Origin of the sequence: Caulobacter sp. FWC26 (genome assembly GCF_002742645.2) — a bacterium.
Classification (GTDB): domain Bacteria; phylum Pseudomonadota; class Alphaproteobacteria; order Caulobacterales; family Caulobacteraceae; genus Caulobacter.
In genome coordinates this window covers 1-45,171 of sequence record NZ_CP033874.1, presented here as the reverse complement: position 1 = coordinate 45,171, position 45,171 = coordinate 1, and the positions used below count along the sequence as shown (strand labels likewise).

Sequence of the window (45,171 nt, the reverse complement as noted above, 5' to 3'; positions counted from 1 at the left end):
TGCGCCTGGGATTCCAGCCAGTCCGCCAGGCGAGCGCGGACCTCCGCGAGACCTTCTCCACCGGGCGCGCCACGCGCCGGGTCGGCCAGCCAGGCCGAGAGGCCTGCGGGATCGGCGGCCTGCACCTGCTCGAAGGTCAGTCCCGCCCAGGATCCATGATCGATATCGCGTAAGGACTCATCCACCATGGCCGATACGCCTAGGGCCTCGGCGGTCTGCTGCGCCGCCAGGGCCGGGCTGGTCAGCCAGACGGAGGCCTCCAGGCGCCGCGCGCCAGCCTTCTTGAGGCCACCCGCGTCCAGGCCCTCCTCGCGCGTCGGAAAGGCGCCAACCCGCATGGCGCGGGTCGCGGCATGGCACAGCAGGGTCAAGGACGCGGCCAGACGAGCCTCCGTTGTTGTTGACGGTCAAGCCGGTCCAGGCTTAGTGCAGAACCAGCGAGCCTGGAAGAAGCCGGTGTAAGTCCGGCGCGGTCGCGCCACTGTTATCGAGAGTGCTCCGGTGCTGTCGAGAGTCAGACCTTTCCGGGATTTCTGTTTTGATCGACGGGACGCGCATATCCCGGAAGGAGCCTGCATGACGGCCACAACCCTCTACGCTGACGACGTCTTCATCCCGGTGGGTGACACCCAGACGATCCCCCTGGGCGCCATCGCGCCCTGGGCGATCTTCGGCACGCTGCTGGCGATGATCTTCCTCTACTTCGTCAGCACGGAGCAGGGCGCCTTGTCGCTGTTCGGCGGCATGTACATCCACGAGTTCGTCCACGACGGACGTCATCTGCTCGGCTTTCCCTGCCACTAGAGGCCAGCACCATGACCCGTGATCTGCTCGTCCGCGGCATGCTGGCCGGCCTGCTGGCGGCTGTCCTGGCCACGCTCTTCGCCCAGCTGGCAGGTGAGCCCCAGGTCGATCTCGCCATCGGATTCGAGGCCGCCCGCGACCACACCATGGGAATGGCCGTCGAGCCGGAGCTGGTGAGCCGCGCGGTGCAGCGCGGCATCGGCCTCTTCACGGCTGTGGCGCTCTATGGCGCGGCGGTGGGCGGAATCTTCTCGCTGGTGTTCGCCGCCGCCTACGGCCGGCTGGGCCAGATCGGACCCCGCACCCTGGCGCTGCTACTGGCCTTGGGCGCCATGGTCGCCATCAGTCTGGTCCCAACGATCAAATATCCGCCCAATCCGCCCAGCGTCGGCCTGCATGAGACCATCCAGCTGCGGACGGCGACCTACTTCATCCTGATCGGCCTTTCGCTGGCCGGCCTCGCCCTGGGGGTTATGGTCGGACGCTGGGCCGCAGCCAAGGTCGGTGCGTTCAACGGCGTCCTCGTGGCGGCCGCTGTCTACGTCGTGTTCGTGGCCGGGTGGCGTTGGTGCTGCCGATGATCAACGAGGTGCCGGAGGGGTTTCCGGCGGTGATCCTGTGGCGGTTCCGCGTCGCCGCCATCGGCGTTCAACTCGTGCTGTGGCTGGCCCTCGGCGTGGGCTTTGGCTGGTTGGCGGATCGGCGACTGCGCCGCACCTGATCGCGCACGTGCATAGACAAGCCGGCCGAAATCGGACATTTGATCTCTGTCAGGATGCCCGTTAGCACGGGTTGATAGACGTCAACGCGCTGGAGCCTTCGGGCTTAAACGGGAATGCGGTGCGGGGTTCGCCCCAATGCCGTAGCTGTCCCTGCAACTGTAAGCGGTGAGCGCGTACGCCTTGGCGAGACAGCCTGTCTGTCCCGCCAGCCACTGGGGCCAGAGGCCCTGGGAAGGTCGGCGTACGTCGTGATGACCCGTGAGCCAGGAAACCGGCCGGCGCGTGTCGCTCGATGCTTCGGGTCAGTGTGAACCCGCAGCGCGGTCTCCGTCTGAGCGACGAACTGGAAACGGTGGAGAGCCGTTTCGACCGGCTGGTCCGGGCGCTCGCGTGCGCCTGAGCCTCGGCATATCGACCTGGGGCCCCGGTCCCCGGGAGGCTCTTCGCATGGTCGTTCAACACGCGGAGTAACGGGGGGCTTTCATGCCCAAGCAATTCCTATTCGGCGCGAGCACGCTCGCGATCATCCTGTCCGTTCCGGCGCTGGCCGTGGCGGACGCCATCGACGGTTCCGTCAGCGACGGTCGTGGTCACAGGGGGGCGCGAGGTTGCCCTCGACGGCAAGACCGCCACCGGTTCCCGGCTTGGCCTGGCGATCAGCGAGACACCCGCCACCGTCGACGTCCTGACCCAGGAGCGCTTCCTGGAGCGCGGCCTGCGGACCAGCAACGAGGCCCTGAATAGCGCGCCGGGCGTGCTGGCGGTCGATACCGGCGGCGGCCCTGGCACCTATTCGATGCGCGGCTTTTCCGGCGGCTCGGTCTCGGTGAACTATGACGGGGTACACCAGCCCTCGACCATGGTGACCCGCAACTTCGATACCTTCGCCTTCGACCGGATCGAGGTGATCAAGGGCCCGGCCTCGGTGCTGTTCGGGGAGGGCGCATTGGGCGGCGCCGTCAACTTCGTGCCGAAGAAGCCGATCCTGGGCGAGCGACAGGTCCAGGCGCTCGGCCAATACGGGTCGCGCGAGACCTTCCGGGCTGCGGCGGACGTGAACATGCCGTTGGGCGAGAAGGCCGCCGCCCGCGGCGTCTTCAGCTACGCCGGATCCGACGGCTACATCGACGACGCCCAGAGCCGCACCACGACCGCCAATCTGGGCCTGACCCTGAAGCCGACCGACGACCTGAAACTCTTCTTCGCCGCCGAGCTGTTCAACAACGACAACGGCCGCACCTACTGGGGCACGCCGCTGGTGGCCGCCGCCGTGGCCAGGGCCCCGACGGGCGTCGCCTCGACCCCCGCCGGCTTGGTCATCGACCGGGCCCTCAGCCGCACCAATTTCCAGTACCTAGATGGCGAGGTCCGTTCCGACAGCCACTGGCTGCGCTCCGTCGTCGAGTGGCAGATCAACGCCGACTGGAAGTTCACGAACGACCTCTCCTACAACAAGTCCGACCGGCTCTGGGACGATGCGGAGAGCTACACCTATGTGGCTGCGACCCGGCGGGTGAACCGGTCGGCCACCTATATCCGCAACATGCTCAAGTTCTGGAATGACCGGGCGTCGTTGTTCTCGGACCTGGACATCGGCGGCCATCGCAACCGTCTGACGATCGGCGCCGAGCACACCGAGAACGACCACCTGAGCCTCCGCCGGTTCGGCCCCGCGACGCCGGTCGATCCTTACGCCCTGGTGCGGGGGACCTTCCCGGCGATCACCCCGGCCAACTTCCCGGGGCCGGCAACTTTGCCGACGTCGGGGCGAACATCCGGATCAACGCTGTGTTCGCCGAGGACGCCTTCAACCTGACCGACAAGCTGCTGCTGGTCGGCGGGCTTCGCTATGAGGACGTCAAGCTCGACCGCACCACCCACGACTTCAACCTGGCCACCACCGTGGGCTTCACCCGCAAGTACAAGCCGGTGTCCTATCGGGCGGGCGCCATCTACGACCTGGTCCCCAAGACCCAGCTCTACGCCCAGTACACCAAGGGTGCGGCACCGGTGGGCACCCTGGTGCTGCTCAGCCAGTCCAATTCGGGCTTCAACCTGACCAAGGGCGACTCCACCGAAATCGGCGTGAAAAGCGTGCTGTGGGGCGGTCGTGTGGAAATGACCCTGGCCGGGTACAAGATCCGGCAGACCGACATCATCACCCGCGATCCGGTGAACCCGAACATCCAGATCCAGGGCGGAACCTTGTCGTCTAAGGGCGTGGAGTTCTCCGCGACCTTGCAGGCTACCGACCATCTGCGGCTCGACGGCAACGCCGCCTTTGTTGACGCCCAGTACGACGAGCTGATCGAGGCCGGCGGCGCCAACCGGGCGGGCAATTCGCCGCCCAACGTGCCGGCCCAGGTGTTCAACCTGTTCGCCAGCTACCAGGTCCCTGGGTTCCCGGTGCGGGTGACCGGCGGCGTTCACCGCTCGAGCCACATCTTCGGCGACAACGCCAACACGGTGCGGGCCAGCGGTTACACCCTTTTCGACGCATCGATCACCTATCAGCTGAAGTTCGGTGACATCACGCTGCGCGGCCGGAACCTGACCAACAAGCTCTACGCGGAATGGGCGACCGCCTCGCAGGTCTACCTGGGCGCTCCGCGCGGCGTCGACCTGACCTTCCGGGCAAGGTTCTGAGCCGGGGGGAAGCGCGATGAAGTTCATCAGCCCGCCCGCCGCGGGGGCCGGGAGGTTGCGGAGCCTCAAGACTACGGGCCTGAGGTGGCTTTACCTGACGCACCGGTGGGTGGGGATCTTCACCTGCCTGCTGTGCGCCGTCTGGTTCATCTCGGGCCTGGTGATGGTCTACGTGCCCTATCCGGGTCTCAGCGACCGGGATCGGATGACCTACTCCGAACCGCTGTCGCTGGAGAGGGTGGCGATCACTCCTGGCGAGGCGCTGGCGGCGGCTGGCCTGAAAGCTTTTCCCTCGCAGATCAAGCTGGCCACGCTTCGGGGCCAGCCGGTCTACCGCATCGTGGATGGCAAGAGCCGCATCACGGTGTCGGCCGTCGACGGCCGCCCCGTGCCCGCCACCACGCCGGCGCAGGCGGAAGAGACGGTGCGCCGCCTGATGCCAGACCATCAGGTGGGGCCGGCGCGGACCCTGTTTCATGATCAGTGGACCGTCGCCCAGGGGTTCGATCCGCACCGGCCGCTCCTGCGGGTGCCGGTGCGGGACGCGGCCGGCCTAACCCTCTACGTCTCTTCGAGGACCGGCGAGGTGGTCAATGACACCACTCGCTGGGAGCGGGGCTGGAACTGGCTGGGGTCGATCCCCCACTGGATCTACCTGACCGTGATCCGCCAGGACAACGAGGTCTGGCGCCAGGTGATCATGTGGACGTCGGGGCCCGCCCTGGTGGGGGCTGTGGCCGGGGCCTGGATTGGGATCCTGCGGATGCGGCTGAAATCCGGCCAGCCGGTCAGCCCGTACCTCGGGTGGATGCAGTGGCACCACCTGGCGGGCCTGATTGGCGGGCTATTCGCCATCCTGTGGGTGTTCAGCGGCTGGCTCTCGGTCAATCCCTTCCACCTGTTCCCCCGCCGTGAGGTCCCGCCCGCCGCCATGAGGGTCTATGCGGGCCACAAGGCGCGACCTATCCGGCTCGCTCGCCGTCCGCGGCGCCGCCGGGCGATGCGCGGGAAGCCAGGTTCATCTGGGTCGGCGGACGTCCCCTCATCGTGCTCATGGGGCCAGACCTCTCCGAGCCGGTGATCGACGGCCAGACCGGCGCGTCGGCGGCCCAGACCGACGCGGCCCTGTTCGAGGCCGCCCGCGCCCTGGTTCCCGGCGCCCAGGCCGCCTTCGCTGAACGGCTCACTCAGGAGGATGCCTATTGGTACTCCACGCGCCGTGATCAGCGCCGCCTGCCGGTGTTGAGGGTCGGCTTCGCCGACCCGGCCGGAACCTGGGTCCATATTGATCCCACCACCGGCGAGGTGCTGGGCCGTTCGGACCGTAGCCGGCGCCTCTATCGCTGGCTGTTCAGCGCCATCCACGCCTGGGACCTGCCGATCTTTCGCGGATCGGACCTGGCCCGCCAGATCGTCATCTGGGTCCTGTCCACGGCGGGCCTGGTGCTGTCGGTCAGCGGCGTGGTCGTCGGCTGGCGCCACCTCAAGCTCAAGGCCGGCATCCGCCCCAGCCGGCCGATCCGGAAATTCCGGGCCAACCGAAAAGCAAGGACATCCTGAGATGAAATTCCCACACGCCCATGCCCTGGCCGGGCTCGCCGCCGGCGCCGCCTTTGGCGCCCCACCGGCGCCTTGGCTCACGACATCTGGGTCGTTCTGGTCCCGCAGGACGGCAAGACCGTGGCCCATGTCCGCTACGCCGATCCCAGCAGGCTGGAACTGGCCGAGCGGGGCAAGGTCGTCAGCCTTGAAGTGATTTCGGCGGGCGGAAAGATCAACCTCAAGCGCCCGCTCAAGCCAAGCCCGCCGGCGCCGTAGCTCTTGAGACCGCCCCTTCGCGGCCCCGCCCGCCTCGATCCTGGCCGTCGCCTATGACAACGGCTTCTGGACCACCGACGCCGCCGACGGCGTCGAGTCGAACACCAGCAAGAGTCTGGTGGCGAAGCCCGGCGAAAGCTGGTGGGTCCCCAAGTACGGCAAGACGCTGCTAGGCCCTGGCAGCTACACGGTGTCGTCCCACGCCCTCGTCGAAATCACCCCACTCAGCGAGCCCTACGCCGTCCCGGTGGGCGGCGATCTGGCGGTGAAGGTGGAGCGCCGGGGCCAACCGCTGGCCGGCGTGAAGCTGACCTATGGCGACGGTCTGGAGCCCAATCCGGAAGACAAAATGCCCTCAGTCACTACGGGCAAGGATGGCGTGGCGAGGATTCCCGTCTCGCGCAAAGGGCCCTGATCACCACCCACCAGGAAGGTCCGCCCAGCTTCCCGGCCATGGCGGACAAGGACGACGTCTATGCCTCGCTGGCGTTCGATACAGCGAACTAAGCAGTGGCCCCTGGGTGCCGCAGCCTACCGGCCTGCGACGCCCAGGGCCAGCTTCACCCGCCACGAACCATAAAATTTCCGATAATGTTCATTATACGCCGAATGTTCAATCTTTTCAATGACTTATACCCTCCCCGCTCGGCGGACCGTACGACATCCGTAGGCGAGGTCGCGTCCGCTTAAGGCAATGGGGCGCCATAAGCGGAAGTTGGCTTAGCTCTGAAATGCAGACATTCGGGGGCTAGCGCTGCGTCTGAACCACTGTCCCCATGTCGTCCGTCCGGCCTTCGGCAATCACGAGGTAACGGCGCGGCGCCGGCGTGTCGGCGCTGACCACATTGCGCAACGGACCCACCGCGTTGACGACGGCCGACCCCGATGGGCTGGTCATGAAGCCAGCGAGCGGCTGCAGCTTACCCTCGCCCTTGGGATTGTCGGCGATCGCCAGCACATAGGCCGTCTTCGGCGTGAGGCCGACAGCCGCCGCCTGCAGGATCTGCACTTGGCCCTGGTCGAACAGGGTCACTTGGGTAGGCGGTCCGCCCGCGGCGCCCGCGAGTCTCAGGCTGTCCGACTTGGCGGCCATGCCGAGCGGCTGCAGGTTCGCCGTGCCCGGACCGGTCGGGACAGCGTTCGGGACATAGGCCACGCCCTGAGGCGCCTGGCCGATCGGGATGGTGGCGATCACAGTATGGGTGGCCGTATCGATGGCCGCGACCGCGTCGGCATTCTCCAGGCCGACATAAACGCGTGATCCGTCGCCGGATGGCCAGAGGCCATGCGGCAGCGCGCCGACCTTGATCTCGGCCACCTGGGCGAAGCTGTCCGTCCGGAACACTTTCACCGCGTTCTGCGTGCCAACGGTGACATAGGCAAACTGGCCGGCGCCATTGCGTACGATGTTGACGTGGTTGGTGATCGGGCCGGTGTCGAGCGTCTTCAGAACCGCGAACGGCGGCTTGGCGTCGAACACCATCACCTTGCCGATGTCCTTTAGCGTCAACCAGACCTGCTTGCCGTCCGGCGTGGCGGCGATGTCCGGGCAGAACGGGCTTTCCTGCTTCACGCGGCCGACGATCGCCTTGGTCTTGGTGTCGATCACCACGGTTTCGGGGCTGAAGCTGGAGCAGACATAGGCGTACCGGCCATCGGGGGCGAAGATGGTCATGCCCGGGCCGTTGGGCACCTTGATCCGTCCGGTCTCCCTGTAGGTCGCGCCGTCGAGCACCTGCAGATAGTCCTCGCCGCGCACCGCGACCCAGACTTCCTTGCCGTCGGCGGTGAAGAAGGCCTCGTGCGGCGAGCGGCCGACATAGGCTGTGTGCTTCACCGCGTTGGTCGCCGTGTCGATGAAGGTGACGGAGTTGGAGCCGATGGAGATCACCGCCAGCGTCTTGTGGTCCGGCGAGAAGCCCATCCCGTGGACTAGCAACTGGCCCTTGTAGAGCGGGCTCAAATTCATGGGCGTCTGGTCGCCCAGCTTGATGACGCCGAGCAGCTTGTTGGTCGCCGGGTCGATCACCGAGACGGTGTTGGAGAACTGGTCCGACGTATAGAAACGGTCGCGACTGCTCACCGCGATGTCGGGCGCACTCGCGGGCCCAGGCGCTTGCCCGGCCAGGGCCGGCGCGGCGCTGGCGAGCAAAAGGATGAGGGCGAGACTGCGGGTCATTGCGGGTGTCCTTGCGGATGAGTGGCGGGGGTCTCGTCCAGAATCTGCTGCATCACGGCGATCTCCTGGGCCTGTTCGACGATGATGCCTTGGGCCAGGCGACGCAGGCGCGGGTCCTTGCCGTGCTGGAGCTCGACCTTGGCCATGTCGATGGCCCCTTGGTGGTGCGGGATCATCATGCGGGCGAAATCGCGGTCCGGATCGCCGGTCGGCGGCAGCATCATCGCGTGATGCATCCGCGTCATCGCCTCGGTCATCTGCGCGTCGAACCCGTCGACAGCGGCCGTGGCGCTGGAGGTCACGGCAACGGCGGTCAAGGCGGCCAACGCGATCCAGGCAGGGCGTCTGCGACGGACCGGCAATTGAGTCGATGGCATGGTTTGATCCTCAGAGGGCGATCGCACCTTCTACGCGGCAACTCACGCCGTCTAACGGGATCACGGACTAGGAACGTTCGACCAGACCGAACGATCCTAGCGTTACGATCAATAGTGGCTAGGTTCAGCTCGTGACCCTCGAACAGCTCCGCATCTTCCTCGCCGTCGCCGAGCGCCAGCATGTCACCCGGGCGGCTGAAGCCTTGAACCTGACCCAGTCGGCGGTCAGTAGCGCCATCACCACCCTCGAGGGCCGCCACGGCGTCGCGCTGTTCGACCGGGTCGGCCGCAGCATCGTGCTCAATCGCGCCGGTGAGGTGTTTCTGGCCGAGGCCCGCAAGGTCCTGGCCCAAGCGCAGGCCGCCGAGGCGGCCCTGGCCGACCTCAGTGGGCTGGAACGCGGACGCCTGTCTATCCACGCCAGCCAGACCATCGCCAGCTACTGGCTACCGCCGCGGCTAACGCTCTTTCACACTGCACATCCCGGCATCGAGATCGACGTGGCTATCGGCAACACCGCCCAGGTCGCCCGAGCGGTCGCGGAGGGAGACGCTGAGATTGGCTTGGTCGAAGGCGAGGTGGACGATCCGGTTTTGAGCCGTTCGGTGATCGATGAAGAGCAACTGAGCCTTGTCGTCGCCCCATCTCATCCCTGGGCCGCTGCCCACACGGGCGCCGACCTTGATCTGACCAAGACGGCTTGGGTCTTACGGGAACCCGGCTCCGGCACCCGTGCAGCGTTCGAGCACATGCTGGCCGCTCGCCACCTGTCTCTATCCGACCTGAAGATCGCCATGGTCCTGCCGGGCAATGAGGCTGTCCGCTCGGCCGTCGAAGCGGGCGCGGGCGCGGGCGTGATGTCTCAGACCGTCGCGCGACTGGGCGTCGCGCGCAAAGCCCTGGTTGAGATCGCGTTCGATCTGCCGCCTCGGCAGTTCTACCTGCTGCGGCACAAGCAGCGCTATCGCAGCCGCGCGGGGGACGCCTTCCTGGAGATGGCGAAGCCGTAGGGCCCGTTCGTTCGATAATATCGAACGAAGATACAGAAACTTCTCGTTGGATAAGAATGGTCTGACGGCCGAGGGTGATGGTCAAGGAGCGCGCCGCCAAGCGGCCTCCACTCCAACGGAGTGACCCTGATGACCACCTTTACCGCCTTGGCCCCCTACGCCGTGTTCCGCGACACCACGCGCGCCAGCATCCGACCCACCGCAACGGTCGCACGCGCTGACCGTGAGTTCGAAGACCTCCGCCGCGATGCGCCGGACCTTGGGGTCAATGGCGTCCATCCAACGGCCGTCAAAGCCCTGATCGGCGTCTATGCCGCGCTTCTGTTGACCTTCTGGGCCTTCTTCGGCGGGCCGGAGACTGCACTTACCCTGGGCATCATCACCGTTCTGGGCGTCATGTTCTTCGGTCTGCTTGGAGGTGGCATTCTGCTCTCCGACAGCATTCCCAAAGGCGAGCGCGGCCGCGATTTGGGAATTCCTGAACGGCCAAGTCTCCATCGCCACGGGTTGGATCTCGGGGCGTGAGGCGTTCACCCAGATCATCGTCCTGCCCGTGGCGCTGCTGGCCGGCGCCGTTGTCTTCGGCTCGATCTGGCGCCTCACCGCCGGCTGACGCAACGCCCGGCCTTCCCACGCCTTTCTCTACTGCTCCGCTTCGAAAGCTCGCCCCATGACCGACATCGCCCATATCCGAGCCGTCGCCTTCGGCCTCAAGCCCCTGGCGACCCTGGCCAGTCCCCGTGAGGTTGTCCGCCAGTTCACCCCCAACTGGTTCGCCGCGACCATGGGCACCGGCATCCTGGCGCTGGCCCTCGCCCAGTTTCCGGCCCGCATCCCCGGCCTGCACGCCGTTGCGGAGGGGCTGTGGTGGTTCAATATCGGGCTCTTCAGCCTGTTCACCCTGCTCTACGCCGCGCGCTGGATCTTCTATTTCGATGGCGCGCGCCAGATCTTCGGCCATTCGGTCGTGTCGATGTTCTTCGGCTGCATCCCGATGGGCCTGGCCACCATCATTAATGGCTTCCTGGCGTTTGGCGTCCCCCACTGGGGCGAGACCGCGGTGCAGATCGCCCAGGTCCTGTGGTGGGCCGATGCGGCCATGGCGCTGGCCTGCGGCATCGCCATTCCCTTCATGATGTTCACCCGGCAGACCCACACCATCGATCAGATGACGGCGGTCTGGCTGCTGCCCGTGGTGGCCGCCGAGGTGGCCGCGGTCAGTGGCGGCCTTCTGGCGCCGCACCTGGCCGATACACACCATCAGCTGACCGTGCTGATCACCAGCTACGCGCTCTGGGCCTGCTCTGTCCCCCTGGCGATGAGCATCCTGGTGATCCTGGTCTTGCGCATGGCGGTCCACAAGCTGCCGCATGCGAGCATGGCCGCGTCCAGCTGGTTGGCGCTTGGCCCCATCGGCACCGGCGCGCTTGGCCTGCTGGTCATGGGCGGCGCGGCGCCAGCGATCTTCGCCGCCAACGGACTGGGCGACTATGGCGCGGCGGCCCGCGGCATCGGCCTGATCGGCGGCGTGCTGCTCTGGGGCTATGGCTTCTGGTGGGCGGCGATGGCGGCCCTGATCACCGTGCGCTACCTGCGGGAAGGCCTGCCCTTCAATCTCGGCTGGTGGGGCTACACCTTCCCCATCGGCGTCTATGCGGTTGCTACTCTCAAGCTCTCCACCCTCCTGCCGCTGGCCGCCTTTGCCATCATCGGCGGTGGGCTTGTAATCCTGCTGGCGATCATGTGGCTGGTGGTCGGCGCCCGCACGGTGCGCGGCGCCTGGCGCGGCGACCTCTTCGTCGCCCCTTGCCTCAAGAGCGGCCAATGACCTCGCCTGTCACCCCTCTCAACGCGGAGGCCTTGATGGCCCAGACCCTCAGCGACTCAGTAACCCATCGCCGCCGGTTCCTGGCCGGCGCTGGCCTACTGGCGGCCACGGCCTTCGCGCCCCGGAGTTGGGCCCAGGCGGGCGCTGATCTGCGCTTACCCGGCGGCCCATCGGACCGGCCGCTCACCGACGCCTTCCCCGGCAAGCGCGGCATGATTCTGCAGCGTACCCGGCCTCCGCTGCTGGAGACCCCGATGAGCGTCTTCGACCAGGGCGTGTTCACCCCTAACGACCAGTTCTTCGTACGCTGGCACTGGGCGAACGTGCCAACCGAGGTCGACGCCACAGCGTTCAAGCTGAACGTTCATGGTCGGGTCGGGCGCCCCCTGTCGCTTTCCCTCGCCGACATCCTGGCCATGCCGCGCGTGCAGATGGCCGCGGTCAACCAGTGCTCAGGCAATTCCCGCGGCCTGTTCCAGCCCCGGGTTCCCGGTGCCCAGTGGGCGCACGGCGCCATGGGCAACGCCAAGTGGCTGGGCGTAAGCCTGCGGCATGTCCTCGACATGGTCGGCGTTCAGCCCGGCGCGGTCGCGGTGCGCTTCAACGGCCTTGACCAGCCGGTCGTCGATGGCGCCCCGGACTTCTCGAAATCGCTCGCGGTGGACCATGCCCGCGATGGCGAGGTGATGATCGCCTTCGCCATGAACGGCGAGCAGTTGCCGCTGCTTAACGGCTTCCCGATCCGGCTGATCGTCCCGGGGTGGTTCTCGACCTATTGGGTCAAGATGCTCAGCGACATCGAGGTGCTCGGGGCCCCGGACGACAGTTACTGGATGGCCAAGGCCTACAAGATTCCGGACACGCCACTGGCCAATGTGGCGCCGGGCGCCAAGGACTTCCCGACCGTGCCGATCAACCGGATGGTCCCGCGGTCCTGGATCACCAGCCTGGCTGACGGCTCCAAGGTCGCCTTCCAATCCCAGCTCCCGGTCGGCGGCATCGCCATGGGCGGCGACGCTGGGGTCGCCAAGGTCGACCTTTCAAGTGACGGCGGCAGCTCCTGGACGCCGGCGCGCCTGGGCCCCGACGAGGGCAAGTACAGCTTCCGCCGCTTCGACGGGATGGTCGCCGTCGCCGGAAAGGGTCCCGTCGCCCTGATGGCCCGGTGCACGAATACAGCCGGCGTCAGCCAAGCCATGACGCCGAATTGGAACCCAGGAGGCTTCATGCGCGCCTGTGTCGAGACGACCCACGTGGTGCTGTCATGAGCGACCGGCAGAAGACGCCGTCCTACGGCCGTGCGCTCCTGCAACTTGGCGCCATGGCGGGAGGCTTCGTCATCGCGATCTCTCTTGGCCGCCATGCCTTTGTGGAAAGCCTGAAGCCGCCGCCCGCACCGCCGGCCCCAGCCGCGGCGCCGCCATCCGCAGTGTCAGGGGGCGGTTTCACGCTGACCTCGACAAGCATCGCCTTGCCCGACGACGATCCGCCCTACCCCGCCGGGCCGGGCGCCGACCTGATGAACGGCAACTGCACCGCATGTCATTCGGCCAGCATGGCCCTGACCCAGCCCGCGCTATCGAAAGCGCAATGGACCTCGACCGTCGAGAAGATGCGCGACACGTACAAGGCGACGATCGCTGAAAAGGATATTCCCGCCATCGTCGACTACCTGACCGGCGTCAGCGCCAAGCTAGGAAGCGAGACGAAGCCAGGTCGGCCGGTGAGCGCTGACGCAGGCGGCGCCACGGGCTGACGTAGTGCGCGCTTAGCGTTGGAATATCTGCCGAACGGCTGCGGCCTCTGGCTGATTGATTTTCAGGGTCCGTTCGGCGGCGTCATAGCCCAACGGCAGCATGCACCCATCCACATCCCCTTGGCCTGGGAAGCGGCGATCTTGTCCCGGATCCGCTCGCGTGCCCTCACGCTCGAACTGAGCGAAGAACAGCAGCACATTGAGGGTTAGCCTGCCCATGCTGGTGGTGCCGTTGAAGGCCTGGGTCACCGAGACGAACGAGACGCTTCCGCGCCGCAAACGTGCCATTGGCCAGCGTCGAAGTTCCAGCCCGAAACCGGACATTCCCAACGGCGACTAAGAGTCATGTTTTACCGGCCCTGGGGTCGAAGGATCGACACAGGACCGTTTTGACCGTTTGATTGGGAAAACAGCCTGATAGGCAAGCCATGTGCAATCTGTATGCGATGATGAAGGCCCGCGCCGAGGTTGCCGCCCTTGTTCGCGCCATGACCGACCGCAACAACAACCAACCCCCGATGCCCGGCATTTTCCCAGACTACGCCGCGCCGATCATCACCCACGGCGAAGACGGCCAGCGGATGATGCGCGACGCGCGCTGGGGGATGCCATCGTCGAAGCAGGCGCTTTTCAAGGCCGCCACTGAGCGCGCCGACAAGCTGCGGGCCAAGGGCACCGAGTTCGACTTTGCCGAGCTGCTGAAGATGGAGCCAGACAAAGGCACGACGAACGTCCGCAACACCACCAGCGAGAAGACCGGCAGGACGAACGCCCATTGGGCCCCATGGCTGGGCGCCGGCAACCGCTGCCTGGTGCCGTTCACATCATTCGCCGAGCCCGACCAAGATCACCAGAAGACCAGGCAGAACATCTGGTTCGCGCTAGACGACAGTCGGCCTCTGGCATTCTTCGCTGGAATTTGGACGCCGCACGCCTGCGTCCGGATGAAGAGCAAAGGGTGGGAAGAAATTGAGGCCTACGGCTTCCTGACCACTGACTCCGCCGAGCCGGTGAAAACCTACCACTCCAAGGCCATGCCCGTGATCCTGACCGAGCCGGCCGAATGGGATCTCTGGATGAGCGATGCGCCCTGGACGGAGGTCGCCCAGCTGCAACGCCCGCTTCCGGACGGCAGGCTCAAGATCGTCGCCCGCGGCGGCAAGGGCGACGACGTCATTCCAGCCTAGCTAGGCGCCCTTCGGCGGCGGCGCCCAGGACCAAGGCCCATCGTAGAGGTGCGGGAACACGGCGATATCGTGGGAACCGCACCCCCCCTCCCCTGTGCAAGTAAACCGTGCGCCCAGATCGGCGATCCTGAGTTTGGTGCGGCTGCCAAACTTCTCCATCAGGTCGGGAGGCGTCCACTCGATCAGTCGGGGACAATCCCGGCAGCAAATGGCCAGAGAATACCCCTTTGTCAGGAACGTCTCGATCGTGTCGTTGCCGACCTGGCCCAGGTGAAACCGCTTCAGCAGGTGCGGCGCAGGACGTGTGAGCGTTGATGGCGGACGATCGGCGGGCAAGGGTCACCAGATGACGGCGGTCGCTGAGCGACCGCGTTCTTGAGTTTTTCTACCGCCCGGGCGGCTCCGATTATAGAGCCGATCAATACGCCCGCGCCGGCCGGGAAGAAAGTTGCCCCGTTCGACCTATCCGCCAGGCACAGTGGTTCCTGGCTTTCGCTGTCAGATCCGCTTGGCTCTCGCCGGAGAGCCATTTGCTGCGGTTCAGCCGCTGTAGGCGTTTGGAGTCTTGGGAATTGTAGGAACTCATTGGGTGGTTTGAGTGTCGGGCTTTGCCCGACGCCGTTTGGGGGATGCCGGGTGGGAGGGCGCGTAGCGACCGGGGCGAAGCTGCGTAGCAGCGTAGCGAGCCGGCGGGGGCGAAGCCCCCAAGAGGCGGTGTCTTCCGGCGCGTTTTTGCGCCGGGTTTCCGTTAGAAGAGATTCTGTTAGATAAGGAAAGTTAGGCAGTTAAGGTTGAAAAAGTCGCGCCAACTGCCTGAGCAACAAGGGTATTTTGTCCCGGCCGGTTCCTAATACCACGTGCTTCAGTTCCTGTTACCACGTAGGCCGGTTCCTTAAACCACGTGCCAATAAGTTCCTGAAACCACGAGGAAAACGGTTCCTGATACCACGATGTGGACAGGTTCCTGATCCCACGTGCCCTGGGCGACCTCTACGGGCCGGCAGGGTTCCTAAAACCACGATACCAGACGACCTTCGATCGGTTCCTGAAACCACGACAGGGTCAAGGCCGGTTCCTGAAACCACGTGCGCCTCCGATCGGGTTCCTAATACCACGACACCCGCTGGGGGTCGGGTTCCTAATACCACGACAGGTTCAGCAGCCCCCTTTCCCGCCAGATTTGCGCCAGGACTCGCCGAATCGCAGAGAATCGGCGCTTCAATACGGACTCGGCGTCTATGCTGGGTTCCTAAAACCACGACCGAGGGATCGCCGCGCCGACGCCGGTTCCTAATACCACGTGCCTAGCTGGGCATGACGCAACGCGGGTCGCTACAGGCCTTGGCGAACGCTTCAGGCTTGTGGCCGTCCTCCATCCAGCGTGCCCAAGCCCCGTCGAACGCCCTTGGATCCCGCTCTGCGTCGATCCAGGCCGTGCGCGCATCCTCCCAGCCCCGCTGAGCCGTATCGGCCCCACGTCGCTCCCTGGCAGCCTCGACAACGAACGCACGATCCACGAAATGCACGGCCGGACTGCCGTCCGCCGTCGTCGTTTCTCGCATCGCGTAGCGGGGAAGTTCATCGGACCGGCACATCTCGCGGATCCGGAACGTGAACTTCTTGAGCGGCGATTCCGAGCCCGTCTTTTCGTAGAGGGTCGTCATCTTGCAGATCCAGCCGGCCTTCTGATTGCCGGCATGCTTTCGGGCGACGCGGTAGATCGCGCGCTCGATGCCGCCGGTCAGCAGGAAATACTCCCGATCCAGCGTCAGGATGTTGCCGCTCATGATCCCGTCAAGGAGCCAGTCAGGGATCCGTAGGGTCAGCGTCTTCAGCTGCTCGGGGTTGTCGTCCGACTCACCCTCGCCCTCGATGTCGCCCAGATAGTGGAAGGCCGTATAGCGACGCTTGCCGGCCCTGATGTTGGTCTCCACTTCCGTGGTCCGCAGGCGCCGGATCGCGCGCAGCAGCTCGATGTAGTCCTGACCGCTCGTCCCGCGCGCGATGCCCTTCAGCAGTTCATAGGGCGTCGTGTGAATGACCGGCCGGATGTCGTTTTCGCGATTATCGCGCTGCTGCACGATCCGAGAGATGCACCAGATCAGGATGTCCGCATCCCAGATCGTCGCCATGCCATGCGTCGGGTTGGCCGACACCTTGATGTAAAGCTTGCCGTCCGGTGTGGTGTACTGGATCGGCTTGTTGCGCTTGCGCTTGGAGATCGAGAAGAACGGCCGCTCCATCATCTCCGCGCTGTCCTTGGGCGCGTAGTCGATCAGGTCGTTGATGAAGAAGTCCCGCACCGGGTGCGGGTCGTTGCGCGTGCTCATCGCTCACCCATCGGAGGCTTGCCGGCGGCGACGAACAGAAGGTCCAGCCCTTCGCCGATCAGCGCCTGAACGGTGACGCCGCGCTCGACGGCCAGCATCTTCACGCGTCGCTGCATCTCGGCCGAAAAGTAGCCGGCCACCATGCTCTTACCCAGGCGCGCCTTGGGAACGAAGCCTGAGAGCGAACCCTCCTGAAGGGTCTCCGAAGCGGTTGGCCGCGCCATGTCATCTCCCAAGAATCGACCAGCTGACGCCGTGTCCACATGTGGAGTCTGGCGCGCGGAAGGAGCGATGTCCACGGCAAAGAGCAATGTTGGCGACCCTGAAAAAAAGCCAATGGCTCTGCTTGCCTTCACTCGCAAACGCTACGCAAGGTGGAGTGGACGGCTTTGGCGGCTCCATCTCCGATGGCGGCGCCAAGGGATTGTCGTGGCTTTAAATGTCGCATTTCACGTGAAATGCGACATTCCAGTGAGTGCCGAATGTCGGATCGCGTGCCTGAGCTGAAAACTGCATTCCTGACGCTCCCGTCAGGATTGCGCGGCGATCAGGACTGTTGGACTGGCGCCACCGCCCGCGTAGAGGCCGCCCATGCCTGACCTGGCCGTGCTGTTTGACCTCGCTCAGCGTTGCGCGCCCACAGTGGCTTCGGCGACGATGGTCAGCATCGTGCAGGTCGAAAGCCGGGGCGACCCGTTGGCCATCAACGTCAACCGCGCGCCCGATCCCGCGCCGGCCAAGACTCGCGACCAGGCGATCGCCACGGCCGAGCGTCTGATCTCCCAAGGCCAAAATCTCGACCTCGGCTTGGCGCAGATCAACAGCCGGAACCTGACGGCGCTGGGCCTATCTGTACGTGACGCCTTCGACCCCTGCCTCAATCTAGCGGCGGCCGCCAAACTGCTCCAGTCCAACTACCTGGCCGCCTCCCGTCTGGCTCCGCAGCAGCTAGCCCTGAGAATGGCGTTCTCGGCCTATAACACCGGCAACCATCGGCGCGGCTTCGCAAACGGCTACGTCGCCAAGGTCGAGGCCGAGGCGGCCAAGCTGTCTCCAGGCGCATACGGCGCTCTCGACCAAGCCACATCGCCTCTACCGCCGGCAGTCCAGGAAGCGATCGAGGTCGCGGCCGAAAACCTTCAACCCGAGGCGCAGGCGCCCGCCAAGCCATCCCTGGATGTCTTCGCGCGAACCGCCGGCCGCTCAATCATCGTCTTTGGCGGGGGCGGGCAATGATCCTCCACGCCATCATCCGTAATGACCGTTGCCGCCCTCTCGACATATGCTGGGTTCCTCAGAAAGCTTGGGAACCCCGAATGTCCGATGGGACGATCCGCGAACGACTTCTCACCAGCCTTCGCCCGCGTGGCGGAGCAATCGTGGGCGTTCGGATCGTCGAGGCGAGTGACGGCACATGGTCCATGTACGTCAAGCTTAGTTGGAAGGTCGGCGAACACTTGGTCGCCGTCTACCGCTCTGCTCAACCGAAGCGGTACAAGTCCTTGTCCGCTGCGGTCGCCCATTGTCGCGCCGCCTATCAATACCGTGGCTCGATAATCCTCGAAACGGAGATACAGGAGCCTCTCCCTCATGATGAGCCCCCAAGCCATCACTAAGCCGGCGCTCACGCCGGCGTCGCTCGTAACCCCACGCGCTGGAGCGGTCGCACTGGTCGCGGTCGTCCTGGCGTTCGGCCTGGTCGAGCCGGCCGCGGCCCAATCGGTCGGCGTGGAAACCCTGCTGCAGAACGTCGTCAACTTCTTCACCGGCAACACCACGCGACTGCTCGCCATCTTGGCGGTCATCATCATGGGCATCCTGGCGATGTTCGGGATCTTCGATTTCCGGCGCATGGCGATCGTCGTGGTCGGCATGGTCGTGGTGTTCGGCGCCGCCCAGATCGTCAGCATGGTCACGGGGAGCGGGGCCTAGGCCCCGTTCGCCCGGCGCGCCGCCTTTGGGGGCGGGCGCGCTCCGAGCGGTCACGCTCATGCAAGACGAACACATCACCGAAGACACGCTGTTTCTGGCCTGCACTCGGCCGGCGATGGTGCTGGGCGTGCCGGTCGAGGCCATGGCGCTCAACGTTATGCTGACGGGCACGGTCTTTCTGGCCGCGAACAACCTCGCCTACCTGTCGGTCGGCGTCGCGCTGCACTTCCTTTTCAGGGCTGTGGTCAAGCACGACCACAACGCCTTTCGAGTCCTCTTCATGTGGCTTGAAACCAAGGGGCGCGCCCGCAACCGCGCCTGGTGGGGCGGCAGCTCGCACTCCCCCCTCCCGTCGTGCGTCGCTACTCCAGCAAGGACGTTCCCAATGGCTAGAGCCTCTGCACAGCGCGCGCCGCTCGCGTCGGTGGCCGGCCCGTTGGTCTTGAAGCGCGAAACCCTGCCCGGCTCGAACCTGCCCTACGCCCGCCATCTGTCGGATCACGTGGTCGCGCTCGACAATCGGGCGCTGATGATCTGCTTCAAGCTCGAAGGCGCCTCGTTCGAGACCGCCGACGTGCGCGATCTCAACGATTGGCACGCCAAGCTGAATAACGCCTGGCGCAACATCGCCGACGAGCGCTTGGCGATCTGGCACCACGTCGTGCGCCATGAGGATCGTGGCTACCCGGAGGGCCAGTTCGCCTCGGAGTTCGCCCAGGATCTCGACACGGCCTATCGCGCCCGCATGGGCGCCACGCGCCTCTTCACCAACGACCTCTATGTGACCCTGATCCTCCACCCGGGCCGCGACGTCGGCGACAAGCTCGCCTCCTTCCTTCAGCGCCTTAGCACGCGAAGCAGAGCCGGCTTGGAGGTCGACGAGGATGCGATCCGGCTCTTGGAGGACAAGGGCCGCGACCTTCTGCAGTACCTCGGTCGGTACGGCGTGCGCCTTCTCGGCCTCTACGACCACAAGGGCCTGGCCTTCTCCGAACCGATGGAATTGCTCCACCTGGTGCTGACCGGACGGCGCCAACGTATCCCGCTCGTTCGGGGCCATCTCGGTTCGGCGATCTACACCGCGCGCGTGATCTTCGGCCGCGAGGCGCTGGAGATCCGTGAACCGGGCGACGAAAAGTTCGCCGGTGTCTTCGGGGTCAAGGAATATCCCGCCACGACGCGCCCTGGCCTCTGGGACGGGCTCTTGCGCTCGACCTACGCCTTCGTCGCCACCCAGTCCTTCGCCTTCCTGTCGAAGGCCTCGGCGCGCGCTGTGATGGAGCGCAAACAAAACCTGCTCATCAAGTCCAACGATCGCGCAGCCTCCCAAGTGCAGGGACTCGATGACGCGATCGACGATCTGGTGAGCAACCGGTTCGTCATGGGCGAGCACCAGTTTTCGCTTCTGGTCTATGGCGAGACGACAAAGGCCCTGGCCGACAATATGTCCGCCGCCCGCGCCAGCCTGGCCGACTCCGGACTGGTGGTCGCTCGCGAAGACCTCGCGCTCGAGGCGGCGTTCTGGTCGCAATTTCCTGGCAACTTCGCGCGGCGCTGTCGCCCGGCGGCAATCAACTCGCGCAATTTCGCAGCGCTAGCGCCCTTCCATACCTATCCGGCAGGGCAGGCGACCGGCAATCACTGGGGCCCAGCCGTCGCGCTACTGCGCACGTCGGCCAAGTCGCCCTTCTACTTCAATTTCCATGTCGGCGACCTAGGCCACACCTTCATTTGCGGCCCGTCGGGTTCGGGCAAGACGGTCGTCCAAAACTTCATGCTGGCTCAGCTGGAGAAGTTCAACGTCCAGCGCGTGTTCATCGACAAGGATCGCGGCGCCGAGATCTTCGTGCGCGCGTCCGGCGGCACCTACCTCACCTTGAAGAACGGCGCGCCGACCGGGTTCGCCCCGTTTCGCGCGCTGGACTTCACACCGGGCAACGTCGTCTTCCTCACCCAGCTCGTGCGCAAGCTGGTGACGCCGCCCGATCGCGCCCTGACGGTGCAGGAAGAGCGCCTGATTAGCGACGGCATCGCCTCGCTCGAGCCTCTCGCCCCACACCAACGCTCCCTGACTGCCCTTCGCCAGTTGCTCGGCCAGCGAAACGCTGAAGGGATCGGGGCCCGGTTGGAGCGATGGACCCGATCAGGCCCGTTGGGTTGGGTCTTGGACGGTGACGCCGACCTTGTCGGCCTCGACTCCAAGCTGCTCGGTTTCGATATGACCGACTTCCTCGACAACGCCGAGGTCCGCACGCCGGTCATGATGTATCTCATTCACCGGCTCGAGAGCCTGGTCGACGGTCGCCGCCTGGTGGTCGACATCGACGAGTTCTGGAAAGCGCTCGGGGACGAGGCATTCCGCAACCTGGCTCAAGACGGCCTGAAGACGTACCGCAAGAAAAACGCCTTCATGGTGTTCGGCACCCAAAGCCCGGCCGACGTCCTGCGCTCGGAAATCGCTCACACGATCCTCGAACAGTGCCCGACCAAGATCTTCCTGCCCAACCCCTACGGACAGGCCCGCGACTATGTCGATGGCTTTGGTCTCACCCATGAGGAATTTCGGCTCATCCGCGAAGAGCTGTCGCCAGAGTCGCGACGCTTCCTGGTCAAGCAAGGCCACAACTCGGTCGTCGTCGAGTTGAACCTCGACGGCCTGGACGACGCGCTGGCCGTCCTGTCGGGCCGCGCCAAGACCGTCGAGCTGCTCGATCGCGTCCGCGCCCAGCACGGCGATGCACCTGCGACCTGGATTCCAATTTTCCACCAAGAGCGACGGAGATAATCCCGATGAGGAAGCGCCTTCTACTCCCCCTGCTCCTGGCCGCCGCGACCTTCGCGGCCCCGGCCAACGCACAAATGGTCGTCACGGACACTGGCGCCTATACGCGGATGCTGTCGCAGCTCAACCAGGCGCGCGCGCAACTGGCCGAGCTGCAGACCCAGGTCCGGCAAGGCGCCGAGATGGTCGATCAGGGCAAGCGCCTCTATGCCGGCATGACCGGACTGACCAACGTCAACAGCCTGGGCGGGGTCCTGAACAATCCGGCGCTGCGCCAGTATCTCCCGGCCGAGGTGCAGGACACCGGCAAGCTGCTCAACGGGACACTGACGGATCTCGGCTCGATCGGGTCGCGCGCGACGTCCATTCGTGACGCCAACAGGCTGTTCACTCCAGCCACCGACGGTCTCTCAACCGCTCAACGCTACTACCAAGACGCGCTCGTGAAATCTGGCGACCGCGCGGCCCGTGACGTCGCGCTTGGCGAAAGCGCATACAAGGCCGCTGGCCAACGCCAGGCCGGCCTGGATCAGCTCCGCTTGGCCTTGAACACCGCCTCCACGCCCAAAGAGGTGATGGACCTGCAGGCGAGGATCGCCGCTGAGCAGGCGATGATCAACAACGATCAAATGCAGCTTCAGGGTCTTGCAATGATGCAGGACGCCGAAAAGCGCATGGCAGAGCAGCGCGACCGCGAGGCCAGAGCCGCGCAGTACCAGCAGACAATGGACGATTACAAAGGTGGCTTCCGATGAGAGCTCAGAAGTCTCTCGTTGTCGTCTCGCTGGCGGTCGTTCTGGCGGGCTGTCAGCCCGCGCCACGCTCGGTTTCTTACTTCGACGCCAACCCGTCTGAACGGGCGGGCGTGATGGCGCGCTGCCGAACCGGGGACCATCGCGGGACTGAGTGCAAGAACGCCCAAGCGTCCACGGAACGAGCCACCAAGCTCAAGACCATGAACGACTATCGGCGCGGCTTTTAGGTCGACGAGGCACCATGCCAGCCCAAATTTTTGGACCGTCCTATGACTATGTCGATGCTCGGCTCGAAGCTGTCTTGCATGACGGGTTGAGCAACGTGATCGCGCATGTCGCCGGGCCCCTACGCATAGCCATGGTGCTCTATGTCGTCCTGTACGGCTGGGCGATTATCAGGGGATCCATCACCGAGCCGATCATGGATGGAGTGATCAGGCTGGTGAAGCTGTGCTTCATCTACGCCGTAGCGACAACGGTCGCCTACAATTCCTTCGTCACCACCCCGCTCTTCACCGACCTGCCTAACTGGCTGGCCGAGGCCGTGAGCGGCAGTCCGACGCCTGGCGTGGGCGGGGCCTTCGACGGATTTTTCAATCGCGGCGGCTATCTCGCCACCAAGATTTTCTCCACCGCGTCGATGACCGATCCCGGCCCTTACGTGACCGGTGGAGCCGTGTGGATCGTGACGGCGCTGACCGCAGCGCTTGGGTTTGGGATCGTCATGCTCGCCAAGCTAGCGCTCGCCATTCTGGTCGCGCTAGGACCGATCTTCATCGCCCTTCTCGTCTTCGAACAGTCCCGGCAGTTCTTCTATGGCTGGCTGAAGCAGGGGGTGAACTACCTTGTCCTCTTCGCTCTGATCATCACCGTCTTCCAGCTGATCCTTGGCCTAGTTGAAGGGCAATGGGCGAACATTGATGGTCAGGCCGACCCAACCGCCGGCGGCCTCCTGTTCATCGCGCTGTCCGCCCTCGGGATGATCTTCTTCCTTCAAACCCCCAACATCGCGGCCGGCATCGCGGGAGGCGCCGCAGCCGGCCTCGGCGACTTCGCCAACGCGGCCCGCGCCATGACGTCGGGCCAACCGGTCAAATCCGTGCCGAGCGGTAACGGCGGCGCAGGACGTGGCGGTGGCTCCGTTGCGCCCTCCTCCACCAGCGCGTCGCGCAACGGCCACCCCCGCCGATAGCCCAATCCGCCACCTTGAGAGATCCGCGAATGCTTCGTCCCATCGCCCTCACGGCGTGCCTCATCGCCCTGACGTCCTACTCGCCAGCCATCGCGGGAAAGCCAAAATCCTGTAGCGGTCACAACCGGCGACCGGCCAACCCCAATGGATCGGTCCTGCCCGGCACGACGGTGGCGGCGATCACTGCGCCGATCGCCCCGCCGCCCAAGCCCGGGCCGGACGGCCGGCCAGCCCGAGACCAGTCGTCGGACATGGTTGTCCCATCCATTTCCGGTCCGGCGACCGGAGCGCTGGCCCGAAAAGGAAAGGCCAAGAAGGTCTCCAGCCTGACGCCGCGCCAGTACCCCAGCTGCCTGGAGGTTCTGGGATGACAGGCGTGCCGGCAAACGATCTGAAGGCGTACTTCGATGACGCCCGGCGTTGGGACCAGGATCGGCTCAAGACCGCGGAGCGCTCCAAGCGCGTGGCCTGGACCGTGGCGGTTCTAGCGAGCACGGTCGCGATCGCCGCCTCGGCGGCGGTGGCGGCCCTGGCGCCCCTGAAGTCCGTCGAGCCCTATGTCGTGCGGGTGAACCAGACAACGGGTTCTGTCGACGTGATGACGGGCCTCACGGGCGAGCGAGGCGTCACTTACAACGAAGCGGTCAGCAAGTCCTTCCTGGCCCAATATGTCAGGGCCCGAGAAGGCTACCTGCCGCCCGCCGCGCAGGAAAACTTCCAGTTCGTCACGATCCTGTCGACTCCAGACGAGCAGCAGCGATGGGCCGATCTCTATCGGGCGACCAATCCCCAAAGTCCCCAGGTCCTGGTCGGCCCTGACGGCTCGGCGACCGTGACGATCCGCAACATCACCTTCATCAACGACAAGGTCGCCAACGTCCGCTTCTCCAAGACCGTGCGGCTCGGCCAAGAGGTCAAGGTCACCGATTGGATCGCCACGCTGACCTTCGCCTACACCAAAGCGCCGATGCTGGAATCCGACCGCATCCGCAACCCGCTCGGGTTCCAGGTCGACAGCTACCGCGCAGATCCGGAGATTTCCCAATGAGGCGCCTGCTGCTCGCCCTGTACGCTGGCGCGGCCGTGCTCGGCTGCGCGCCGACCGCCTTCGCCGTCGACGTGCCCAAAGCCGGTAAGTCGGACCCTCGGGTCAAATGGGTCAACTACGACCCCTGGCAGGTCTATCGCGTCGTCGGCACGTTCCGCACGGCCACCCAGATCGTCTTCGACCCGCGCGAAGAGATCCAGCATGTGGCCCTGGGCGACACCGTATCGTGGGAGGTCGCAGCCGAGACCAACATCCTCTTCGTAAAGCCGCGCGAAAAGGGCACGGCCACCAACCTGATCGTCACGACCCGCCGCGGCGGCGCGCTGCGCAACTACACCTTCGAGCTGGGGATCCGCTCTGGGCCGATCACGGCGGCGTCGGCCGACACCTATTTCCAGGTCCGTTTCCAATACCCCGACGATGAGCGCGCCGCGTTGGCTAGGACGATTTCTGGTCAAGCGGCCGCGATCGAGAACGCTCGGACGGGACTGATGCTCGACCACGCCGTGATCGAGGGCCCCCGCAATCTGAATTACACGGTCCAGGGCTCCTCGCGGATCCAGCCGTCGGAGGTTTCCGATAATGGCCAGTTCACGGTGCTGCGGTTTCCGGCCAACCAGGAACTGCCCAGCTTCTTCATGACCCTGCCCGATGGGTCCGAGAGCCAGGTGCCGTTCGACGTCCGCGACGAGTTCGTGGTTTTGCACACCGTCGCCTCCAAGCTCGTTCTGCGCCGGGGACGCGAGGTCCTCTGCATCTTCAACGAGGCCGTCACGCCCTACGGCGTCACCCACGGCACAGGCACGGCCTCCGCCAACGTCGATCGCACCATTCGCACGGGTCAATGACGATGACTGATCAGCACGACAACCAACCCGATCCTGCGCACTCCGCGCAAGGCGATGACCCGTTCGCCGGGCGCCGCGCTGCCGGCGATCCTGGCGGCTCCCGTTCGGCCGGCCATGGCCCGGTGCAGGGCGAGCGCGGCATCTCTCCTGTCGCGGGCCGCATGAGCACCCCGCAAGCCAAGATCGCCGGCATCGCCGGCATGGTCGGCGTGGCCGCGCTCTTGATCGGCGTCACCTGGGACCGGGGCGACGCCAAGCCGACCAAGCCCAAGGACCCAGCCCGGCAGACCGTCCGCTATGATCAGGTCGCGTCCACCGACACCCCTCCCCTCCCCCGGCGCCGACCTTGGGCGCGGGAGCCGTGGATCCTGTAACCGGCCAACCTCTACCGCCGGGTCAGGTCGTCCCAGCCCCGGTTGCCAGCCCCGGCAGCGGCGGATCTGCAGGCGCTGACGCGCCTCGCGAGAGCCTCGCCGACCTTACGCGTCGCGCGCCGATGATCGCCTATAGCCAGGGCGGCGGTCCTCGCGGCGCCGTCGCCGGCGGGGCGGAAGCCATCCTGGCCAGCGCTCAGGGCGCCGCGCCGCGCCAAGCCACCGAGCTGGAGAACCTGCGGCGCGGATCTGCGATCACCACGGCCAGGGCAACGGCCCTGGGCGATCGCAACTTCCTGATCCTGGCGGGCACGCAGATCCCCTGCGTCCTGCAGACGGCGATGGACTCATCGCTTCCCGGCTACACGACCTGCGTCATTCCAAGAGACGTGCTTTCCGACAATGGCCGCGTGGTCCTGCTGGAAAAGGGCACCAAGGTTCTGGGCGAGTATCGCGGCGGCATGCAGCGCGGTCAGCGCCGCCTCTTCATCCTGTGGACCCGTGCGGTCACCCCGCGCGGCATCGCGATCGATCTGGCCTCGCCCGGAGCCGACGCCCTGGGCCGTAGCGGGTTTGGCGGCGAGGTCGACAACCGCTTCTTCGAGCGGTTCGGCGCGGCGCTCCTCCTGTCGCTGGTCGACGACGGCGTCTACGCCGCCACCTCCGGCAATGGCCGCAACTATCAAAACACCGCCCGCGTGCCGTCAGATGTCGCCAACACCGCGCTGGAAGGCTCGATCAACATCCCGCCGATCCTGCGCAAGAACCAGGGCGAGGATGTCGGCATCCTGGTCGCCCAGGACTTCGACTTCTCCGACGTCTACGGCGTAAAGGCGCGATGATCGCCGACAGCTCGGTCCTGCTGCACTACATGCAGCCTCTGCAGCGGCTGCTTGAGCCGGCCGACGTCACTGAGCTGGTGATCAACCGGCCCGGTGAAGTGGGAGTCGAAGGCGCCAAGGGCTGGACCTGGTTTGAAGCGCCCGAGCTGACCGCCATCTGGCTGGCCACCTTGGCCAATGCCGCCGCGGCCTTCTCACGCCAGGACGTCAATGCCGAGACGCCGGTGTGCTCCACCGTCCTGCCGCAAGGCGAGCGATGTCAGATCGTCATGCCTCCCGCCGTGCCGGAAGGAACGGTATCGATCACCATCCGCAAGCCTTCGAACCTGACCTTCGGCATGGACGACTTCGTCACGTCCGGGCTCTTCGAGCAGGCCTCCGTGAGTTCGGACGCTCTAGGCGAGGAAGAGCGGGAGCTGATGCGATTGCGCGACGGCGGACTGTGGCCGGAGTTCTTCGACCTGGCCGTTCGCGCTCGGAAGAACATCCTGATCAGCGGCGCGACGGGGTCGGGCAAGACCACTTTCAGCAAGGGCCTGATCCGGCTGATCCCCGAGCATGAGCGCCTGCTGACGATTGAGGACACCCGCGAACTGACCGTCCCGCATCGCAACGTCGTCCACCTTACCTACTCCAAGGATCAGCAGGGGTTGGCCAAGGTCGGCCCCAAGCAGTTGCTGGAAAGCGCGCTGCGGATGCGCCCTGACCGGATTCTCCTTCAGGAGCTTCGCGACGCCACGGCCTTCTTCTACCTGCGCAACGTCAATTCGGGCCACCCCGGCTCGATCACGACCGTCCATGCCGACTCCGCGACCCTGGCCTTTGAGCAGCTCACCCTGCTGGTCAAGGAGTCCGACGGCGGGCGCGATCTCACCCGCGATGACATCCGTGGCCTTCTCCACCTCCTGGTCGATGTCGTCGTCCAGATGCGCAAGGTGGATGGCCGTTTTCGTATGACGGAGCTCTATTATGACCCGCTTCGCAAGCGCGACGCCGGCCGGTAAGGCCACCATCCTCGCGCTCTCGGCCACGCTTCTCCTGATGTTGTGGGCCGTCCTGACCGTGATCGGGACCCTGGTCGGCTTGGGCCGGCTCGGCGCCAATGTTGATTTCCTCGCCGTCCCGCAATGGCTGTGGACCTACCGGGCCCACCCCCAGGTCCAGCTGTGGTTCAAGGTCGCCGCCATGGGCTCGGGCCTGATCATCCTGATGATCGCCGCCGCGGCCGCCTTGCGCATACGCCGGCCGCTGCACGGCTCGGCGCGCTGGGCCAATGAGGGCGAGATCGCGCGCGAGGGCTTGCGCGCCAAGCACGGCATCATCTTGGGACGCAAGGGCGCGGGCTACCTGGTCTTCGGCGGCAACGAGCACGTCATGCTCTACGCGCCCACCCGGACGGGCAAGGGTGTCGGCGTTGTCATTCCCAACCTCCTGAACTGGGCCGACAGCGTCGTCGTCCTCGATATCAAGAAAGAAAACTGGGAGGTGACGGCCGGCTTCCGCGCCAATCACGGCCAACAGGTCCTGATGTTCGACCCGCTCGATCCGGAGGGCAGGACCGCGCGCTACAACCCCCTGGCCTATATCGACCGCGCCAACCCGATCGAGACGCTCGACGAGCTTCAAAAGCTCGCGACCATGCTCTTCCCCACCCCCGACAAGGGCGATCCGTTCTGGTCGGAGGCGGCGCGGACCGGCTTCGTCGGCGTCGGCGCTTATGTCGCCGAAAGTCCGCAGCTGCCCTTCACGATCGGCGAGATCTACCGCCAGCTGACCAGGGGCAATCCCAAGTCCAAGTTCCCGGCGATCATCGAGGCGCGGGCCGGCGGCAAGGAGGCGCTGTCGCCGGGCGCGGTCAATGCGCTCAACGACTTTTGCTCCGCCTCCGACAACACGTTCGCCTCCATCAAGCAGACCATCACTTCGCGCATGAACCTGTGGCTCAATCCGCGGGTCGATGCGGCCACCAGCGCCAGTGACTTTGACCTGCGCGAGCTGCGCTCCAAGCGCATCTCGATCTATCTGGGCGTCACCCCCGACAACATGGCCAGGGTCGCTCCGCTCTATAATCTCTTCTTCCAGCAGTTGGTGGACCTGAACACCCGCGAGCTTCCTGGCGCCGGCCGCCATCCCACCCAGGTCCTTGTCCTGCTCGACGAGTTCGCCCGCATCGGCCATGCCTCGGTCATCGCCAAGGGCTTTTCCTACGTCGCCGGCTACGGGCTTCGCCTGCTGCCGGTGATCCAAAGCCCGTCCCAGCTGCGCGCCGAATACGGGCCCGACGTCGCCGACGAGATCATGACCAACTGCGGCGTCGAAGTGGTCTTCACGCCTAAGGAACTTAAGGTCGCTCAGGACCTCTCCGAACGCCTGGGTTACTACACCTTCGAGGGGCGCTCCAAGTCGCGGCCCACCTATCTGGGCGGCGGCAAGCGGACCACCACCGAAAGCGAACAGCGCCGCGCGCTGATGCTGCCCCAGGAACTGATCCAGATGAGCAAGGACTCGCTCATCGTCATGCGCGGCGGCATCGCGCCGATCAGGGCCTCCAAGATCTACTTCTTCAAGAACGCCGACTTCACCAAGCGCCTGCTGCCGCCGCCGCTCATCGCGCCCCTGGCGTCGGCCGCGCAGGGCCGGCCGGCCTCGGCGGCGTCCGATGATCGCCTGGACACCATCACCGCCGACCTGGCGGCGCTGAGCCAGACCGTCAACGAGATCCACGCCCGGGTTGTCGAGCGTCCCCTAACCTTCAGCGAGGCGGCCGGAGACACAGCCATCGACCTGACCGCCATCTCCCTGGAGTTGGACGCCATCGACATGGACGACCTGCCGGCCGGCGCCACCGAGGCGGAATCCGAAGACTGGATCAACCGCTACATCAACTCCGGGCTCCTGGAAGACGTCATCGAACGCTAAAGCGAAAAGGAGGCCGCCATGGCCGACACCATCGATCCTCGCAATGACGCGCCGGCGCGGCCGGCCGATACGTCCGAGTCCTTCAGCGCCCAGGTGGCGGTAAACGGCGAGCCTTCAGCCCAACTTGAAAACGCCATCTCGCCCGTCCCCGAGCTTGATCTGTCGGCGCCCATCGAGCGGGCCGCCGACTGGGCGACCGAGCCTGAAGACATCGCCTATGAGCGCGCGATCGACGAAGCCGAGCGTATCGGCATCGCCGAGGCCGAAGCGCGCCTTCGCCGCGAAGACGAGACCGAACGCCCCCTGACCGCAGAGCCTGTTCTGCAGCGCGGGAGGCCGGAGGCACCCGAGCCCGACCACGCCGACGAGGCCTCGCCCGCAGCCTCCAAGGACGCCGAGCCCGCGCCGGCCAACGACGATGGCCCGCACCGATTTTCGGTCGAACGCGGCGATGTCCCCGATGGGGTCAAGCGCCGGTATCTGTCGGAGGAACCGCAGTTTGCGCCCGAGGTCCGCTTCTTCACCGACGCCACAGGCAAGGAGGCCGCGTTCCGCGACACTGGCGACAAGCTGGTGGCCCGCCAGACCAACGCCGAGGTGATCAAGGACCTGGTCGCGATCGCGCAGCATCGCGGATGGAGCGCCATCGACGTGCGGGGCGAGGAGGCGTTTCGGCGCGCAGTTTGGCTGGAGGCCCGCACCGAAGGCTTGGAGGTTCGCGGCTATAAGCCAACCGAGCGTGACCTGCAGGAGCTCGATCGTCACCTGTCGGCCCGGGACACCAATTCACTGGCCCCGGCGCGCGATAGAGCGCGCCAGCACCCTGATGCAGCCGGCCGGACCGGCGACAGCGACGAGACGCCCCCCGCGGCAAAGCCCGTCCAGGAACGGCTGGATTACGATAAGGGCGTCACGGGTAAGCTACTCGAGAGTGGCCAGGCGCCGTACCGCCATCGCTCTGGTCAGGAGTTGACGCCGTTCGTTCGGGTGGAACTGGCGAGCGGCCGGCAGGTGGAAGTCTGGGGCGTCGGTTTGCCGGCCGCCCTGGAGAAGTCCGGAGCCGGGACAGGCGAGGAGATCACACTGCGGCGAGACGGCGTCGAGCGGGTCATTCGAACCTTGGAGGTTCGCGACAAGGTCTCAGGCGAACTTTCACTTCAGCAGCGAGAAGTGCCCCGCAACAAGTGGTCCATCGACGCTGACCGGTTTCGCGCCGCCAGCCCCGGCCAAGCGGCCAAGGACCCTGAACTCAACGCGGCCCAAAGCCGGCTCGCGGTTGTGACGGCGATCGTCAAGGACCGTCATGCCGATCCAGCCGTGCAAGACCGATTGATCGCCGGCGCTAAGGAAAAGATCGCTGACCATATCGAGCGCGGCGCGCGCTTTGAGACCGCCAAGGTGCGAGAGCCTGGCGGGCGGTCGGCGGACCAGTCCAAGACGGACCGGATACCGCCTTCTATTGCGCAGCCATCGCCTTCCAAATCTGGACCTGAGCGAACGAGGGGACGGTAGGTGTGAAGGGTTCAAGCTTGAACGAGTTTGCACGTGCAAACTCCAACCCGCCGCATCCGATCGATGTCAGCGTTGGCCGCCAACTGCGCAAGGCCCGCAAGGCGCGTGGCCTGAGCCAGGCCTCGCTCGGTGAGGCGATCGGCATCAGCTTCCAGCAAGTTCAAAAATATGAGCGCGGAGACAACCGGGTCTCCGCCTCCAAGCTTGCGGAGGCGGCGCTCTTCTTCCAAGTGCCGATCCAGTATTTCTTTTCGGAGATCGCCGAGTTGCTCGCGGGCCCAGCCGGCGCGCTTGACCCGGTAGTAGCGGCCTTGGCGGCGGACACACGGGCCATGGCGTTGCTGTTGACATGGCGCCGGCTTCCGCCAGCTCGCTGCAAATTCATCTCTGACCTGATCAACGCCGCCACACAGGATGAGGCCTGATCACCTCGAGGACTGACAATGTCTAGCCAAGGCTCGATTTCAGGGGGCGTCGGCGCGGTGGCGCGCAGATCGAAAACCTCATCCGCACCGGTTGCCCCGCCCGATCCAGACCTGGGTGCCGGGAAGCCTTACTAAGTCCAGAGCGCCGAGAGCGGGACGGCGGCCAAATCCGCCCCGAAGGGTACGGTGTCGGTGTGATCGTAGAGAACCGCCCCAAACTTGAAGCGCGGGCCGGCGGCTCCACGCAGTTTTCGCAGACCGTTGAAGTCGCCGCCGCGCACGGTGGCAGAGGCCTTGATCTCTAGGCCTATGACGTCGCCGGCGCGGTTTTCCAGGACGATGTCGACCTCGTCGCCGGACTTGTCGCGGAAATGGCTGATCGCGTAGCGATCGGCATCCCACGACGTCAACTTCAACACCTCAGCAAAAACGAAGCTTTCGAGGACGGCGCCGAAGGGGGTTCGGTCGGCGGCGATGCGCTCGGGCGTGAGATTGCGCAGAGCCGCGAGCAGGCCCGAGTCCAGGAAGTGCAGCTTCGGGGTCTTGATCAGCCGGCTGAGCGCATTGTTACTCCAGGGCGGCAGGGTGCGCACCAGGAAGAGCTGCTCAAACACGCCCGTATAGCGCTGGGTGGTGACGTGGTTGAGATTGAGGGCCGCGCCGACAGCCGAGTGATTGGTCAGCTGCCCCGAGTGCTCGGCCAGGGCGCGCAGCAGCCTAGGCATACGATCGAGCTGATCGATTTGGGCCACATCGCGGACATCACGCTGGATCACCGCCTCGACATAGTTGAGGTGCCAGTCCTGCCGACGGGCCCAGCCCTTGCGCGCCAGCGCCTCGGGATAGCCGCCGGCAAGAACGGTCTCGACGAGGTCGGGTCCAACCCGCGTAGTCCCGGCTCTCGGCGCGTGTCCCGCAAAGAGGCTGGAGAGGAACGTCGGCCGAGCGTCCCCCAAGACCTCAGCCTGGGCCAGCGGCAGCAGCCGGATGGTCTCCATGCGGCCGGCGAGGGAATCGGCGACCCGGCAGAGTCATTAGGTTAGCCGAGCCGGTGAGGAGAAAGCGGCCGGGCCGACCGTCGCGATCGACGGCGTCCTTGATCGCCAGTAACAGATCAGGCGCGCGCTGAACCTCGTCGATGATCGCCGCATTCAGGCCGCGCACCAGACCGGCTGGATCGGCCTGGGCGGCGGCGAGGGTCGTGGCGTCGTCAAGCGTTAGATAGGCCCTCCCCTCTCCCGCTAGTCCGCGAGCCAAGGTGGTCTTGCCCGATTGGCGTGGACCGGCGAGCAGAACGACACGGGTGTCGCCGAGCGCTTCAACGATGCGGTCGGTGGCGAACCGAGGGCGGAGGCTCGACATGAATACGGATATCCAATTGAAAGTTTAACGGCGTCCAATTGAAAGAGACCAATCGTCCAATTGAAATTTTGTCAACGACCGATTGAAAAGTCAGCCGCCTGACTTCAGCTTCAAAGGCGAACCGTGCGTAGAGAAAATCCAGTCCGCCGAGGCCAGAAAGCGCGATGTCCGGGGAATTGGGACACGTCGCGCGCGCCGAGCATAGCGCCGAGCGCCGCCCGCGAAATTCCGCGACCCGTCGCTCGATCCCGGCCCTAAATGGCGCTCGCGCCCGTTCCAGGTCTCCACAATCCCACGCAAGTTTGCACGTGCAAACCTAGCGACCTCGCGAACGATCCTTGCCTGGGCCTTGGCTCTTTTCAGTCGCGGCCTTGGCAGGCTCTACCGGCTTGCCGCCGTCGACCAGCATCCTCGCCAGCGCGACGCGTCGGCTAACCGGAGCCGGCATCGCCTTCACGAACGCCTCCACAGAACGGCCAAGCGCCTGGTCGCGCGGATCGGCCGACGCCACCAACACCTTGGCCGCAGCCCTATAGGACGAGCGCACCTGAGCCTGTCGTTGGCGCATGCTGTCGTCCCAAGGCTGAGCCCTTCCCCCGCTGCGCGCTAGGCTCTCCGCTTCCCGCCGCGCCTCTCGCAGAACCCGAGGTTCGTTCTGGCCGGTACGCTCGAACCGCTCACGAGCCTTTCGTACAGGCGTCCGCTCCGGTTTCTGGGTGATCCCTCTCGCACGACGCGGCGTGGCCTCTGCCTCGATCCCCCGCCCCCGAAGCTCGCGCGCGAACCGCTCACGCCAATCGGCTAAATCCGCCTTCTTCGGATTGAGACGCTCACCGCCAACCCCAAGCGAGCGGACGCTCAGATGCACATGCGGTTGCTCGCCCTTGGCGTCCTGGTGGAAGGCGAACACATAGGGGAACGTCTCGCCAAACTCCGCCCGGGCAAAGGCGCGAACGGCATCCTTCATCCTCTCGGGGTCGGTGCCCACGGGCATCGACAGCACGATGGAGACCGACATGGTGCTGTTGGCACGGCGTCGACTGTCGCTCTCGCCCGACGCCGCCCAATCCAGCGCCAGCTCCTTGACCGCGTCGCGGCCGTGAACAAAAGCGCCGTCCGACTGTTCCAGGTCCAACTCCCCCTTGCGCGAGATGTAGTCCAGGTGCGCGCCCAAATGCTCGCCGTCCTTGGTCTTGCCGGTGATCTTAACCATGACCTCGGGCGCCTTCTCCACGACCCTCGCGAGCTTGGCCTTGGCCTCCCCATCCCCGGCACGGCTGGCCGGCCCGCCAAGGACACTGCCCTTGGCGGTGATCTTTCGCCCGCCCGCTGGCGGTCGCCACACCTGGTCGAAACCGCGCACGTCACGAAAGTCGCTCACACCTCGTCCTCCCAATAGGCCAGGTTCCCCTTGAACGCGTCGGACAGGCCGCGCACGTGCTCGCGGATCTCGGTGCGGAAGGCCTCGATCGACGACATCTCCGCGTCCAAGACCGAGCCCGGCATCACCGCGGTGTTCATGGCCCGGGCGATCTGGTTGACGTTGACGCCGATGCGCCGAAGCTCCTCCTGCACCGCGTAGAAGGCCAACTCCTCGCGACGGCTAAAACGCGGCCGCCCAAAGAGCCGCCGACGCACAAGCGCCAGCACCCACTCTGTTCGCCGAAGACCCTGGTCGCCCGACACCTCGTCGAGCGCGGCCTGGTCGTCAGGCTTCAGGCGAAGGGTCAGCTTGGTCGACTGGCCGCGTGGCGCGACTGCTGCGCCGGAGGCCTCCGCGCCGACCGCCTGGGCGACCATTTCACGAAGCTTCTTGGAGCGGCCGGACGACGCGAGCGCGTCGAACTTTGCGGCGAGATCATCGGGGAGTTGGAAGGCGAACATGGCCATCAGCGGAGCGTAATTTATAAAAACGCCGGCGCAAAGCCTATCCTGCCCTCACACCCATCGGACATACGCTCCCTACGACGTTCCCACGATTCCCCATATCCACGGCCAAGATTCTCCGCCGAGAACCCGCGCGGCAACTTGCCTCAAAGTTGCCTTTGAGGCTGGCTAACAAGAAAGAGCTAAGGGGCGTTGCCCCTCGCGCGCGGGGCGTGAAGTCTCCGCTTCGCTGCGACCGGCCGGGGGGTGTCCCCGACCTTCCCTCGCTGCGCTCAGTGCAGCCGGGTGATCCCCCTCCCCCGGCCGCGCCCCACTTGCTACCCCCGCCTCGCCGGCGGGCAGGGGTGCAGGCAGGCCGCACCCTGCTTGTAACGACAACCGCGCCAAACCGGCCACGAGCGTACCGGAGTTCAAGTTTGCAGTTTCGAGATCTCGCCCGCCTCGCCAGCTCACCCCGCGCCAACTTCGCCGCTACGAACGCGAAGGGCTCATCCGCCCAGCCTCCACCGACGAGGGCGAGCCTCAGTACACGCCGCAATCCGCGCCCCTGGCCCGGCGCATCAACGTGCTGGTGGACCTGGGCTTCACCACCGGGGAAATCCGTACCTTCCTTGACCGCATCGACGATCAGCCGTCCGAACGCTACGCGCACGTCAGCGATCTGCAGGGCCGACGTATCGCCAAGATCGACGCGGTGATCTCTAAGCTGAAAGCAACGCGCGCCGAGCTGGTCGGCCTGCTGGTTACCGACGAGGGGCTAGACGTCCAGGATCAGGCGGCGGCCGTCCGGCGTCAGTAGCGCCAGCAAGGTGTCGTATTTCCAGCTGGCCAGCGCGGCCAGGAACACCGAGGCGCCTTGGTAGGCATAGGCGTACCAAGGCAGCCCGCCTTTGAAGACCGCAAAGCTGATGAAGGCCAGCGCGCCCAGGACGACAAAGCGCGCAGTAGGAACTGCACGACGCCTCGGCAATAGAGCAGCACGAAAAAACGCCGCGTAACGCAGCCCCGTCAACATCGCGCGCAGGACCGCGCGGAGTATGCCGGGAAGATCCAACTACGCGCTCCGTGACCTCACCAGCCGAATGTCGGCCACGGCGGTCGGCTCGGTCGCCCCCCCGTCGAACACTACCAGCGCCGTCTCTGGATTGGGCCCGGCTCAAGCAACAGGCGGCCCGTGCGCTTGCCGACCTTAACGTCAAACCCTGCGACCTTACCGCGCGAGGAGCTTGGCTTCGCATCAGACGCCTCGGCAGTGGCGCCAGTTTGCACGTGCAAACTCCCCTCCCCTGCCCCGGCTTTGACCGCGCCCTTGCCCGTAGCAGGCGCACCCTCGACCGTCTTGCCGGCTTTGGGCGCGGGCTTCAGTTCGCCGACAGCGCCACGGCCTCGCGCATCGTAATCCCGTCTCCGCGTTCGTTGACCAGAGACTGGGTACGGGCCGCGTCGCGCTTCCAAGCGATGGAAAGCTCATAGAGGTCCGCCGCGCCCAGCTTGGCGCCAGCGCCTTCAGCTCGGGCGGCAAGTCGCGCAGCGCCGCATAGATCGAGATCGCTTCCTTGGACCGGCCAAGCTTTTCGCCGACCTGCGCCTGATTGAGCCCCAGCGCCATCAGCCGTTCGACCGCCGTGGTCATTTCCGCCGTGTTAAGCGGCTCGCGCTGATCGTTCTCGATCACCTGGGCGGCCAGGATATCGACCTCGCTGGCGTCGCTGGTGGAGATAACCGCCGGGATGGTCTCCAGGCCCGCCAGCCGCGCGGCGCGGAAGCGTCGCGCGCCAAACCGGATCATGTAGCCCTTGTCGTCCTTGGGCCGCACCGTGATGGGCTGCAGCACCTTGTGCTCGCGCATCGAGGCGGCCAGGTCGGCGATCTCGGCGTCGTCAAATCCGGTGCGCGGATTGTTGGGATCCTCGTAGATCTCCGTTAGCGGCAGCTCCTTCAGGCGCGAGCCGTCCGGTTCTCCGCTGTCCTCGACCAGGCCGCCACAAGCGCCGCGAAATTGGTGGTCATGGCGTTGATCCTCTAGGTGGCGACGGCGGCCGAAAGGCGGCCCCTTGATTGTCGTCAGCACGCCGCGAATTTCCTTGGCGGCGTCCTGGGCGGCCTTCTTCTTGATGGTCCAGACCGGGGGCCTTCAAGCTGACGGCCTCGGCGTAACCCTGGCGCTGGGTGAGCACCCCCTCGAACATCAGCGAGGTTCCGCCCTGGGTCAGCAGGGTCTTGAGGTTCTCGCGCTGGCGCGGCGAGGTGCTGACAAACCGCGAGGGCAGCAGCCCCAGAAAGTCGATGCGCCGCCCGCCACGGGCTTGGTCCTCGACCAGCTTGATCTGCTTGCGCAGCTTGCCGATGCCCAGCAGCGAATAGTCTTCCAGGTCGATGGGCGAGATCACCAGATCGGTGACCAAAAGCGCCGCGAAATTACCCACCCCAGGTCGGCGGGGTGTCGATGACGCAATAGTCGAACTGGTCCTTCAGCGCCTCGAAAGCGCTTGGCCATGGCCGGGATGGCGTCATTGAGCTGGGCGTCCACATTGTGCAGCTTGTCGTCGGCGCGCAGCACCGTGATGCCCGGCAGGCCCTCAAGCTTCTGGTCGGGCCGAAGAACACAAGGCGCTGCTCAGGCCGCCCTTGCGCTCAGCGTCCAAGGTGTGGCTGGCGTTGTGGCCTGGGGGTCCAGGTCTATGAACAGGACGCGCGTAGCCGCTTCCTCGGCCAGGAACCAAGCCAGATGGATGGCCAGCATGGTCTTGCCGACGCCGCCCTTCTGGTTGTTCACGACGATGGTCTTCATGCGCTTTTCTTCCTGCCCGAGCGCTCGGGGGCGTCGGTCGGCCAGTTCGTTGTCGTTGACGGTGAACCCCGCCGCTTTCAAGGCGCGCAACACGATCACCGAAGCGTCACGCCCTGGTCGGCGGCCTGCTTCTTCAGCTCGTCGCGAAGCGCCGTCGGGACCTTCATGTTGAGCATGGACTCGCCAGCCTCGTCGCTCACATCCATGCCCCACCAAACCCTCAAGACCGCGCCGCGAAGGCGGCCGAGTCGTTGTGATTCAGCATAGTCAAAAGATAAAGAGGTTTCAGCCGTCATCGCGGCGGTCCTCCTGATTTTCTCGCCAGAGCAGCCAAGCGCCTTCGTCGGTGGGCGGGCGTGAGACCCGCCCGACCAGGGCCAGCGCGACGAATACAAGCAGGGCGACAAGCATGGGCGTCCTCCATCGGTGGCCGCCTAAGCGGCCACCTCCTGCTGGGCGGCCTTGGCCGCGCCGGGCTGGTAGCTTTCCAGGAGATCGACGGCGCGCTGGGCGTGACCTGCGGCGGTGAAGATGAACCGCTTGTCGTCCTTCAGGACCTTCAGCCACGAGCCGATATAGGCGGCGTGGTCTTCGATGTGGGAAGGGCAAAGGCCCAGGATCGCGCCGACGAAGGCCGCGCCCAGTTCGGCGCAACATTCCTCCTTGGCGTAACCCGCGTCGCCGAAGGTCTTGCGGCCAAAATCACGGTCCAGGCGCGAAGGGTGGCGCGTCCAGTGGATGAGCTCATGGGCCAGGGTCGCGGCGTGGTGCTCGGCGTCGGCGAAAAGGTCCAGCGGCGGCATGTGGATGTCGTCGGTGCTGATCCGGTAGAAGGCCCGGTCCCGGTGTTGATCACCTTGGCGGGGATGTTGGCGAAAAACGCATCGGCCGCTGTGATCCGCTCGGGCAGGGGGCTGGGCGGGGCCGCTTTGACCACATAGCGCTCGGGCAAGCCGTCGATCTGCTGGCTGTTGAACACCGTGTAGGCCTTCAGCCACCGGCGCACGGTCGGACCGTCGTCTCCGTCGCACTGGCCAACGCCCTCTTTGTCGGGCGCGTCCTGGTCGCCAAAGACGCTCTGCCCGGCCTTGACGACTTTGCTGCCCCGCTCGCCCTTTCGCACGCACCCGCCCAACTCCAGCGCCTGCTGGAAGGTCATCCAGTAGGCGGAGGCAAAGCCGTGTTCGTGGGCCGCGCCCCACAGCATCAGCACATTGATGCCGCGATAGGGCTCGCCGTTGAACCGCAGGGGGCGAAGCGATCCGCCCGCCGAGCGCCAGGGCTGCTCCCATGGCTTGGTTCCGGCCTCCAGGGCCTTGATGATCTGGTCGGTGACGTGCTGGTGAACATCGAAACGTTCGGTCGGCGCGGTCTTGGTCGAGGCCTTGCGGCGGCGGGCTTGCGGCGCTTGGAGGTGGGGGATTTGGTCATGTCCGGGCTCCGTCTCTAAGGCTCAAGAATACATCTTTATGTTTTCGGAGGTTAGAAGATAAAGATGTTTTCTTTCCCTTGTCGGCTTGGGGTTGGCTCGCTTCTTTCGCGATCCAACCGGCTAGGCCGGCGCCAATGAGCGGGGGTAGCAAGGGGGCGGCCAGGGCGAGGGAGGGGGATCGCCCGACCTGCACGACCAGCGGGAGGAAGGTTGGGGAAACCCTCGTTCTGGGTCGTAGACTTCACCGCCTCCGCGCGAGGGGCGAGGCCCCTTAGCTCATCGACTGCAAGGAGGGCGGGCCGCAGGCCCGCGCCGTTTGGCCGGGTTTGCACGTGCAAACCCGGGGTCTGCCACCCGGTCAGCAGAAAGCCGTTTGCACGTGCAAACCGGCCTCTGAAGAGAGCGGGCCGGGGCGCAAGGCCCCGGCGTCGGAGACCTATTCGGCGGCCATGGGAACCTCGTCCTCGTCCCACGGCGCGCCCTCATCAAGACCGTCGTCATCCTCGGCGCCATAGGCCGCCTGTTCGACCGCCTCCTCGTCCTGGACGATCTCGCGCGGACGAAGGATGGTCGGCAGCCAGCCCTTGCCCTCCAGGCGCCGCTCAGCCTCGGCCGCCAGTTCCTGCTTCTTGAGACCGGCGATATTCTCGGCCGCCTGGGCGGTCGTGGCCTCTTGGACCGCCGCGACGATCAGGAGCTTGGACACCCGGCCAAAGTAGCCCTGCGCCGTGGGCGCCCACCATTGGGCCATGTCCAGGTCCAATGCCTTGGCCAGATGATCGGACGCCACCTGCCGGGCGCTGTTGTCCTTCTCGAACGGCTGCTTGATCGCATCGACCATCTGGGAGGCGGCGTAGGCGACAAGCTCCATGAGCTGGTCGGTGTCGCGCGCCATCAGGTACGGCCACAGGTCGGCATGGCTGAGCGGCAGCAGCAGCATCATGCGCCCCTGGACATGCTTGAGGGCCTCGCCCGCCTTGGTGGCCTCGAACCCCTCGGCGTGCTTGCGCGGATGGTTGGCCGACAGATCGGCCTGAAGGTTGATGGTCGAGGCGGGGGACGAGCGATGGCCCGCGCCATAGTGGGTCAGCAGCAGCAGCGAATGGACGATAGCGACGAACGCCACGTCGGGTCGCTCGATCAACGCCGCGCGCAAGGCAGCGTGCGATGGGCGGTCAGGTCCAGCACCAGCTTGTCGGGGAGGCGCCGACCGCCTTCTTGGTGCGCTCACGCGCTATGGATGCGCCGCCCTCCGTCGCCTTGCCGTCGAGCTTGCGCAGAGCCTTGGTGTCCGCGCCTGGCTTGGCGCAACCGCGCTCGATCCGAAGCGCGCCGTCATCGCCGATCGTCACGATGGCGCCGGTGATCGCCTTGACCTCGGGCGCATAGACCTCCACGCCGGAGCTTTCCAAGTCATAGATCAGGTCTTCGATCTGGCTGACGCGCTCGGCCGCTTGCTCCGTCTGCGGGTCCAACTCCTCCAGCTCTCGCATCTCGGCGGTGAGCTCCTCGATCCGGGCCAAGGCCTCGGCCGACACCGGCGCGACGGGTGGGATAGGCTCGGCCATAGGTTTGCGACAGGCTGTAGTCGAAGCGCAGCGTGGTCTCACCCATGCCCAGCCCTCCGGTTCCAAAGCCCTGGCCTCAGCCTCCAGGGCCTCGCTGGCCAGCCGCTCCAGAAGCGTCAGATCGGTGATGAACCCCGCATCGTCGGCCTGGGCGAAGAGGTCCTGGCTGACCGCGCCGCCCGCCGCTCGGTAGGCGTCTAGCCCCACGAACTTGGCCGTTGCGTTCGTCTGGCTGTTGACCCGGCCACCGATCAGACGCTGCTTGACCCGGTAGGCCTGCCGGTCGTGTTCAGGGACGTCGAAATAGGCCGCTTCCTGCTCGCCGTGGTCATCGGTCAGGGTGAAGGCCGCCATATGGTCCAGCGTCACCGCGTTGGCCCGGAACAGCTCCATTAGGCGCGGCGACACCGTGGCCAGCTTCAGCCGCCGCTCGACGATGCGCGGGGCGACCGAGAAGCGCTCTGCGATCTCCGACACCGTCTTGCCCGTCAAGCTGAGGGCATAAAAGGCGGCGAACTGGTCGGCCGGGTGAGGGGCAAGCCGCACATTGTTTTTCCGCGATGCTCTCCTCCAGCGCCGTGGCCTCGTCGGACAGACAACGCACGGCACCGGGAAGGCGCGGGCGATCTCCTTGCGGTCGGCCAAGATGTTCAGCGCCCGAAGGCGGCGCCCGCCGACATGGACCTCGAACGGCCGGTGGCCTTGCCCTTGCTGTCGTGCTGGGCGGTGACCCGAAGGTTTTGCAGCACCGTCTTGCTGGCCCCGATTTCGGCGACCAGATCGGCGGTGTCCACCTCGCCTTGGCGCATGTTGTTGGGCGACAGGACCAGCTTGTTCAGTTGGATTTCACGAACGGTCATCGGTTGAACTCCGTCTTGGGGTTGGGGTCGATGCTTTGCGCATCTACCCCTGCCCGCCGGCGAGGCTGGGGGTAGCAACCGGGGGACGGCCGGGGGGAGGGGGATCACCCGGCCTGCACCGAGCGCAGCGAGGGAAGGTGGGGGACACCCCCCGGCCGGTCGGAGCGCAGCGCAGACTTCATCCCCGGGCGCGAGGGGCGACCGCCCCTTAGCCATACGCCACGCCTGCGTGGCCAAAGGACCGATGGGTCTCGCACGCGAGACGCCGCCGCTGCTGCTGGAGGAGATGACCGTCATGCCTTGCCGCAATGCTGGTCCCCGGGAACCCAAGCGAGGCCATTGCATTTTCACGGAGCTTGACCGCAACGGCACTGTTCGAGGGCTGCACGCGACGATGTCTGACGACGCCTACACCTTTCTTGGAAACTCCAGGGCCGGCGCGACGCTGTTCATGGATATTGCCGGATTTGAGAGCGACGACCTGGCGCGCGCTCACGCCGTGAGCCTTTTGGATCAGCACCACAGCACTGACCTCGTGGAAATCTGGCGGGCCACGCGCCTCATCGGTCAAATCCCGCGCCTAGACCCGGCGGGGCCTGCCGCCATAGGCGGCTAGCAAGCCCGCGGCTTGCCTGGCGCGACGCGCCGCCCCGTAGCAGAAGTTTGCACGTGCAAACTCAGCGCCTGACGACGACCAGAACTCCACCGCGCACGCTGCCAGCTAAATCGCTGGCGCCTTGGCGGTCCTCGCTTGCTCTATGGGGGAGCCGCTCGGCCCGCCATCGCCGTGGATTTCTGGACGAGGCCGAGTCTAGCGGTCTTTGTCGCCAGGAAGAGGGTCGATAGGGGAGGGGGCCTGGTCCTGCGAGGCGTTTCGCCAGGCCTGCTCTTTGCTGACCTCGACGATCGTCCGCCCGGCGCGAAGATGCTCGGCAACCTGGTGGCGCGCCTTTTCAAGCAATCGGCCCTGGGCCTCGACATCATGGGCCATGGCGCTGCCAACCACGGCGGCGATCTTGTCCAGGTTTGCCCAAGCCGCCTGGAAGCTGCCGTCACCGCTGGCCAGCGCCGCTTCGCGGCTCATCGCCAAGAACTGCGCGGCCCGCTCAGGGCCGCGACCGTCCTCGGCCCGTTGCAGGGTCTGGATGCGCGCCAGGATCAGCTCGGCCATCGGCTCGGTCTTGGCCAACTCGAACCCGATCCGGGAAGCCTCGTACCAGGCCGCCTGGTCCTCGGGCCGGATCCGAAATTCAAGCCAGCGCGTTCGGCCACGCCGCCCAGCCAGATGCGCTGGGTGCGGCCATTGCCTTCGATGAAGGGGTGGGCGGCATTGATCTCGGTGATGAAGTTGGCTGAAGCCACAGCGAAACCTTCCGCCGACAAGCCCTTCAGCTCGCGGAAGGCGGCAAATTGCTTTTCCATCCAAGGCGCGATCTGCTCGGGCGGCGCGAACGGCGTGGGGCCACGGCCGGTCGTGTAGGTCCGCTCCTGGCCCGCCCACGCATAGAGGTCCTGGAAAAGATGGAAATGGATGGCCTTGAACGCGGCATAGGTCGGCTCGCCTGCGCGAGCGGGCATGCCTTCTTCGATGCGTGTCGGTGAAGAGACGTTCGGCAGCGTCGAGCGAGGCTGCATCGCGCAGCCCCAACTCGTTCACCAGCACGCGGCTGCCCGGATAAAAAACCCGCTCGAACGCGGCGCGCTCGGCGTCCTTGCGATCGCTCACTAGGCCTTCTGGGCGAAGTAACCGCGCAGGGCGTCGCGCTTTTGGGCGGGGCTTTTGCCCTCCGCGTCCAGCCGGGCCATCAACTGGTCAGCCGGGGTCGCGACGCACGCCCTCGATGTCGTTGTTGGCGCTCATCTGCTCGCGGCGCCAGGCCACGTCTGCGGGATCGGATGAGGACCAACGGCCCATGGGAAACTCCTTCGAACACCACGGAATATAGCATCTGGTAGGGGAGGGGGCCAGCCCGGCGGCTGGCCCGACCCGGTCAGTATTCGCTGGCCAGCATGATAGTCACAACGCGCCGGGTGAGCTCGGCGCTCCACTTGACCGGCGAGTGCTCGTCACGCTCCGGGTGATAGTAGTCGATCTTCCAAAACAGGCGCTCGCCAAAGCTCGAACGCCCCGAAATCACGCTCGCCATAGGGATCATCGCCCTCGTCGAAATCGGTAAACCTCGCCAGTCGGGTGGCGAGCTCAACTCCCCGATCCTCCCCGTTGGCGGCCTCGGCGATCAGGGCGGCGACGCCGCCCGTCGCCAGCCAAGTGGCGTTGACGGTCTTGGGCGCGGTGCGCGCCAGATCGTTGAGGCGGGCGGTTTCCACGGTGCGTTCGGCGTCGCTGGCGAACAGGGGCTTGTCGGTCACGGGTCGATATCCGGTCAGGGGATGCCTTGCGCATCAACCCCTGCCCGCCGGCGAGGCGGGGGTAGCAAGCGGATGACCGGGGGAGGGGAGGGGGATCGCCCGGCCTGCACGACCCAAGGGAGGAAGGCGGGGACACCCCAAGGCCGGTCTTCCGCGCGCGAGGGCCAGGCCCCTTAGCCAGCGGTCAAGGAGGCCCTCCGGAGGCCCCGCCTCCGTCCTAGACGACGCCAGCGCGCTGGACGGCCAGCGCAAGACATTCTGGTCAGGCAGCGCCGCGCCGATGGAGGGCGGCGCGACAATTGTTAGCTGGGCAACGCTAAGGTCGAACGGAAGCAGAACAGGATCATCAGGCGGCGCCGCGCACGTCCACATAGACCCAGGTCGAGGGCCGGGCGTTCTCGGTCTTCAGCATCGGCGGACCATCGACGATCTCAATCTTGGCCACCGTGCCCAGGGTGATCTGCTGGCCGGTGGTGGTGAGGATCGGCAACGTCCGCAGGCCCTCCAGGCTGTCCCGCAATTCGCGCGGATAGCGGACGTTGATCGGATAGCGGGCGACGCCCTCCACCGTCTCGCCAACCGTTTCACCGCCGATGGCGCCGGAGACGATCTCATGAACGTCGGCGATGTTGAGCCCGTAGCGACCGGCCGCGGCGCGGTCGATGTCGACGTCCACATAACGCCCGCCGGTAAGCCGCTCGGCGAGTGCCGAGCTGACGCCGGGCGTGCGCTTGGCCACCGCTTCCACCTGGCCCGCCAAGCGGTCGAGCTGGGCGAGGTCGGTCCCCGACACCTTCACTCCGATGGGGCTCTTGATCCCGGTGGCCAGCATGTCGATCCGGTTGCGGATCGGCGGACCCAGACGTTGGCGAGCCGGGGACCTTCACCACCCGGTCCAGCTCCTCGGTGAGTTTCTCTGGTGTCATGCCCGGCCGCCATTGGTCGCGCGGCTTGAACTGGATGGTGGTCTCGAACATCTCCAGCGGCGCCGGATCGGTGGCGCTCTCGCGCGGCCGGCCTTGCCGAACACGCTCTTCACCTCCGGCACGGTGCGGATCAGCCGGTCGTCTGCTGGAGCAGTTCCGAGGCCTTGGCCGCCGAGATCCCCGGCAGGGCCGAGGGCATGTAGAGCAGGTCGCCTTCGTCCATCGGCGGGATGAACTCGCCGCCCAGCCGGCTCAGCGGCCAGGCGGTGGTCGCGAAGGCCACTAGGGCGATCAGCAGGACGGTCCTCGGCTTATGCAATACCCAGTCAATGGCCGGGCGGTAGGCGGCGGTTAGCCAGCGGTTCAGCGGGTTGGCGTCCTCGGCCGGGATGCGGCCGCGGATGAAGTAGCCCATCAACACCGGGACCAGGGTGACCGACAGGATCGCCGCGCCCCGCCATGGCGTAGCTCTTGGTGAAGGCCAGCGGCGAGAAGAGGCGCCCCTCCTGCGCCTGCAAGGCGAACACCGGCACGAAGCTGAGAGTGATGATCACCAGGCTGAGGAACAGGGCCGGGCCGACCTCGGCGGCGGCCTCGTCACCACGCGCCAGCGGGGTCTCGCCCTTCAGGTCTCCGCCCGGATGCTCGTGGGCCCAGCGCTCCAGCCGCTTGTGGGCGTTCTCGATCAT

Annotated in this window: 49 protein-coding genes, 7 pseudogenes and 2 riboswitches; of the genes and pseudogenes, 32 read left to right on the top strand and 24 right to left on the bottom strand. The window is 65.9% G+C overall.

The features are described 5' to 3' along the window. Positions 1-371 (bottom strand): histidine phosphatase family protein (locus CSW63_RS01650; protein ID WP_099504493.1); only part of this gene is annotated, 371 nt, incomplete at its 3' end. A 25-nt stretch (positions 372-396) separates the two neighbouring features. After that, positions 397-544, top strand: a riboswitch (cobalamin riboswitch). A 32-nt stretch (positions 545-576) separates the two neighbouring features. Between CSW63_RS01650 and CSW63_RS01645 the strand changes: the two genes are divergently transcribed. The 8 genes and pseudogenes from CSW63_RS01645 (at position 577) to CSW63_RS01615 (ending at position 6,405) form a co-directional block, all read left to right on the top strand. After that, positions 577-804, top strand: a complete 228-nt coding sequence (locus CSW63_RS01645; protein ID WP_099504491.1) for a CbtB-domain containing protein — start codon at positions 577-579, stop codon at positions 802-804. An 11-nt stretch (positions 805-815) separates the two neighbouring features. Continuing rightward, positions 816-1,525, top strand: a pseudogene (locus CSW63_RS01640) (CbtA family protein). A gap of 73 nt (positions 1,526-1,598) precedes the next feature. Continuing rightward, positions 1,599-1,821: riboswitch (cobalamin riboswitch) on the top strand. A 291-nt stretch (positions 1,822-2,112) separates the two neighbouring features. Continuing rightward, a complete protein-coding gene (locus tag CSW63_RS01635; protein WP_099504489.1) occupies positions 2,113-3,342 on the top strand; it encodes a TonB-dependent siderophore receptor in 1,230 nt (409 codons plus the stop codon). Continuing rightward, positions 3,315-4,172 (top strand): TonB-dependent siderophore receptor, encoded by an 858-nt coding sequence (locus CSW63_RS01630; RefSeq protein ID WP_246842013.1) that lies wholly within the window; start codon positions 3,315-3,317, stop codon positions 4,170-4,172. The genes CSW63_RS01635 and CSW63_RS01630 overlap by 28 nt, the downstream gene beginning before the upstream one ends. Positions 4,173-4,188: 16 nt before the next feature. Further along, positions 4,189-5,253, top strand: coding sequence for a PepSY domain-containing protein (locus CSW63_RS01625; protein ID WP_246842012.1), 1,065 nt, complete (start codon positions 4,189-4,191; stop codon positions 5,251-5,253). Further along, positions 5,226-5,732: a PepSY domain-containing protein gene (locus CSW63_RS23615; protein WP_246842016.1), complete on the top strand. Its 507-nt coding sequence runs from the start codon at positions 5,226-5,228 to the stop codon at positions 5,730-5,732. The genes CSW63_RS01625 and CSW63_RS23615 overlap by 28 nt, the downstream gene beginning before the upstream one ends. Positions 5,733-5,804: 72 nt before the next feature. Next, positions 5,805-5,990, top strand: coding sequence for a hypothetical protein (locus CSW63_RS01620; RefSeq protein WP_099504485.1), 186 nt, complete (start codon positions 5,805-5,807; stop codon positions 5,988-5,990). Positions 5,991-6,027: 37 nt separating this feature from the next. Next, a complete protein-coding gene (locus CSW63_RS01615) occupies positions 6,028-6,405 on the top strand; it encodes a DUF4198 domain-containing protein (RefSeq protein ID WP_099504483.1) in 378 nt (125 codons plus the stop codon). 333 nt (positions 6,406-6,738) lie between these two features. On the opposite strand, the gene CSW63_RS01610 is transcribed toward CSW63_RS01615, so the two are convergent. Both CSW63_RS01610 and CSW63_RS01605 read right to left on the bottom strand, forming a co-directional pair. After that, positions 6,739-8,169: a YncE family protein gene (locus tag CSW63_RS01610; protein ID WP_062099749.1), complete on the bottom strand. Its 1,431-nt coding sequence runs from the start codon at positions 8,167-8,169 to the stop codon at positions 6,739-6,741. Then, on the bottom strand, positions 8,166-8,546 hold the full coding sequence (locus CSW63_RS01605; RefSeq protein ID WP_062099748.1) for a DUF305 domain-containing protein: 381 nt from the start codon (positions 8,544-8,546) through the stop codon (positions 8,166-8,168). Before CSW63_RS01605 ends, CSW63_RS01610 begins: the two co-directional genes overlap by 4 nt. Positions 8,547-8,677: 131 nt before the next feature. Here CSW63_RS01605 and CSW63_RS01600 point away from each other — a divergent pair, with 131 nt between their 5' ends. The 5 genes from CSW63_RS01600 (at position 8,678) to CSW63_RS01580 (ending at position 13,140) form a co-directional block, all read left to right on the top strand. Next, positions 8,678-9,556, top strand: a complete 879-nt coding sequence (locus tag CSW63_RS01600; protein WP_062099747.1) for a LysR family transcriptional regulator — start codon at positions 8,678-8,680, stop codon at positions 9,554-9,556. A 129-nt stretch (positions 9,557-9,685) separates the two neighbouring features. After that, positions 9,686-10,081 carry a hypothetical protein gene (locus tag CSW63_RS01595; protein WP_127846923.1) on the top strand — a complete coding sequence of 132 codons (396 nt, stop codon included), beginning with the start codon at positions 9,686-9,688 and terminating at the stop codon, positions 10,079-10,081. Positions 10,082-10,226: 145 nt separating this feature from the next. Next, complete coding sequence (locus tag CSW63_RS01590; protein WP_062095938.1) at positions 10,227-11,384, top strand: TDT family transporter; 1,158 nt, start codon at positions 10,227-10,229, stop codon at positions 11,382-11,384. A gap of 35 nt (positions 11,385-11,419) precedes the next feature. Next, the gene (locus CSW63_RS01585; protein ID WP_062095969.1) at positions 11,420-12,652 is read left to right on the top strand and encodes a molybdopterin-dependent oxidoreductase; all 1,233 of its coding nucleotides are present in this window, start codon (positions 11,420-11,422) and stop codon (positions 12,650-12,652) included. Continuing rightward, positions 12,649-13,140, top strand: coding sequence for a hypothetical protein (locus CSW63_RS01580; RefSeq protein ID WP_062095940.1), 492 nt, complete (start codon positions 12,649-12,651; stop codon positions 13,138-13,140). Before CSW63_RS01585 ends, CSW63_RS01580 begins: the two co-directional genes overlap by 4 nt. Before the next feature lie 15 nt (positions 13,141-13,155). On the opposite strand, the pseudogene CSW63_RS01575 reads toward CSW63_RS01580, so the two are convergent. Beyond that, positions 13,156-13,413: pseudogene (locus CSW63_RS01575) on the bottom strand (recombinase family protein); the annotation flags it as partial. A gap of 155 nt (positions 13,414-13,568) precedes the next feature. Here CSW63_RS01575 and CSW63_RS01570 point away from each other — a divergent pair. Continuing rightward, positions 13,569-14,327: an SOS response-associated peptidase gene (locus CSW63_RS01570; RefSeq protein ID WP_062095944.1), complete on the top strand. Its 759-nt coding sequence runs from the start codon at positions 13,569-13,571 to the stop codon at positions 14,325-14,327. 1,304 nt (positions 14,328-15,631) lie between these two features. Here the strand turns inward: CSW63_RS01570 and CSW63_RS01565 are convergent. Together CSW63_RS01565 and CSW63_RS01560 are read right to left on the bottom strand one after the other, a co-directional pair. Then, positions 15,632-16,657, bottom strand: coding sequence for a replication initiator protein A (locus CSW63_RS01565; protein WP_062095946.1), 1,026 nt, complete (start codon positions 16,655-16,657; stop codon positions 15,632-15,634). Further along, positions 16,654-16,881, bottom strand: coding sequence for a ribbon-helix-helix domain-containing protein (locus tag CSW63_RS01560; RefSeq protein ID WP_035084708.1), 228 nt, complete (start codon positions 16,879-16,881; stop codon positions 16,654-16,656). The genes CSW63_RS01565 and CSW63_RS01560 overlap by 4 nt, the downstream gene beginning before the upstream one ends. A 367-nt stretch (positions 16,882-17,248) precedes the next feature. Here CSW63_RS01560 and CSW63_RS01555 point away from each other — a divergent pair, with 367 nt between their 5' ends. The 15 genes from CSW63_RS01555 (at position 17,249) to CSW63_RS01495 (ending at position 31,286) form a co-directional block, all read left to right on the top strand. After that, a complete protein-coding gene (locus tag CSW63_RS01555) occupies positions 17,249-17,893 on the top strand; it encodes a lytic transglycosylase domain-containing protein (RefSeq protein WP_062095948.1) in 645 nt (214 codons plus the stop codon). A 354-nt stretch (positions 17,894-18,247) separates the two neighbouring features. Beyond that, positions 18,248-18,589 (top strand): TrbC/VirB2 family protein, encoded by a 342-nt coding sequence (locus CSW63_RS01550; RefSeq protein WP_231737454.1) that lies wholly within the window; start codon positions 18,248-18,250, stop codon positions 18,587-18,589. A 58-nt stretch (positions 18,590-18,647) separates the two neighbouring features. After that, positions 18,648-21,374, top strand: a complete 2,727-nt coding sequence (locus CSW63_RS01545; RefSeq protein WP_099504479.1) for a VirB4 family type IV secretion/conjugal transfer ATPase — start codon at positions 18,648-18,650, stop codon at positions 21,372-21,374. A gap of 5 nt (positions 21,375-21,379) precedes the next feature. After that, on the top strand, positions 21,380-22,126 hold the full coding sequence (gene virB5 / locus CSW63_RS01540; RefSeq protein ID WP_062095954.1) for a P-type DNA transfer protein VirB5: 747 nt from the start codon (positions 21,380-21,382) through the stop codon (positions 22,124-22,126). Continuing rightward, a complete protein-coding gene (locus CSW63_RS24045; RefSeq protein ID WP_062095956.1) occupies positions 22,123-22,353 on the top strand; it encodes an EexN family lipoprotein in 231 nt (76 codons plus the stop codon). The genes virB5 and CSW63_RS24045 overlap by 4 nt, the downstream gene beginning before the upstream one ends. A 14-nt stretch (positions 22,354-22,367) precedes the next feature. Then, the gene (locus CSW63_RS01535; protein ID WP_062095959.1) at positions 22,368-23,318 is read left to right on the top strand and encodes a type IV secretion system protein; all 951 of its coding nucleotides are present in this window, start codon (positions 22,368-22,370) and stop codon (positions 23,316-23,318) included. 29 nt (positions 23,319-23,347) lie between these two features. Further along, the gene (locus CSW63_RS01530) at positions 23,348-23,689 is read left to right on the top strand and encodes a hypothetical protein (RefSeq protein WP_062095961.1); all 342 of its coding nucleotides are present in this window, start codon (positions 23,348-23,350) and stop codon (positions 23,687-23,689) included. Then, positions 23,686-24,366, top strand: a complete 681-nt coding sequence (locus tag CSW63_RS01525) for a virB8 family protein (RefSeq protein ID WP_062095963.1) — start codon at positions 23,686-23,688, stop codon at positions 24,364-24,366. Before CSW63_RS01530 ends, CSW63_RS01525 begins: the two co-directional genes overlap by 4 nt. Then, the gene (virB9, locus tag CSW63_RS01520; RefSeq protein ID WP_099504477.1) at positions 24,363-25,214 is read left to right on the top strand and encodes a P-type conjugative transfer protein VirB9; all 852 of its coding nucleotides are present in this window, start codon (positions 24,363-24,365) and stop codon (positions 25,212-25,214) included. The genes CSW63_RS01525 and virB9 overlap by 4 nt, the downstream gene beginning before the upstream one ends. A gap of 2 nt (positions 25,215-25,216) precedes the next feature. Continuing rightward, a complete protein-coding gene (locus tag CSW63_RS23610) occupies positions 25,217-25,588 on the top strand; it encodes a hypothetical protein (protein WP_168193579.1) in 372 nt (123 codons plus the stop codon). A 122-nt stretch (positions 25,589-25,710) separates the two neighbouring features. Beyond that, positions 25,711-26,430 carry a type IV secretion system protein VirB10 gene (gene virB10, locus CSW63_RS01515; protein ID WP_246842011.1) on the top strand — a complete coding sequence of 240 codons (720 nt, stop codon included), beginning with the start codon at positions 25,711-25,713 and terminating at the stop codon, positions 26,428-26,430. Then, positions 26,430-27,434 carry a P-type DNA transfer ATPase VirB11 gene (gene virB11 / locus CSW63_RS01510; RefSeq protein WP_062095975.1) on the top strand — a complete coding sequence of 335 codons (1,005 nt, stop codon included), beginning with the start codon at positions 26,430-26,432 and terminating at the stop codon, positions 27,432-27,434. The genes virB10 and virB11 overlap by 1 nt, the downstream gene beginning before the upstream one ends. After that, a complete protein-coding gene (locus CSW63_RS01505) occupies positions 27,400-29,349 on the top strand; it encodes a type IV secretory system conjugative DNA transfer family protein (RefSeq protein WP_082749460.1) in 1,950 nt (649 codons plus the stop codon). Before virB11 ends, CSW63_RS01505 begins: the two co-directional genes overlap by 35 nt. Before the next feature lie 18 nt (positions 29,350-29,367). Continuing rightward, positions 29,368-30,861, top strand: a complete 1,494-nt coding sequence (locus CSW63_RS01500; protein ID WP_062095965.1) for an LPD7 domain-containing protein — start codon at positions 29,368-29,370, stop codon at positions 30,859-30,861. A 17-nt stretch (positions 30,862-30,878) separates the two neighbouring features. Then, positions 30,879-31,286 carry a helix-turn-helix domain-containing protein gene (locus CSW63_RS01495; RefSeq protein WP_082749462.1) on the top strand — a complete coding sequence of 136 codons (408 nt, stop codon included), beginning with the start codon at positions 30,879-30,881 and terminating at the stop codon, positions 31,284-31,286. Between the two features lie 131 nt (positions 31,287-31,417). Here CSW63_RS01495 and CSW63_RS01490 read toward each other — a convergent pair. The 3 genes and pseudogenes from CSW63_RS01490 to CSW63_RS01480 form a co-directional block, all read right to left on the bottom strand. After that, positions 31,418-32,648, bottom strand: a pseudogene (locus tag CSW63_RS01490) (ATP-binding protein). Between the two features lie 316 nt (positions 32,649-32,964). Continuing rightward, positions 32,965-34,029, bottom strand: a complete 1,065-nt coding sequence (locus CSW63_RS01485; RefSeq protein ID WP_197425253.1) for a relaxase/mobilization nuclease domain-containing protein — start codon at positions 34,027-34,029, stop codon at positions 32,965-32,967. Next, positions 34,026-34,538 carry a MobC family plasmid mobilization relaxosome protein gene (locus tag CSW63_RS01480; protein ID WP_062095968.1) on the bottom strand — a complete coding sequence of 171 codons (513 nt, stop codon included), beginning with the start codon at positions 34,536-34,538 and terminating at the stop codon, positions 34,026-34,028. The genes CSW63_RS01485 and CSW63_RS01480 overlap by 4 nt, the downstream gene beginning before the upstream one ends. A gap of 457 nt (positions 34,539-34,995) precedes the next feature. On the opposite strand from CSW63_RS01480, the pseudogene CSW63_RS01475 reads away from it, so the two are divergent. Further along, positions 34,996-35,334, top strand: a pseudogene (locus CSW63_RS01475) (MerR family transcriptional regulator); the annotation flags it as partial. Here CSW63_RS01475 and CSW63_RS01470 read toward each other — a convergent pair. From CSW63_RS01470 to CSW63_RS01430, 11 genes and pseudogenes are all read right to left on the bottom strand, one after another. Beyond that, the gene (locus tag CSW63_RS01470) at positions 35,293-35,589 is read right to left on the bottom strand and encodes a hypothetical protein (RefSeq protein ID WP_099504473.1); all 297 of its coding nucleotides are present in this window, start codon (positions 35,587-35,589) and stop codon (positions 35,293-35,295) included. The pseudogene CSW63_RS01475 and the gene CSW63_RS01470 sit on opposite strands and share 42 nt — an antisense overlap. Before the next feature lie 183 nt (positions 35,590-35,772). Continuing rightward, positions 35,773-36,606 (bottom strand): ParB/RepB/Spo0J family partition protein, encoded by an 834-nt coding sequence (locus CSW63_RS01465; RefSeq protein ID WP_099504471.1) that lies wholly within the window; start codon positions 36,604-36,606, stop codon positions 35,773-35,775. Continuing rightward, positions 36,542-36,961: a hypothetical protein gene (locus CSW63_RS01460; protein ID WP_099504469.1), complete on the bottom strand. Its 420-nt coding sequence runs from the start codon at positions 36,959-36,961 to the stop codon at positions 36,542-36,544. The genes CSW63_RS01465 and CSW63_RS01460 overlap by 65 nt, the downstream gene beginning before the upstream one ends. 191 nt (positions 36,962-37,152) lie before the next feature. Then, positions 37,153-37,425 (bottom strand): ParA family protein, encoded by a 273-nt coding sequence (locus tag CSW63_RS24020; RefSeq protein WP_305764126.1) that lies wholly within the window; start codon positions 37,423-37,425, stop codon positions 37,153-37,155. After that, a complete protein-coding gene (locus CSW63_RS01450) occupies positions 37,422-37,622 on the bottom strand; it encodes a hypothetical protein (RefSeq protein ID WP_127846922.1) in 201 nt (66 codons plus the stop codon). Before CSW63_RS01450 ends, CSW63_RS24020 begins: the two co-directional genes overlap by 4 nt. Beyond that, on the bottom strand, positions 37,612-37,737 hold the full coding sequence (locus tag CSW63_RS23980; RefSeq protein ID WP_255357761.1) for a hypothetical protein: 126 nt from the start codon (positions 37,735-37,737) through the stop codon (positions 37,612-37,614). The genes CSW63_RS01450 and CSW63_RS23980 overlap by 11 nt, the downstream gene beginning before the upstream one ends. Positions 37,738-37,760: 23 nt before the next feature. Continuing rightward, positions 37,761-38,129 carry a zincin-like metallopeptidase domain-containing protein gene (locus tag CSW63_RS24040; RefSeq protein WP_371415227.1) on the bottom strand — a complete coding sequence of 123 codons (369 nt, stop codon included), beginning with the start codon at positions 38,127-38,129 and terminating at the stop codon, positions 37,761-37,763. A 230-nt stretch (positions 38,130-38,359) separates the two neighbouring features. Next, positions 38,360-38,638, bottom strand: a pseudogene (locus tag CSW63_RS24035) (ArdC-like ssDNA-binding domain-containing protein); the annotation flags it as partial. 556 nt (positions 38,639-39,194) lie between these two features. Next, complete coding sequence (locus tag CSW63_RS01440; protein WP_127846921.1) at positions 39,195-39,884, bottom strand: hypothetical protein; 690 nt, start codon at positions 39,882-39,884, stop codon at positions 39,195-39,197. A gap of 49 nt (positions 39,885-39,933) precedes the next feature. Then, entirely contained in the window at positions 39,934-40,872 is a 939-nt protein-coding gene (locus tag CSW63_RS01435) for a hypothetical protein (protein WP_099504464.1), read from the bottom strand. Between the two features lie 104 nt (positions 40,873-40,976). Continuing rightward, complete coding sequence (locus CSW63_RS01430; protein WP_099504462.1) at positions 40,977-41,186, bottom strand: hypothetical protein; 210 nt, start codon at positions 41,184-41,186, stop codon at positions 40,977-40,979. 244 nt (positions 41,187-41,430) lie between these two features. Here CSW63_RS01430 and CSW63_RS01425 point away from each other — a divergent pair, with 244 nt between their 5' ends. Then, positions 41,431-41,802 (top strand): hypothetical protein, encoded by a 372-nt coding sequence (locus CSW63_RS01425; RefSeq protein WP_062096191.1) that lies wholly within the window; start codon positions 41,431-41,433, stop codon positions 41,800-41,802. Between the two features lie 195 nt (positions 41,803-41,997). Here CSW63_RS01425 and CSW63_RS01420 read toward each other — a convergent pair whose 3' ends face one another. Both CSW63_RS01420 and CSW63_RS01415 read right to left on the bottom strand, forming a co-directional pair. Next, positions 41,998-42,357, bottom strand: a complete 360-nt coding sequence (locus CSW63_RS01420; protein ID WP_099504460.1) for a hypothetical protein — start codon at positions 42,355-42,357, stop codon at positions 41,998-42,000. Then, the gene (locus CSW63_RS01415) at positions 42,345-42,764 is read right to left on the bottom strand and encodes a Fic family protein (protein ID WP_168193576.1); all 420 of its coding nucleotides are present in this window, start codon (positions 42,762-42,764) and stop codon (positions 42,345-42,347) included. Before CSW63_RS01415 ends, CSW63_RS01420 begins: the two co-directional genes overlap by 13 nt. Here CSW63_RS01415 and CSW63_RS23280 point away from each other — a divergent pair. Further along, positions 42,763-42,915, top strand: coding sequence for a hypothetical protein (locus tag CSW63_RS23280; RefSeq protein ID WP_168193575.1), 153 nt, complete (start codon positions 42,763-42,765; stop codon positions 42,913-42,915). The genes CSW63_RS01415 and CSW63_RS23280 overlap by 2 nt on opposite strands. 262 nt (positions 42,916-43,177) lie before the next feature. Here CSW63_RS23280 and CSW63_RS01405 read toward each other — a convergent pair. Both CSW63_RS01405 and CSW63_RS01400 read right to left on the bottom strand, forming a co-directional pair. Continuing rightward, positions 43,178-43,514, bottom strand: a pseudogene (locus CSW63_RS01405) (DUF3768 domain-containing protein). A 397-nt stretch (positions 43,515-43,911) separates the two neighbouring features. Then, a pseudogene (locus tag CSW63_RS01400) lies at positions 43,912-45,171 on the bottom strand (efflux RND transporter permease subunit); the annotation flags it as partial.

What these genes read in the sequence shown, in the direction of transcription:
- CSW63_RS01645 (WP_099504491.1), top strand. Translation starts at nt 577, where the DNA reads ATGACGGCCACAACCCTCTACGCTGACGACGTCTTCATCCCGGTGGGT.
- CSW63_RS01625 (WP_246842012.1), top strand. Translation starts at nt 4,189, where the DNA reads ATGAAGTTCATCAGCCCGCCCGCCGCGGGGGCCGGGAGGTTGCGGAGC.
- CSW63_RS23615 (WP_246842016.1), top strand. Translation starts at nt 5,226, where the DNA reads ATGGGGCCAGACCTCTCCGAGCCGGTGATCGACGGCCAGACCGGCGCG.
- CSW63_RS01610 (WP_062099749.1), bottom strand. Translation starts at nt 8,169, where the DNA reads ATGACCCGCAGTCTCGCCCTCATCCTTTTGCTCGCCAGCGCCGCGCCG.
- CSW63_RS01605 (WP_062099748.1), bottom strand. Translation starts at nt 8,546, where the DNA reads ATGCCATCGACTCAATTGCCGGTCCGTCGCAGACGCCCTGCCTGGATC.
- CSW63_RS01595 (WP_127846923.1), top strand. Translation starts at nt 9,686, where the DNA reads ATGACCACCTTTACCGCCTTGGCCCCCTACGCCGTGTTCCGCGACACC.
- CSW63_RS01590 (WP_062095938.1), top strand. Translation starts at nt 10,227, where the DNA reads ATGACCGACATCGCCCATATCCGAGCCGTCGCCTTCGGCCTCAAGCCC.
- CSW63_RS01585 (WP_062095969.1), top strand. Translation starts at nt 11,420, where the DNA reads ATGGCCCAGACCCTCAGCGACTCAGTAACCCATCGCCGCCGGTTCCTG.
- CSW63_RS01580 (WP_062095940.1), top strand. Translation starts at nt 12,649, where the DNA reads ATGAGCGACCGGCAGAAGACGCCGTCCTACGGCCGTGCGCTCCTGCAA.
- CSW63_RS01570 (WP_062095944.1), top strand. Translation starts at nt 13,569, where the DNA reads ATGTGCAATCTGTATGCGATGATGAAGGCCCGCGCCGAGGTTGCCGCC.
- CSW63_RS01565 (WP_062095946.1), bottom strand. Translation starts at nt 16,657, where the DNA reads ATGAGCACGCGCAACGACCCGCACCCGGTGCGGGACTTCTTCATCAAC.
- CSW63_RS01560 (WP_035084708.1), bottom strand. Translation starts at nt 16,881, where the DNA reads ATGGCGCGGCCAACCGCTTCGGAGACCCTTCAGGAGGGTTCGCTCTCA.
- CSW63_RS01555 (WP_062095948.1), top strand. Translation starts at nt 17,249, where the DNA reads ATGCCTGACCTGGCCGTGCTGTTTGACCTCGCTCAGCGTTGCGCGCCC.
- CSW63_RS01550 (WP_231737454.1), top strand. Translation starts at nt 18,248, where the DNA reads ATGATGAGCCCCCAAGCCATCACTAAGCCGGCGCTCACGCCGGCGTCG.
- CSW63_RS01545 (WP_099504479.1), top strand. Translation starts at nt 18,648, where the DNA reads ATGCAAGACGAACACATCACCGAAGACACGCTGTTTCTGGCCTGCACT.
- virB5 (WP_062095954.1), top strand. Translation starts at nt 21,380, where the DNA reads ATGAGGAAGCGCCTTCTACTCCCCCTGCTCCTGGCCGCCGCGACCTTC.
- CSW63_RS24045 (WP_062095956.1), top strand. Translation starts at nt 22,123, where the DNA reads ATGAGAGCTCAGAAGTCTCTCGTTGTCGTCTCGCTGGCGGTCGTTCTG.
- CSW63_RS01535 (WP_062095959.1), top strand. Translation starts at nt 22,368, where the DNA reads ATGCCAGCCCAAATTTTTGGACCGTCCTATGACTATGTCGATGCTCGG.
- CSW63_RS01530 (WP_062095961.1), top strand. Translation starts at nt 23,348, where the DNA reads ATGCTTCGTCCCATCGCCCTCACGGCGTGCCTCATCGCCCTGACGTCC.
- CSW63_RS01525 (WP_062095963.1), top strand. Translation starts at nt 23,686, where the DNA reads ATGACAGGCGTGCCGGCAAACGATCTGAAGGCGTACTTCGATGACGCC.
- virB9 (WP_099504477.1), top strand. Translation starts at nt 24,363, where the DNA reads ATGAGGCGCCTGCTGCTCGCCCTGTACGCTGGCGCGGCCGTGCTCGGC.
- CSW63_RS23610 (WP_168193579.1), top strand. Translation starts at nt 25,217, where the DNA reads ATGACTGATCAGCACGACAACCAACCCGATCCTGCGCACTCCGCGCAA.
- virB10 (WP_246842011.1), top strand. Translation starts at nt 25,711, where the DNA reads ATGATCGCCTATAGCCAGGGCGGCGGTCCTCGCGGCGCCGTCGCCGGC.
- CSW63_RS01505 (WP_082749460.1), top strand. Translation starts at nt 27,400, where the DNA reads ATGACCCGCTTCGCAAGCGCGACGCCGGCCGGTAAGGCCACCATCCTC.
- CSW63_RS01500 (WP_062095965.1), top strand. Translation starts at nt 29,368, where the DNA reads ATGGCCGACACCATCGATCCTCGCAATGACGCGCCGGCGCGGCCGGCC.
- CSW63_RS01480 (WP_062095968.1), bottom strand. Translation starts at nt 34,538, where the DNA reads ATGGCCATGTTCGCCTTCCAACTCCCCGATGATCTCGCCGCAAAGTTC.
- CSW63_RS01450 (WP_127846922.1), bottom strand. Translation starts at nt 37,622, where the DNA reads ATGACGGCTGAAACCTCTTTATCTTTTGACTATGCTGAATCACAACGA.
- CSW63_RS23980 (WP_255357761.1), bottom strand. Translation starts at nt 37,737, where the DNA reads ATGCTTGTCGCCCTGCTTGTATTCGTCGCGCTGGCCCTGGTCGGGCGG.
- CSW63_RS24040 (WP_371415227.1), bottom strand. Translation starts at nt 38,129, where the DNA reads ATGCCGCCGCTGGACCTTTTCGCCGACGCCGAGCACCACGCCGCGACC.
- CSW63_RS01430 (WP_099504462.1), bottom strand. Translation starts at nt 41,186, where the DNA reads ATGACCGTTCGTGAAATCCAACTGAACAAGCTGGTCCTGTCGCCCAAC.
- CSW63_RS01425 (WP_062096191.1), top strand. Translation starts at nt 41,431, where the DNA reads ATGGGTCTCGCACGCGAGACGCCGCCGCTGCTGCTGGAGGAGATGACC.
- CSW63_RS01420 (WP_099504460.1), bottom strand. Translation starts at nt 42,357, where the DNA reads ATGGCCGAGCTGATCCTGGCGCGCATCCAGACCCTGCAACGGGCCGAG.
- CSW63_RS23280 (WP_168193575.1), top strand. Translation starts at nt 42,763, where the DNA reads ATGCCTTCTTCGATGCGTGTCGGTGAAGAGACGTTCGGCAGCGTCGAG.
- CSW63_RS01415 (WP_168193576.1), bottom strand. Translation starts at nt 42,764, where the DNA reads ATGCCCGCTCGCGCAGGCGAGCCGACCTATGCCGCGTTCAAGGCCATC.